Annotated in this window: 48 protein-coding genes (2 of these 48 cut by a window edge); 15 read left to right on the top strand and 33 right to left on the bottom strand. The window is 66.8% G+C overall.

The window, feature by feature from the left end; all coding sequences use genetic code 11:
* Nucleotides 1–1271: the beginning of a glycoside hydrolase family 15 protein gene (locus JC616_RS00945; protein WP_227106250.1), read on the bottom strand. Its footprint begins 1339 nt before the window's first position; the window shows 1271 of its 2610 coding nt (coding positions 1–1271); it begins with the start codon at nt 1269–1271; its stop codon lies beyond the left edge, outside the window.
* A gap of 233 nt (nt 1272–1504) precedes the next feature.
* Between JC616_RS00945 and JC616_RS00940 the strand changes: the two genes are divergently transcribed.
* The 3 genes from JC616_RS00940 to JC616_RS00930 all read left to right on the top strand — a co-directional run bounded on the left by JC616_RS00940 (nt 1505) and on the right by JC616_RS00930 (nt 6390).
* Nucleotides 1505–3109: an FAD-dependent oxidoreductase gene (locus JC616_RS00940; RefSeq protein ID WP_227106248.1), complete on the top strand. Its 1605-nt coding sequence runs from the start codon at nt 1505–1507 to the stop codon at nt 3107–3109.
* Between the two features lie 178 nt (nt 3110–3287).
* Entirely contained in the window at nt 3288–5243 is a 1956-nt protein-coding gene (locus JC616_RS00935; RefSeq protein ID WP_227106246.1) for a hypothetical protein, read from the top strand.
* Between the two features lie 49 nt (nt 5244–5292).
* Nucleotides 5293–6390 (top strand): ferritin-like domain-containing protein, encoded by a 1098-nt coding sequence (locus tag JC616_RS00930; RefSeq protein WP_227106244.1) that lies wholly within the window; start codon nt 5293–5295, stop codon nt 6388–6390.
* Between the two features lie 120 nt (nt 6391–6510).
* Here the strand turns inward: JC616_RS00930 and JC616_RS00925 are convergent, their stop codons facing one another.
* Together JC616_RS00925 and JC616_RS00920 are read right to left on the bottom strand one after the other, a co-directional pair.
* Nucleotides 6511–7818, bottom strand: a complete 1308-nt coding sequence (locus JC616_RS00925) for an ATP-binding protein (protein WP_227106242.1) — start codon at nt 7816–7818, stop codon at nt 6511–6513.
* A complete protein-coding gene (locus JC616_RS00920; protein WP_107801442.1) occupies nt 7815–8480 on the bottom strand; it encodes a response regulator in 666 nt (221 codons plus the stop codon). Before JC616_RS00920 ends, JC616_RS00925 begins: the two co-directional genes overlap by 4 nt.
* Nucleotides 8481–8589: 109 nt before the next feature.
* On the opposite strand from JC616_RS00920, the gene dsbD reads away from it, so the two are divergent.
* The 3 genes from dsbD (at nt 8590) to dsbG (ending at nt 12016) form a co-directional block, all read left to right on the top strand.
* Nucleotides 8590–10359: a protein-disulfide reductase DsbD gene (gene dsbD, locus JC616_RS00915; protein WP_227106240.1), complete on the top strand. Its 1770-nt coding sequence runs from the start codon at nt 8590–8592 to the stop codon at nt 10357–10359.
* 83 nt (nt 10360–10442) lie between these two features.
* Entirely contained in the window at nt 10443–11264 is an 822-nt protein-coding gene (locus tag JC616_RS00910) for a TlpA family protein disulfide reductase (protein ID WP_227106238.1), read from the top strand.
* A gap of 2 nt (nt 11265–11266) precedes the next feature.
* Nucleotides 11267–12016, top strand: coding sequence for a thiol:disulfide interchange protein DsbG (gene dsbG / locus JC616_RS00905; RefSeq protein ID WP_227106236.1), 750 nt, complete (start codon nt 11267–11269; stop codon nt 12014–12016).
* 7 nt (nt 12017–12023) lie between these two features.
* Here the strand turns inward: dsbG and JC616_RS00900 are convergent, their stop codons facing one another.
* Nucleotides 12024–12641, bottom strand: a complete 618-nt coding sequence (locus JC616_RS00900; RefSeq protein WP_227108502.1) for a VTT domain-containing protein — start codon at nt 12639–12641, stop codon at nt 12024–12026.
* A gap of 272 nt (nt 12642–12913) precedes the next feature.
* Between JC616_RS00900 and pdxR the strand changes: the two genes are divergently transcribed.
* Nucleotides 12914–14371 carry a MocR-like pyridoxine biosynthesis transcription factor PdxR gene (gene pdxR, locus JC616_RS00895; protein ID WP_227106233.1) on the top strand — a complete coding sequence of 486 codons (1458 nt, stop codon included), beginning with the start codon at nt 12914–12916 and terminating at the stop codon, nt 14369–14371.
* Nucleotides 14372–14468: 97 nt separating this feature from the next.
* On the opposite strand, the gene JC616_RS00890 is transcribed toward pdxR, so the two are convergent.
* From JC616_RS00890 to JC616_RS00820, 15 genes are all read right to left on the bottom strand, one after another.
* Nucleotides 14469–14861, bottom strand: coding sequence for a RidA family protein (locus JC616_RS00890; RefSeq protein ID WP_081549478.1), 393 nt, complete (start codon nt 14859–14861; stop codon nt 14469–14471).
* Nucleotides 14858–15286 carry an acyl-CoA thioesterase gene (locus JC616_RS00885; RefSeq protein ID WP_227106231.1) on the bottom strand — a complete coding sequence of 143 codons (429 nt, stop codon included), beginning with the start codon at nt 15284–15286 and terminating at the stop codon, nt 14858–14860. The genes JC616_RS00890 and JC616_RS00885 overlap by 4 nt, the downstream gene beginning before the upstream one ends.
* A gap of 47 nt (nt 15287–15333) precedes the next feature.
* Nucleotides 15334–15942, bottom strand: coding sequence for an anthranilate synthase component II (locus JC616_RS00880; RefSeq protein ID WP_227106229.1), 609 nt, complete (start codon nt 15940–15942; stop codon nt 15334–15336).
* Nucleotides 15933–17450, bottom strand: coding sequence for an anthranilate synthase component I family protein (locus JC616_RS00875; RefSeq protein ID WP_227106227.1), 1518 nt, complete (start codon nt 17448–17450; stop codon nt 15933–15935). The genes JC616_RS00880 and JC616_RS00875 overlap by 10 nt, the downstream gene beginning before the upstream one ends.
* A complete protein-coding gene (locus tag JC616_RS00870; protein ID WP_227106225.1) occupies nt 17444–20209 on the bottom strand; it encodes a 3-deoxy-7-phosphoheptulonate synthase in 2766 nt (921 codons plus the stop codon). The genes JC616_RS00875 and JC616_RS00870 overlap by 7 nt, the downstream gene beginning before the upstream one ends.
* Before the next feature lie 114 nt (nt 20210–20323).
* Complete coding sequence (locus JC616_RS00865) at nt 20324–21535, bottom strand: iron-containing redox enzyme family protein (RefSeq protein ID WP_227106223.1); 1212 nt, start codon at nt 21533–21535, stop codon at nt 20324–20326.
* A 76-nt stretch (nt 21536–21611) separates the two neighbouring features.
* A complete protein-coding gene (locus tag JC616_RS00860; RefSeq protein WP_227106222.1) occupies nt 21612–22793 on the bottom strand; it encodes an MFS transporter in 1182 nt (393 codons plus the stop codon).
* 22 nt (nt 22794–22815) lie between these two features.
* Nucleotides 22816–23883 carry a 2Fe-2S iron-sulfur cluster-binding protein gene (locus JC616_RS00855; RefSeq protein ID WP_107801433.1) on the bottom strand — a complete coding sequence of 356 codons (1068 nt, stop codon included), beginning with the start codon at nt 23881–23883 and terminating at the stop codon, nt 22816–22818.
* 10 nt (nt 23884–23893) lie between these two features.
* Nucleotides 23894–24415, bottom strand: coding sequence for a 1,2-phenylacetyl-CoA epoxidase subunit PaaD (gene paaD, locus JC616_RS00850; RefSeq protein ID WP_227106221.1), 522 nt, complete (start codon nt 24413–24415; stop codon nt 23894–23896).
* The gene (gene paaC / locus JC616_RS00845; RefSeq protein ID WP_158274401.1) at nt 24412–25182 is read right to left on the bottom strand and encodes a 1,2-phenylacetyl-CoA epoxidase subunit PaaC; all 771 of its coding nucleotides are present in this window, start codon (nt 25180–25182) and stop codon (nt 24412–24414) included. The genes paaD and paaC overlap by 4 nt, the downstream gene beginning before the upstream one ends.
* Nucleotides 25179–25460 (bottom strand): 1,2-phenylacetyl-CoA epoxidase subunit PaaB, encoded by a 282-nt coding sequence (paaB, locus tag JC616_RS00840; RefSeq protein WP_019104274.1) that lies wholly within the window; start codon nt 25458–25460, stop codon nt 25179–25181. Before paaB ends, paaC begins: the two co-directional genes overlap by 4 nt.
* Nucleotides 25453–26415, bottom strand: a complete 963-nt coding sequence (gene paaA / locus JC616_RS00835) for a 1,2-phenylacetyl-CoA epoxidase subunit PaaA (RefSeq protein ID WP_227106220.1) — start codon at nt 26413–26415, stop codon at nt 25453–25455. Before paaA ends, paaB begins: the two co-directional genes overlap by 8 nt.
* Nucleotides 26416–26418: 3 nt before the next feature.
* Nucleotides 26419–28161 carry a class I adenylate-forming enzyme family protein gene (locus tag JC616_RS00830; protein ID WP_107801429.1) on the bottom strand — a complete coding sequence of 581 codons (1743 nt, stop codon included), beginning with the start codon at nt 28159–28161 and terminating at the stop codon, nt 26419–26421.
* Nucleotides 28162–28272: 111 nt separating this feature from the next.
* Nucleotides 28273–28704, bottom strand: a complete 432-nt coding sequence (locus JC616_RS00825; protein WP_019104277.1) for a carboxymuconolactone decarboxylase family protein — start codon at nt 28702–28704, stop codon at nt 28273–28275.
* Nucleotides 28705–28768: 64 nt separating this feature from the next.
* Entirely contained in the window at nt 28769–29209 is a 441-nt protein-coding gene (locus JC616_RS00820) for a MauE/DoxX family redox-associated membrane protein (RefSeq protein ID WP_227106219.1), read from the bottom strand.
* 109 nt (nt 29210–29318) lie between these two features.
* Here JC616_RS00820 and JC616_RS00815 point away from each other — a divergent pair, with 109 nt between their 5' ends.
* Together JC616_RS00815 and JC616_RS00810 are read left to right on the top strand one after the other, a co-directional pair.
* Nucleotides 29319–29513, top strand: coding sequence for a hypothetical protein (locus JC616_RS00815; protein ID WP_227106218.1), 195 nt, complete (start codon nt 29319–29321; stop codon nt 29511–29513).
* A 114-nt stretch (nt 29514–29627) separates the two neighbouring features.
* A complete protein-coding gene (locus JC616_RS00810; protein WP_227106217.1) occupies nt 29628–30362 on the top strand; it encodes a glycoside hydrolase family 16 protein in 735 nt (244 codons plus the stop codon).
* A gap of 329 nt (nt 30363–30691) precedes the next feature.
* On the opposite strand, the gene JC616_RS00805 is transcribed toward JC616_RS00810, so the two are convergent.
* The 5 genes from JC616_RS00805 to JC616_RS00785 form a co-directional block, all read right to left on the bottom strand.
* Nucleotides 30692–31486 carry an N-acetylmuramoyl-L-alanine amidase gene (locus JC616_RS00805; protein WP_227106215.1) on the bottom strand — a complete coding sequence of 265 codons (795 nt, stop codon included), beginning with the start codon at nt 31484–31486 and terminating at the stop codon, nt 30692–30694.
* Between the two features lie 148 nt (nt 31487–31634).
* Nucleotides 31635–32693 (bottom strand): SEL1-like repeat protein, encoded by a 1059-nt coding sequence (locus tag JC616_RS00800; protein WP_227106213.1) that lies wholly within the window; start codon nt 32691–32693, stop codon nt 31635–31637.
* Nucleotides 32686–33735, bottom strand: coding sequence for an SEL1-like repeat protein (locus JC616_RS00795; RefSeq protein ID WP_227106211.1), 1050 nt, complete (start codon nt 33733–33735; stop codon nt 32686–32688). The genes JC616_RS00800 and JC616_RS00795 overlap by 8 nt, the downstream gene beginning before the upstream one ends.
* A complete protein-coding gene (locus JC616_RS00790) occupies nt 33728–35740 on the bottom strand; it encodes a phospholipase D-like domain-containing protein (RefSeq protein WP_227106209.1) in 2013 nt (670 codons plus the stop codon). Before JC616_RS00790 ends, JC616_RS00795 begins: the two co-directional genes overlap by 8 nt.
* A 3-nt stretch (nt 35741–35743) precedes the next feature.
* Nucleotides 35744–38704 (bottom strand): type VI secretion system Vgr family protein, encoded by a 2961-nt coding sequence (locus JC616_RS00785; RefSeq protein ID WP_227106207.1) that lies wholly within the window; start codon nt 38702–38704, stop codon nt 35744–35746.
* A 424-nt stretch (nt 38705–39128) separates the two neighbouring features.
* On the opposite strand from JC616_RS00785, the gene JC616_RS00780 reads away from it, so the two are divergent.
* The 4 genes from JC616_RS00780 (at nt 39129) to JC616_RS00765 (ending at nt 43955) form a co-directional block, all read left to right on the top strand.
* Nucleotides 39129–39695: a fimbrial protein gene (locus tag JC616_RS00780; protein WP_227106205.1), complete on the top strand. Its 567-nt coding sequence runs from the start codon at nt 39129–39131 to the stop codon at nt 39693–39695.
* Nucleotides 39696–39759: 64 nt separating this feature from the next.
* On the top strand, nt 39760–40491 hold the full coding sequence (locus JC616_RS00775; RefSeq protein ID WP_227106203.1) for a fimbrial biogenesis chaperone: 732 nt from the start codon (nt 39760–39762) through the stop codon (nt 40489–40491).
* 23 nt (nt 40492–40514) lie between these two features.
* On the top strand, nt 40515–42929 hold the full coding sequence (locus tag JC616_RS00770) for a fimbria/pilus outer membrane usher protein (RefSeq protein WP_227106201.1): 2415 nt from the start codon (nt 40515–40517) through the stop codon (nt 42927–42929).
* 33 nt (nt 42930–42962) lie between these two features.
* On the top strand, nt 42963–43955 hold the full coding sequence (locus tag JC616_RS00765; protein WP_227106199.1) for a fimbrial protein: 993 nt from the start codon (nt 42963–42965) through the stop codon (nt 43953–43955).
* A 211-nt stretch (nt 43956–44166) separates the two neighbouring features.
* On the opposite strand, the gene JC616_RS00760 is transcribed toward JC616_RS00765, so the two are convergent.
* Both JC616_RS00760 and JC616_RS00755 read right to left on the bottom strand, forming a co-directional pair.
* The gene (locus JC616_RS00760; RefSeq protein ID WP_227106197.1) at nt 44167–45885 is read right to left on the bottom strand and encodes a nicotinate phosphoribosyltransferase; all 1719 of its coding nucleotides are present in this window, start codon (nt 45883–45885) and stop codon (nt 44167–44169) included.
* A gap of 28 nt (nt 45886–45913) precedes the next feature.
* A complete protein-coding gene (locus JC616_RS00755) occupies nt 45914–46726 on the bottom strand; it encodes a ribose-phosphate pyrophosphokinase-like domain-containing protein (protein ID WP_227106195.1) in 813 nt (270 codons plus the stop codon).
* Nucleotides 46727–46860: 134 nt separating this feature from the next.
* On the opposite strand from JC616_RS00755, the gene JC616_RS00750 reads away from it, so the two are divergent.
* Complete coding sequence (locus JC616_RS00750) at nt 46861–47559, top strand: NUDIX hydrolase (RefSeq protein ID WP_227106194.1); 699 nt, start codon at nt 46861–46863, stop codon at nt 47557–47559.
* Nucleotides 47560–47784: 225 nt separating this feature from the next.
* On the top strand, nt 47785–48099 hold the full coding sequence (locus JC616_RS00745) for a hypothetical protein (protein WP_107801069.1): 315 nt from the start codon (nt 47785–47787) through the stop codon (nt 48097–48099).
* An 89-nt stretch (nt 48100–48188) separates the two neighbouring features.
* Here JC616_RS00745 and JC616_RS00740 read toward each other — a convergent pair whose 3' ends face one another.
* From JC616_RS00740 to JC616_RS00710, 7 genes are all read right to left on the bottom strand, one after another.
* Nucleotides 48189–50423 (bottom strand): TonB-dependent receptor, encoded by a 2235-nt coding sequence (locus JC616_RS00740; protein WP_227106192.1) that lies wholly within the window; start codon nt 50421–50423, stop codon nt 48189–48191.
* Between the two features lie 603 nt (nt 50424–51026).
* Nucleotides 51027–52019 (bottom strand): siderophore ABC transporter substrate-binding protein, encoded by a 993-nt coding sequence (locus JC616_RS00735; RefSeq protein WP_227106190.1) that lies wholly within the window; start codon nt 52017–52019, stop codon nt 51027–51029.
* On the bottom strand, nt 52016–52798 hold the full coding sequence (locus JC616_RS00730; RefSeq protein ID WP_227106188.1) for an iron ABC transporter ATP-binding protein: 783 nt from the start codon (nt 52796–52798) through the stop codon (nt 52016–52018). The genes JC616_RS00735 and JC616_RS00730 overlap by 4 nt, the downstream gene beginning before the upstream one ends.
* The gene (locus tag JC616_RS00725) at nt 52795–53745 is read right to left on the bottom strand and encodes an iron chelate uptake ABC transporter family permease subunit (protein ID WP_227106186.1); all 951 of its coding nucleotides are present in this window, start codon (nt 53743–53745) and stop codon (nt 52795–52797) included. The genes JC616_RS00730 and JC616_RS00725 overlap by 4 nt, the downstream gene beginning before the upstream one ends.
* The gene (locus tag JC616_RS00720) at nt 53742–54686 is read right to left on the bottom strand and encodes an ABC transporter permease (protein WP_227106184.1); all 945 of its coding nucleotides are present in this window, start codon (nt 54684–54686) and stop codon (nt 53742–53744) included. The genes JC616_RS00725 and JC616_RS00720 overlap by 4 nt, the downstream gene beginning before the upstream one ends.
* Nucleotides 54683–56452, bottom strand: coding sequence for an ABC transporter ATP-binding protein (locus tag JC616_RS00715; RefSeq protein WP_227106182.1), 1770 nt, complete (start codon nt 56450–56452; stop codon nt 54683–54685). Before JC616_RS00715 ends, JC616_RS00720 begins: the two co-directional genes overlap by 4 nt.
* Nucleotides 56446–57671 carry the 3' portion of an ABC transporter ATP-binding protein gene (locus tag JC616_RS00710; protein ID WP_227106179.1) on the bottom strand. The gene runs 574 nt beyond the window's last position, so 1226 of the gene's 1800 nt are visible here — the last part of the coding sequence; its start codon lies beyond the right edge, outside the window — the gene reads right to left on this strand; it ends in the stop codon at nt 56446–56448. Before JC616_RS00710 ends, JC616_RS00715 begins: the two co-directional genes overlap by 7 nt.

The following is a 57671-nucleotide window of genomic DNA, read 5'->3' as shown; positions in this document are numbered from 1 at the left end:
GCGCCGCTGACCCAGGCGTTTTGCGGAAAGCGGCCGTTGCGGCTGAAGCCGTCCGGGCAGCCGGCGGCGTCGTATTCCGCCGCGCCGCAGTCGCGGCGCTGCTGCAAGGTGTTGAACAGATAATCCGTCACCCGCGCGGCGGTGGCGCGGTCGCCGGCGGTGAGCAGGGCGTTGGCGAACTTGAACAGATCGCGCGGCCACACCAGGTGGTAGCCGCCGGCGTTGGCGTCGCCCTGGCTGGCGCCCCACGGCGTGCCCAGGCCGGCCACCATCGCGCCGCTGGCCTTGTCCTGCATGGTTTTCAGCGTCATCGCCGCCAGGTAGTAGCCGTCGTCGGCGCTGCCGCCCTGATCGGACAGGCCGGCGGCGTAAGCCTGCCAGCCGGCGTCGTAGCGCCGCTGCGCCGCGCCCAGGTCACCGCCCAGCGCCGCCTCGGCCGTGTCCAGCGCCTGCCCCTGGCTGGCGCCGAAGCCCAGCACCACGTCGAAGGACACGCTGGCCGCGCGCGGGTCGCCCAAGTCCAGCCAGCCCATCTGCGCCACATTGCCGTTGCCGGCGGAATCGAAAGTCCAGTCCATGCGCTTGTCGGCGCCGCCGCCCAGCAGATCGGTCCAGCCGTCGCTGAGGCCGACAAAGCCGTTGGACAGCATGCGGCGGCCGTTCTGCGTCTTCCACGGCAAGCTGCTCAGCAACGCCGAGGCGCGCTGATTGCGGCTGGCCGCCAAGGCCGCGCCGCCGCCGGCGCGCGCCAGGGTGGCGGCGCTATTGCCGGCGCCGGCGTTGTCCAGATAGGGTTTGAACAGCAGATAAAGCCGGAAATCGCCGACGCGGCGGCCGTCCAGCGCGCTGAAGGTGACGCGCTGGATCAGCGCGTCGCGCGCCGGATCGGTGAAGATGCGCTTGCTGATGCGCCAGTGATGAGCCGGATTGCCGGTCTGCGCCTGCCAGCTCATGCTGCGCGGATGCAGCCGCTGCACGCGGTAGTCCTGCCGCTTTTCCTCGTCGACGAAGCCGCCGCCGGCGTCGCCCACCAGGAATTGCAGATCCACCGCCGCCTGGGTGTCCACCGCCGGGTAGAACACCTCGGACACCACGCCGCGATAGCCGGTGAAATACACCCGCGACGGCCCCTCCGTCGCCACGCCCACGAAAGACTTGGCCGCCGGGCCGCGCACCGCCGTCAGTCCCGGCGCGCCAAACGCCTCGCCGGCCTGCGCCGCGCCGCCCAAACCGCCCAACAGCAGGGCCAGGCCCATCCATTGCTTGATCATGTCCGCTCGCTCCTGATTTTGGCAGGGAGCGTAGCAAAACAACATCCAAATGTCATTTCATGCCAGAACAAAATCCCGCGGATTCAAGCATAGTCACCGGGAAATGAAACGTTAAAACAGGCAATGCCGCCAAGCTCAGCATTTGCCAGCCTCGCCCTCTCACCGCTCGTCTATAAAACAATGTCATTCAAAACGCATAGCCGCCGTCGCGGCCGCACAAGGAGAAGAGCGCCATGGGCCTGAATGCCATCACCCCGGACGACCCCCGTTACGAAACGCTGAAAAAAGGCTTCAATCTGCGCTGGCCGGAGGCCGGCCAGGCCGCCGGCGGCATCGTCGTCTGCAGCGACGAGAACGAAGCCGCCGCCGCCTTGCAATACGCGCTGGACCACCGTCTCAAACCCACCATCCGCAGCGGCGGCCATTGCTACGAGGGCTTCGTCAGCAACAACCCCGGCGGCCTGATCATAGACATCGGCCAGCTCTCCGGCCTGCGCCGCGACGTGACGGCGGATGGCCGCCGTTACGGCTTTCAGCTCTTGGCCGGCAATCAGAACTGGGACGGCTATGTCGGCCTGTACAAGCTCACCGGCAAGACCGTGCCCGGCGGCTCTTGCTACTCGGTGGGCGCCGGCGGCCATATCAGCGGCGGCGGCTACGGCCTGCTATCGCGGCTGCAAGGCCTGACCGTGGATTGGCTGAGCGCGGTGGACATTCTGCTGGCGGACGGCGGCAAGGCGCGCAAGGTCCACGCCCGCGCCGACAATGAATTCGCCGACCTGCTCAAGCTGTGCAAAGGCGCCGGCGGCGGCAACGTCGGCCTGATCACCAGCTATTACTTCGACGATCTGCCGCCGGCGCCGCAGCAGGTGGGCGTGCAATTCCTGCAATTCGACTGGAACGATTTCAAAGACCTGGGCCGCTTCACCGACTTGTTGCAAACCTACGGCCAATACTGGCGGGAGGCGGACAGCGAACCCGAAGGCTACGGCCTGTTCAGCCTGCTCAAACTCACCCATGTCAGCGCCAAAAAACTGGGGCTGGTGGTGCAGTACACGGACCGGAACGGCAAGCTGAACGACACCGCGCCGTTCAATGATTTTTACCAACGCATCGCGCAAGTGGCCTCGCCGCAATTGCTGAACACCTATCTGCCCGGCGGCGGCCATCTGCCCCACATCCCGCACCGCTCGCCGCCCAGAAACAGCGCGCCCTTGCCGGAACACGCGCAGGCGATGGACTGGCTGTACGCCACCCAGACGCTAAACGGCTCCGGCAACAATCAGCGCGGCAAGTACAAGTCCGCCTATATGAAACAGAACTTCAGCCAGACCGAGTGCAAGGCGATCCACCGGCATCTGAACACCCATCCCCACGATCTGGACTTCTCCCAATCGCTGCTGCAAGTGGACTCCTACGGCGGCGCGATCAACCGCCGCGGCGCCGGCAACAACGGCTTCGATCCGGCCGACAACCAGACCGCTGTGCCGCAGCGCGCCTCGGTGATGAAGCTGCAATACCAGAGCTACTGGACCGACCCGGCCAACGACGCCAAGCATGTGCGCTGGATGCGCGAGTTCTTCGACGCCGTCTACGCCGCCGACGGCTTCAACGGCACGCCCTACCCGGCCTCGGCGGCCTTGCCGGATTCGCCCTACGAAGGCTGCTACATCAACTACCCGGACGTGGACATGCTGAACGGCGCTCAGCCGGGCACGCCCGGCTATAGCTGGGGCGAGCTGTATTACGGCGTGCTGTATCCGGAGCTGACGGCGATCAAGCGCAAATACGACCCGGGCAATGTCTTCAATCACGCGATGTCGCTGGGCGCGGAATAAGCGCCCGGCTCCGGCCGGCGCGGGACACGCGCCGGCCTCCTGTCCTTTCCCTCCGGCCCCCTCCTGGCCTAAAGAACATTGCCCTTATGGCCAGCGCCGCCTATACCCGCGCTATGCCCATGGAATTAAATCGCCTACAAAAGCCGTCAGCGGATTTTCCTGCCGGCAAGGAGCCCATATGAGCTATCTGCAGTTCCCCCGCTTGGCCTTTTCCGGCCAGTTCCAGTCCGACGTCTCCACCGTCAACAACGATCCGCGCCATTACGACAACGCCACTTTCGAACCGCGCTTTCAGGAATATCAGCAGGCGGGGGACAACGGGCGCACCAAAACCTACAACGGTTGGTGGCACCCCACCGGCACCGCCATCATGCGCTTCGCCAACTGCCAGGTGAGCAGCTTGCGCGGCCCCAGCGGCATTCTGATCACCGATCCGGCGCAAGACCCGCTGCTGTCCTGCAGCGTGGGCAACGCCATCGGCAAGCCGTCCGGCAAAATGGTGGACCTGGACCCGGACTGGCAGCTGGCCTCCAGCATCTACGGCCTGGCGGTGTCCTTGCTCAAGCCGGACGGCACGCCGCTGATGACCGCCGACTACCAGAGCAACCCTTTCCGCGACCTGTGGTTCTCCCGCGCCGCCAGCCAGGGCGACAGCGCCGCCTCCGCCGTCTTTCAGTCCGTGCTCACCAATATCCAGTGGCATCTGGACGGCTTCGACAGCCCGCTGCTGGCCCGCCTGATCGAGTTGAGCGAGCAGAACCGGCTATCCATCCGGCTGACCACCTACGGCTACAGCACCACCTACAGCGACCCCGGCTTCGGCTACGGCACCGTGCTCGGCGCCATCGGCCCGGCCTATCTCGGCCAGCCGCGCTCCTTCATCCTGGGCCGCCGCTTCATGCCCACCACGCAACAGGGCAGCGATCTTGCCAGCCAGAACGGCATCGGCTGTTTCTCCTCCTGGCTGGATCAGGATACCGCCAGCCTGCAAGTGGACCTGAGCAACGCGCTGCCGCTGAACAGCCGTTATCAGGTGGCGGCGCTGCCGTCGCTGCAATACGCGATCCTGCACAATGAGTGGACGGCGCAGGACGCGGAGATAGGGCCGGGCGACTACACCGCCATCGCCGGCGTGGACACCTCGCAGACGCTGCAAGACCAGCAGGCCGGCATCCAGTCCGTGCCGCTGAACGAGGCGCAGCTGCGGCTGGCCAATCAGCCCTTGCCGCTGGCCATCGTCCAGCCGGTGGGCGCGGAGGGACGCGCCGTGGTCTGCGTGCGCGAAGCGCTGCTGGGCAACGAGGTCCGCGCCGAGGACTTCGCCATTCGCCTGGACCCCAACCACCCGGACAAGAACCACCTGCACACCCATCTCTACGCGGCGCGCTACGGCCAGCCGCTGGCCGGCGCGGCGCTGGCCTTCTGGGCCGGCGCGCCCATGCTGGACTACGGCGACACCCCCACCGACAAGACTCAGGGCACCACCCCGCGCGCGCTGTTGCCGGTCAACAACGTGCCCAACGCCGCCGTCCGCTTCAGCCCGGCGGAACCGGTCACCGATCAGGCCGGCCGGGTCGCCGTCACCCTGCACGGGCCGGAAAGCTTCGGCACCCCGCGCGAATACATGGACGGCCAGCTGTTCACCATCAACTACAATCTGGCCGGCTCCGATCCGGCGCTGCAACAGCCCTTCGACAACTTCGCCGTCGTAGTTTTCAGCAGCTTCCCGCAGCCGGGCCAGGACATCGACCTGGACAACCCGCGCTGGGAGGACGTGCAGCCCATCCTGCAGCAATACGCCAACCTCTACCCGGTGATGAGCCAGGGTCTGTTCGACTTTTCCAAGCAAGCGGTGGCCGACGCCAGCGCCTTCATCATGCGCTTCGTGTTCGACAAGCCCATCGAAGACCCGGACCAGATGCCGGTGACGCGCGACCTGTCCGCCAGCAAGCGGCGCATGCTGATCAACTATTTCCAAAACGTGATAGATCGCACCGGCAAAACCTTCGACCGCCAGCTGATGTACGGCAAGCGCTGCCCGCTGCGCCAGAGCGCAGCTCCCAGCGAGGCCGACATCGCCGCCACCCGCGGCTCTCTGAGCACGAGCAAGAGCCGCAAGGGCAACGACGCCTGAGCGCCCAGACCGCCCCTCTTTCAAGGAAACCAAGCCAGGAAACCAAGCCATGCTGAAGATACGTCAAGAACTGATGGCCGAACTGCTTCAGGCCGAGCACATCAACGATGTGCGGACCATGCTGGCCGGCGCGGTGCGGCTGGAGCTGTCCACCATTCCCACTTATCTGACCGCGCTGTTCTCCATCAAGCCCGGCCAGAATCAGGAAGCGCGCGCGCTGGTGCAATCCGTGGTGGTGGAGGAAATGCTGCACATGACCCTGGCCGCCAACACCCTGATCGCCATCGGCGGCAACCCGCGCGTCATCGAAGACGGCCGGGCGCTCAGCTACCCGGGGCCGCTGCCGATGTGCGTGGACACCGGCCTGATCGTCACCCTCAAGGCGCTGAGCCGGCAGCAGGCTCAGGAAGTGTTCATGGAGATTGAACGCCCGGACACCCAGGCCGTCCTGCCCGGAGAGACCCAGGCCTCGGTCGACAACCAGCCCGGCTTCGACTCCATCGGCCGCTTTTACCAGGCCATCCTGGAGCGGCTGCAATATTTGGAAAACCACGGTCACGACTGCTTCGCCCAGCCGCGGCTGGACGAGCAGGTGGACGTCAGCCAGTGGTTCCCGCAGGAGGTGCCGGGCTGTCCGGACGGCAAGGTCTACGACATGGCCAGCGCCCGCGCGGTGATAGACACCATTGTGCGCCAGGGCGAAGGCGTGCAGGTGGAGGACGACTGGATCAACCCCAAGGAAGAAGCCGGCGGCGGCTACGCCCATTATTTCAAGTTTGGCGAGATCTACTACGGCAAGCGCCTGGTTCGCGACGACTCCAGCCCCTCCGGCTGGTCCTATACCGGCGAGCCGGTGCCGCTGGACGAAACCGGGGTGTTCAATCTGCTGCCCAACGCCGCGCTGTCAGACTATCCGGCGGGCAGCGGCGCGGCCGTCAGCGGCGCCCAGTTCTACCAGGCCTATCAAAACCTGCTGGCCGCGCTGGACCGCACCTTCAACGGCCAGCCGCGGGAGTTGGACGCCGCCATCGGCATCATGTACGAGCTGAAGCTGGTGGCGCAAAAAGTGATGCGGAACCCGGTCAACAGCAGCGTGCCGGACGTGGTGGCCGCGCCGCCGTTCATGCTCCGGCATTCGTCGTCCTGAGAGCCTGTTCAAGGTCTAGCGCGCCAGGGCGGGAACCGCAAAGACAGCGGGATGCGCAAGGAGCGCATGCGCATTTTTAAAGGGGCGCTCGCCGCGCCGCGTCCGGCGAAGCGCGGCAGGCTATGAAGAACTTCTGAGCACCGGCAGCGTCAGGGCGGCGCATAGCCCGCCCTCCTCGCCGGCCAGCAGTTCCAGACGGCCGCCAAAGCGCCCGGCGATCGCGGTGACGATGGACAGGCCCAGGCCGCTGCCGGCGCCGGCATGCCGCCCGCGCCAAAAGCGCTTCGCGGCCTGTTCGCGCTGGTCCGCCGTCAGCCCCGGCCCCTGATCGCGGATTTCAAAGCGCAAGCCCTCCTCGCACAGCGCGGCCTCCAAACGCACCGGCGCGTCCGGCGGCGAATACCGCAAGGCGTTGTCCAGCAGATTGCGCAGCGCGGTGGCCGCCAGCGCCTGGGGCAAGGCCAGCGCGGCCTCCGGCAGCGGAGCGCAGACAATGCGCCGCGGCGGCGCGGGCTCCGCGTCGCGCATCGCCAGCCGCGCCACCTCGTCGGCGCAGGCCGGAGGGCCTTCCTCCCAATCGAAAGCCCCTTCCAGCCGCGCCAGCATCAGCAACTGCCCCAGGGTGTTCTGCAAGCGTTCCGCCCCCTCGGCGGCGTGGGCCAGCGCCTGCGCCGCGTCCGGCCCCTGGGTGATGCGCGCCACTTGCAGATGCGTCTTGATCGCCGTCAGCGGGGTGCGCAGCTCATGGGCGGCGTCGCTGGTCAGACGCCGCTCGCGTTGCAGCGCTTCGCCAACGCGCCGCAAGAGCTGATTCAGGCTGTCCGCCAGCGGCAGCACGTCACGCGGCAAACCCTGAGTGGCCACCGGCTCCAGCGCTTCCGGCGCGCGGCGCGCCAAGGCGCGGCGCAGCCGCTCCAGCGGCCGCAGCCCCCGGCTCACGCCCAGCCACAAGGCCACCAGGCTGCCGGCCAGGGCAGCGATGAAGGGCACGGCGGCGGCCCAGCGGATATCCGTCAACATCGCCTCGCGTTCGGTCAGCCGGTCCGCCGTGGTCACCCGCAAGCCGTTGGCCACCACCGTATAGCTGCGCCAGCGCTCGCCGCGCAGGGTTTGCTCGGCATAGCCCGGCGCCGGGTCCGCGCGGGTATCCGGCGCGCCCGGCGTGCGCGCCAGCACCTCGCCGCGCACGGACACGATCTGACACGCGATGCCGGCGCCTATGCCCTCGAAACGCGGCACGGCGCGCGGCGGCGGCGCCGGCAATTGTTCCATCAGGCCGGCCACCATCTGCGCCGACATCGCCAGCCGCCGGTCCAGCGTCAGCCGCATCTGCCGGTCCAGATCATGCAGCGTCCAGGCCGCCACGCCGCCCCACAGCAGGCACAGCGACACCCCTATCCATAACAGCAGTCGCAGACGCAAGCTCATTCGCCGGCCCTGCCGTAGCGGTAGCCCAGGCCGCGCACCGTCTCCACCACCGCCGGCCCCAGCTTGCGCCGCAAATGGTGGATGTGCACGTTCAGGGCGTTGCTTTCGATTTCTTCGCTGTAATCGTAGAGCCGGTCTTTTAACTGCTCGGCGCTGAGAATCCGTTCCCGCGCCTGCATCAAGGCCGCCAACAGCGCCAGTTCGCGGCGCGCCAGCGCCACCGGCCGGCCGTGCAGCCAGACTTCGCCGCGCATCGGGTCCAGCCGCAGCGGGCCGTCCTCGATCACGTCCACGCAACGCCCGGCGGCGCGCCGGCGCAAGGCGTGCAGCCTCGCCACCAGTTCGTCCAGATCAAAGGGCTTGAGCAGATAATCGTCCGCGCCGGCGCGCAGGCCAGCCACCCGGTCTTCCACCGCGTCGCGCGCGGTCAACACCAGCACCGGCAGCGCCGCGCCGCGCGCGCGCAAGCGCGCCAGCAAGCGCATGCCGTCCTCGTCCGGCAGCCCCAGGTCCAGAATCATCAAATCGGCGTCCAGCGTCGCCAGCGCCGCCTCGGCCTGGGCCGCGCTGCCCACCGCATCCACCGTCAGGCCGTGGGCGCGCAGCCCGGCGACGATGCCCAGCGCGATCAACTCATTGTCTTCCACCAATAACACCCGCATTCCCGCCTCCTTGTCGCCGCCAGCTTGCCGGCAACGGATTATCCCATTGTTAACGGCGGCTTAATCCCCGGCGCCCAGGCTGTGGGCATTCATCGCCATGGAGACCGCAATGCCGCTTATTTTCCGCAGCCTGTTGCTGCTGCTTTTCCTCTGGATGCCCGCCGTCCAGGCGCAAACCGGCTTTCTGCCGCCGGAACAGGCCTTCCGTCTCAGCGTCAGCGAGCTGGGCGACGGCCAGGTCCGCCTGCGCTGGGACATCCGCGACGGCTATTATTTGTATCGCAAAAATATCAAGATCGCGGCCGAACCCGCCGGCAGCGTCCCGCCGCCGGCGATGCCGGCCGGCAAGACCATCCATGATGAATTCTTTGGCGAATCCGAGGTGTATTACCAGCGGCTGGAACTGCTGGTGCGGGCCGGCCAGGCGCGCCGCCTCGCGCTGAGCTGGCAGGGCTGCGCCGAAGCCGGGCTGTGCTATCCGCCGCAGCATCGCGTCGTCGAGCTGTCCGGCGGCGGCCAGGCCGTTAAAACCGCCACGGCGGGGCTTGCCGGCACGGCCCCCGCCGCGCCGGCCCTGGGCGAAGACCAGGCGCTGGCGGCGCGGCTGGCGCAATCCGGCGTAGGCTGGGTCTTGCTGGCCTTCTTCGGCCTGGGCCTGCTGATGACCTTCACCCCCTGCGTGCTGCCCATGGTGCCCATTCTCAGCAGCCTGATCGTCGGCAGCGGCGCCACGCCGCGACGCGGCCTGGTCTTGGCGCTGGCCTTTGTGCTGCCGATGGCGCTGACCTACGCGGCGCTGGGCGCGCTGGCCGCCAGCATGGGCGCCAATCTGCAGGCCGCGCTGCAAACGCCGTGGGCTCTGGGCCTGTTCGCCGCGCTGTTCATCCTGCTGGCGCTGGCCATGTTCGGCGTTTACGAGCTGCAATTGCCGGCTGCGCTGCGCGACCGGCTGGCCATGGCCAGCCAGCGCCAGCGCGGCGGCACCCTGGGCGGCGCGGCGGCGATGGGCGTGCTGTCCGCCTTGCTGGTGGGCCCCTGCATGACCGCGCCGCTGGCCGGCGCCCTGCTCTACATCAGCGACAGCGGCGACGTGCTCAAAGGCGGCCTGGCCTTGCTGGCCATGGGCCTGGGCATGGGCGTGCCGCTCTTGCTGGTGGGCGCGCTGGGGGCCAAACTGCTGCCGCGTCCCGGCCTGTGGATGAACCGGGTCAAAGCGGTGTTCGGCTTCCTGCTGCTGGGCATGGCCATCTGGTTCCTCGACCGCGTGCTGCCCCCGGCCGCCAGCCTGGCCTTGTGGGGCGCGTGGCTGTTCGCCGTCGCCGTCGGCCTGCTGACGCTGAGCCGGCCCTGGCGCGCCAGCCCCGGCCAATGGACGCTGCGCGGCGCGGCGGCGCTGCTGGGCCTGTGGGCGGCGGCGATGCTGATCGGCGCGGCCGCCGGGCAAAGCGATCCGCTGCGGCCGCTCGCCTTCGTCTCCTCCGCGGCCGCGCCCGCCGCCGACATGGAACAACTCGGCTTCGTCACCGTGCGCGATGTCCGCGCGCTGCAACAGGGCCTGGACGAGGCCGCGCGCCAAGGCCGGTGGGCGCTGGTGGACTACTACGCCGACTGGTGCGTGGCCTGCAAGGAAATCGAGCACAAGGTGTTTGGCGATCCCCTCGTGCGACAAGCGCTGGCCGGCATGACGCTGCTGCGGCCCGACGTGACCGAATCCGGCCCGGACAGCGCCGCGCTGCTGGCCTCGCGCCAGGTGATAGGACCGCCCACGCTGTTGCTGATCGGCCCGGACGGCCAGGAGCGCCGCGCCCAGCGCATCGTCGGCGCGCTGAGCCCGGACGCCTTTCTCGAACGCCTGAGCCAGGCGCGGCGGGCCCGCTGAATCTTTTGGAAAGGACCCAGTCTATTCAAACGTTTAAAAAAATAGCCTCCGCCACCCCGCTCCGCGCGGCACAGGACTGAACCATGCTTGCTTTCAACCTTGGCCCGCTGGCCATTCCGGTCAGCCTGGCCATCATCGCCGCCGCCTGGCTCGCCGCCCACGGCGCCGGCCTGCTCGCCGGCCGCGGCCGCCGCGTCAGCGTGGCGGCCCACCTCAACGACATGCTGCTGTGGGGCTTCGTCGCCGCGCGCGTCGGCTTCGTCCTGTACTGGTTTTCGCTGTACTCGCAGCGGCCGCTGGCGGTGCTGGATCTGCGCGACGGCGGCTTCCTGCCCTGGGCCGGCGTCGCCGCCGCGCTCGCCCTGGCCGCGTGGCGCGGCTGGCGTCGGCCGGAGCTGCGCCGGCCGCTGGCCGTCGCCATCCTGAGCGGCGCGCTGGTCTGGGCCGGCGGCGCGGCACTGCAAGAAGGGCGAACCAAGGCCTCGCTGTCCGCCCGCGTGCTGCCGCAACTGGACGGCGCCCCGGCCTCGCTGCCGGCGCTGGCCGGCGGCAAGCCCATGGTGCTCAATCTCTGGGCCAGCTGGTGCCCGCCCTGCCTGCGGGAAATGCCGCTGCTGCAAGACGCCCAGCGGCAAAGGACCGACGTGCGCTTCGTCTTCGCCAACCAGGGCGAGGACGAAGTCGCGGTGCGCGAGTTCTTCCACAAGCAGCCGCTTCGGCTCCGGCATGTGCTGCTGGACCCGGCCGGCGCTCTGGGCCGGGAGTACGGCTCGGCGGCACTGCCCACCACGCTGTTTTTCGACGCCCGCGGCCAATTGCAAACCATACATCTGGGCGAACTGTCCGAAGCCACTCTGGCCAGCAAGCTGCAATTGCTGGGCGGCGCGCCCGCTTCCAAGGAATAAACATGAACGCACCGCTGATCCGCGGCCTGGCGCCGCTGGCGCTCTGGCTGAGCCTGAGCGCCCACGCCGCGCCGCCTCAAGCCTGGCCGGCGCCCATTCAGGCGCTGGAAGCCCAGGGCTATGAAGTCCTGAGCAGCTTTCCCGGCCCGTCCGGGCTCACCGGCTACGCCGCGCTCTACCTGGGCCGGCCGCAGGCCGTCTACCTGACCCCGGACGGCCGACAGGCCATCGTCGGCAACGTCACCGACGCCCGCGGCGACAAATGGAAGCCCGAGCTGCTGGACCGGCAGTTCGGCGCCGCGCTGTGGCGGCAGTTGGAAAGCAGCCACTGGATCGCCGACGGCAAGGACGGGGCCCCGCGCGTGGTCTACACCTTCACCGATCCCAACTGCCCGTATTGCCGGCAGCTCTGGCGGGACGCCCGGCCCTGGGTCCAGGCCGGCAAGGTCCAGATCCGCCACATCCTGGTGGGCCTGCTGGCCGAGGACAGCCCGGCCAAGGCCGCCGCCCTCCTGGCCGCGCCGGACCCGGCCGCCGCGCTGGCGCGCCACGAAGCCGGCGATTCGGTGCGGCCGCTGGCCAAGCCGCCGGCCTCCGTCGGCGCCAAACTGGCGGTCAACCAGCGGCTGATGGAGCGCTTCGGCGTGTTCGCCACCCCGGCCTCTTTCTACCGCGACGCCCAGGGCCGGCTGCAAAAAGTCCAGGGCGCGCCCGCGGCGGCCGCGCTGCAACAGCTGCTCGGACCGCGCTGAGCCGGAATCAGCCGTTCCGGCGGCTGCGCCGCCACTGCCACAAGGGCGGCAGCAAGAGCAGCGCGACCATGCCCAGCACCAGCCACAGCATATTGTCCTGCACCCACGGAATCGCTCCCAGCCAGTAACCCATGGACACCAGCCCGCCGCACCAGATCACCGCGCCCAACACGTTGTAGCAGGCGAAGCGGCGCGGACACATGCCGGACAAGCCGGCCAGAAACGGCGCCACCGTGCGCACGATGGGCACGAAACGGCCGATGGTGATGGTGGGCGCGCCGTAGCGGTCGAAAAAAGCCTGGGTCTTGGCCAGATGCTGGGGCTTGACCCAGCCGCGCCGGATCAGCGTCTGCCCCAGGGCGGAACGGCCGATGCTGTAATTCAGCAAATCCCCCAGGATGGCCGCCAGCGTGATCAGCCCCATCGGCCACCACGGCGACACCCCCTGCGCGCCCAGCAAGGCGCCGGTGGCGAACAAGAGCCCGTCGCCGGGCAGGAAGGGCAAGACCACCAGGCCGGTTTCGCAAAACACGATGGCGGCCACGATCCACACCCCCAGCGCCCAGTTCTGCGCCAGTAGGGACATCAGATTCTCATCGCCGAACAACCAGCTCAGAAACCCCATGGTCAACACACTGCTCTCCTTGCCTCAATGAATTCGTCGCGTCTAATGCTTGACCGCTGCGCCGGGCGGATGTTTCCCCGGTCTGAGGGCGCGGCCGCGGAATCTTAATTTGACATGGGCATATTGTTTTGTTTTTAATGATGACAGCAAATGTCAGAATTGATTCTGCAACGGCTATCGACTTTCAAACTAAACCGCTTTCAGGAAGCCGCCATGCCTCAGTTGCCGCAAGCCCCCTTCTTATCCCCCTGTCCGCGCGCGGGAGCGCCGACGTGAGCGCCGGCCTTGCCGCCCCGGAGCTATCCAGTCAGGACGACGCGCTGCCGCTGTACCGCCAAGTGTATCAACGCTTCATCCAGGCCATCAGCCAGGGCAGCCTGACGCCGGGACAACGGGTGCCGTCCATACGCGCGCTGGCCGGCGAGCTGCAAGTGTCGCGCAATACCGTGGAATTGGCTTACGAATTATTGATAGGCGAAGGTTATCTGGAGGCGCGCGGCCAGGCCGGCACCGTGGTGTCGCCGCGGCTGGCGGAAGTGCGCATGCAGCAGCCCCGCCCGGCGGACGCGCCGGCGCCGCGCCCGGCCAGCCTGTCCTTATTTGATTCCGCCTCCGACTGGCAGCCCCTGCCCTATCAGCTGGGCTTGCCGGCGCTGGACCTGTTCCCGCGCAAGCTGTGGGCCAGCCTGAACACCCGCCAGCTGCGGCTGCAAAACCGTTTTCTGTCCTACCCTCAGCCGGCCGGCTACGGGCCGCTGCGCGAGGCCATCGCCGCCTATCTGCACCTGTCGCGCGGGCTGGACTGCTCGCCGCAACAGGTCTTCATCACCGCCGGCTACCGCGGCGCGCTGAATTTGATCGGCCGCACCCTGCTGCGGCCGCTGGACCAGGTGTGGATTGAAGACCCCTGTTTCCCGCCCAGCCGCCACCTGATGGCGGAAATGGGCGCGGAGCTGGTGCCGGTGCCGGTGGACCGGGACGGCATGCAGGTGGCCGTCGCCAAGGAGAGGGCGCCGCACGCCCGTTTCGCGCTGGTGACCCCGGCGCATCAAAGCCCGCTGGGGGTGTCGCTGTCCCTGGTGCGGCGTCTGGAGCTGCTGGCCTGGGCCGAGCACAACAACGCCTTCATCATCGAAGACGATTACGACAGCGAATACCGCTACGACGGCCGGCCGCAGCCGGCACTGGCCAGCCTGGGGGCCAACGACAACGTGCTCTACGTCGGCAGCTTCAGCAAGGTGCTGAGCCCGGCGCTGCGCCTGGCCTATCTGGTGGTGCCCAAGCCCCTGCTGACGCGCTTCAACGCCGCCTGCCATACCTGGCACGACGGCTGCCCGTTGTTGAATCAGGGGGTGGTGGTGGATTTCATGCAGGAGGGCCACTTCATCCGCCATCTGCGCAAGATGCGCTCCGCCTACGCGCAGCGCCGCGAGCTGGTGATCGCCAGTCTGCGGCAGGCGTTCGGCGAGCGGATGAGTTTCGACGTGCCGGCCTGCGGCCTGCATTTGCTGGCGCGGCTGGATCGCTCGGAGGACGACATCGCCTTGGCGCAGCGCGCCAAGCGCGAGCGCTTCGGCATCGCCGCGCTGTCGGCGCGGGCGCTGGAGGCGGATTGCGGCAAGGGGCTGTTGTTCGGTTTCGCCAATGTGGCCACGCCGGAGCAGGCCGCGCAACAGGCGCGGAATCTGCGCCTATGCCTGGAAGGCCGGTCCTTGCCGCCGGGCGGCTGAGAGCCTGTTTACGATCTGCCGCGCGTCGTCGATACAGCGTTGAAAACGGCGGGGCTTGGCGGGCGTCGCCCAAGGGCCCCGCCCGGCCCAGCAAGCCTCAATCCGGAATCACCGCCGTCGCCTCGATCTGCACCTTGGCGCCCGGCACCATCAAAGACGCCACCTGGAACGCGCTCATCACCGGGAAATGGCCGATCAGCTCCCGGTAGGCGCGGCCCACTTCCCGGGCCTCGGCGAAATAAGCGTCGCGGTCGGACACATACCAGGTCAGCCGCACCAGGTGCTCCGGCCGCGCGCCGGCCTCGGCCAGGACCGCCACGATGTTCTTCAAGATCTGGATCGCCTGCTCGGCGTAGCCCGGCCCCACCAGCTTTTCTTCCGCGTCCCAGCCCAGTTGGCCGGAGGTGAACACCAGGGTGCCGCGCGCGGCGATGCCGTTGGCGTAGCCGCGCGGGCGCGCCCATTCCGGCGGTTGCAGAATTTGCATCATGCCGCCGCCTCCTCCATCAAGCCGCTCAAGGCGGCGCGCACGTCGGCCGGGGCGTCGATGGCTGCGCCGCTGTCCAGCGAGATGTGCACCAGCACCTGGCGGCAGCGCAGCCGCAGTTCGCCGTTGGCGTGGCCTTCGATGTCCAGGGTCAGCGAGCTGCCGCCCAGCCGCGCCACGCGCAACTGCAGCGTCAGCTGCTCGCCCTGGCGGGACGGGCGCAGGAATTCGCAGTCCAGCTTGACGATGGGCAGGCCCAGCCGGCGCGGGCCGATGAAGTCGGCGAAGCTGATGCCCAGCCCTTCGGTGAACCAGTCTTCCACCAGCCAGTTGCTCAGCACCAGGTATTGCGGGAAGTAAACGATGCCGGCCGGATCGCAGTGGGAGAAGCGGATCGGGTAGGCCTTGGAAAAATGGGGGTCTTGCATCTTGTCGCTTTCTTGGCGTGGGCGACCATCGCCGCCCCTTGTGTGGGTCAGACGGCTTCGGTTTCCGCTTGCGCGGCGCGTTCCGCCAGCCGCAGATAATTGCCCAGCATGCTGAGCCCCTGTTCGGTCAGCACCGATTCCGGATGGAATTGCAGGCCGTGAATGGGTAGGCTGCGGTGGCGCAGCGCCATGATCTCGCCCCGGCCGCCGTCGGCGCGCAGCGCCCAGGCGGTGGCGACCAGCTCTTCCGGCAGCGCGTCCGCCACCAGCGAGTGGTAGCGCGCCACCTTGAGGCCGTCGGCCAGGCCTTCGAACAGACCCTCGCCGTCGTGATGGATGCGCGACACTTTGCCGTGCAGCACTTCGTCGGCGCGGCGCACTTGCGCGCCGAAGGCGGCGGCGATGCACTGGTGGCCCAGGCAGATGCCGAGGATGGGCAGGCGGCCGGCGAAGCGGCGGATCGCCGCCAGCGACACCCCGGCCTCGGCGGGCGAACAGGGTCCGGGCGAGACGATCAGCGAGCGCGGCCGCAGCGCTTCCATCTCCTCCAGGCTGATCTCGTCGTTGCGCCTCACCATGATGTCCGCGCCCAACATGCCCAGGTACTGCACCACGTTGTAGGTGAAGGAATCGTAGTTATCGATCATCAAATGCATATCGCCTCCTCTTGCCGCGCCGCCGCCGCGGCCAGCTTGGCCGCCAGCAGCATCAACCGGCTTTTTTCCAGAGTTTCCTGCCATTCGCGCTCGGCCAGCGAGTCCTGCACCACGCCGGCGCCGGCCTGCACGTGCAGCCGGCCGTCTTGCAGCACGCCGGTGCGGATGGTGATGGCCTGATCGGCGTTGCCGCGCCAGCCGATATAGCCGATGGAGCCGCCGTAGACGCCACGCGAATGCGGCTCCAGCTCGGCGATCACTTCCAGCGCCCGCACCTTGGACGCGCCGCTGAGGGTGCCGGCCGGGAAGGTGCTCTTGAGCACGTCCAGCGCCTGCGCCTGCTGCGGCAGCTTGCCGGACACGGTGGAAACGATGTGCATGACGTGGGAGAAGGGCTCCACGGTCAGCAGTTCGTCCACTTGCACGCTGCCCAGCTCGGCCAGCCGGCCCAGATCGTTGCGCGCCAGGTCCACCAGCATCATGTGTTCGGCGATTTCCTTGGGATCGGCCAGCAGTTCGCGGCGCAAGTCCTGGTCTTCCGCCGCGTCCGCGCCGCGGCGGCGGGTGCCGGCCATGGGCCGGCTGGTGATCCGCTCGTCTTGCTGGCGGAACAGCATCTCCGGCGAGGCGCCGACGATCTGGGCGTCGCCCAGATTGAGCAGGTAGCGGTAGGGGGTTTCGCCCAGGCCGGACAAGGCCCGGTACAGCGTGGGCGCGTCGGCGGCGAAGGGCTGGCTCATGCGTTGGGACAACACCACCTGCATCACGTCGCCGGCGGCGATGTAGTCCTTGATCCGGCCCACCGCCTGCTGGAAGTCCTCGCGCGCAAAGGCGTAATCCAAGGCGGGGTCCGCCGTCGCGTCCGCGGCGAAAGCCGGCGGCGGCGCGGACGGCTCCGCCAGCAGCGCGCGGGTTTGCTCGCACAAGCGCAGCAAGCGCTGTTGGCCGCGGGCGTAGCCGGCCGCCTCGGCGGCTTCGTGGACGATGCAGTAGACGCTGGCCTGCTGGTGGTCCAACACCAGCAAGTCCAGGCTCAGCCATTGCAAGGCGTCCGGCAGCGCCAGCCCGGAGGGTTTGCGCGGCTGGCGGCGCAGCCGCGGCTCGATCAGGCGAGTGGTTTCGAAGCCGAAATAGCCGAACAGGCCGCCGGAAAACGGCGGCAAGGCGCTGAAGTGCGGCGCGCGCCAGCCTTGTTGCAGCTTGGCCAGCTCCGCCAGCGGGTCCGCGCACTCCAGTTCGCGCAGCAGCTGGCCGTCGCGCCAATGGCGCAACCGGCCCTCGTCCAGCTCCACCCGCTCGCGGCAGGGCAGGCCGATCACCGAATAGGCGCGCTGAAACGCGCCGTCCCGCCAGTGACCGGTTTCAAACAGATAGTCCTGGCCCTGGTTGGCCAGCGCCTGGTACAGCGCCAGCGGGTCCGCGCCCGCCGGCAGCGGCAGGGTCCGCCACAGCGGCGCCAGGCTGAAGCCGTGGTCGCCGTAACGCAGAAAGGCCTCTTCGCTCAGCATACTTTTTCCTCCTTGCGCTCCGCCTGTTCCCGGGCGGCCAGCTGCGCCATCGCGCGCCGGTCCGGCTTGCCGTTCTTGTTCAGCGGAATCTCCTCCAGCGCCAGCACCAGCGCCGGGCGCTTATAGCTTTCCAGATGGGCTTCCAGCGTGGCGTGCACCAGGCGCACCAGCGCCTCGCTGTCGTCGCCGGCGCGCAGGATCAGCGCCGGGCGGGCTTCGCCGTCGCGGTCCGGCGCGGCCACCACGTAGGCGTCGCCCAGTTCCGGCAGCAGCGCGGCCAGCAGGTTTTCGATTTCCACCGGCACCACCCAGCGGCCGAACACCTTGAAGCGGTCGTCCTCGCGGCCGTGGAAGCTCAGATAGCCGTGCTCGTCGCGGCTGAACAGGTCGCCGGTGCGATACCAGCCGTCCTGGAAGCGCTCTTGCTCCTCCTGCGGACGCCGCCAGTAGCCCAGCGCGCGGCTGGGCGCCTTGACCAGCAGCACCCCGCATTCGCCGGCCGGCGCGTCCCGGCCGTCGGCGTCGACGATGCGCGCCTCCCAGCCCGGCAACATGCGGCCGACGCTGCCGGCGCGCAGCGCGTCCGGATAGCTGGTGGCGAACACATGGCACATTTCGGTGGCGCCGATGCCGTCGTGCAGATCAAAGCCGAAACGCTGACGCCAGCGCCGCGCCAAAGGCGCGGACAGCGGGGCGCCGGCGGAGAAGGCCAGCCGGATCGCCACATCGGACGGCTCCAGGCCGTGTTCCAGCAGCAGCCGGTACAGGGTGGGCACGGCGAACAATACGGTGGGTCGGAACTGGCGCAGCACGCCGGCCACGCGTTCGGCCGACGGCCAGGCGCCGTCCAGCACGCCGCAAGCGCCCAGATACAGCGGGAAGAACAGGCTGTTGCCCATGCCGTAGCCAAAGAAGGATTTGGGCACCGAGTACAACACGTCGTCCGCGCCCAGCCGCAGCTGGCCGGCGGCGAAGTGCGAGCACACCGCCAGCATGGAGCGGGCGCTGTGCACCACGCCCTTGGCCTGGCCGGTGCTGCCGGAGGTGTATTGAATCAGCGCCGGCGCGTCTTCCGGCTGACGCGCGAAATCGTCCCAATCGTCGTCGGGGCTGTCGCCGGCCAGCCATTCCAGATGAGCGCCGGCGTCCAGCAGCCGCAGCTTGGCCGCGGCCGGCCACACCGCGATCTGCGAGGACTGGCCCAGGCACAGCGCCGGAGCGGCGTCGGCCAGCAGATGGTGGAGCGAGGCGGCGTCCAGCCGCGGATTGGCCACCACCGGCAGCGCGCCCACCGCCAGCGCGGCGTAAAAGGCCACCGCCAGCTCCGGGCCGTCGTCCAGCGCGATCAGTACGCGCTCGCCGGCGGCCACGCCTTCGGTTTGCAGCCAGGCGGCCTGACGGCGCAGCGCGCGGTTGAGCTGGCGGTAGCTGAGGCTGAAGCCGGGGCCGACGAAGCAGAGCCGGTCGCTGTCCGGCCGGCTGGCGGCCAGGCGCTCGGCCAGATTGATCAGCGGTTCCGGCGCGGCCGCGTCCTGCGCCGGCCGCGCCGCCGCGCCGGAGGGCTGGGTCAGCGCGGCGATCAGCCGGTCGGTCAAAGCCAGCGCCTGGCGCGGATTGAGCCGCGGGTCGCAGCTGCTGTGGTAGGCGCGGCCCAGGTCTTCCTCGGCCAGCGCCTCCGGTCCGCCCAGGCATTCGGTCACGTCCAGGGCGCTCAATTCCAGGTGCACGCCGCCGGCGTGGCTGCCGCAGTCGCGGTGGGCGGCGAGGAAGGCCTCCACCTCGGCCAGGATGTCTTCATAGCGCCGGGTCTTCACGCCGTTGGCCGCCTGCACGCCGTTGCCGTGCATCGGGTCGCACAGCCACAGCACTTGGCGGCCTTCCGCGCGCACCGCGTCCAGCAGCGCCGGCAGGCGCTGGATCTGCGCCGCGCCGAAGCGGGTGATCAGGGTCAGCCGGCCGGCCTCGTTGTCCGGGTTCAGCGCGTCGATCAGGCGCAGCAGTTCCTCGCGCTCCATGCCGGGGCCCACTTTGACGCCGACGGGATTGTTCACGCCGCGCAGGAATTCCAGATGCGCGCCGTCCAGCTGGCGGGTGCGTTCGCCCACCCACAGGAAGTGGCCGGAGCCGCAATACCAGTCGCCGCGCTCGTCTTGCTGCAGCTGGGCCTGTTCATAAGGCAGCAGCAGCGCTTCGTGGCTGACGTAGTAGCCGCTGTCGCGCGGCGCGGCCTCGCGGTCCAGGCCGCGCAGGTAGTTGAGGCTGGCGGCGGCGTGGAAATAGGCGGATTCCAGCCGCTGCGGGTCGTGGGCGCGCGCGGCGGCGGCGAATTCCACGCCGTTGATGATGTCGCCGCGATAGCTGGGCAAGCTCAATCCGCCCAGCGCTTCCTGCGGCTGGCTGCGCGGCTTGGCGTACTGGCCGGCGATGCGGCCGATGCGCAGCACCGGGCGCTGCAGCGCCTGGCCCAGGTCCGCGGCCATGCGTTCCAGCAGGCGGTAGTGGCCGCCCAGCACGTCCGGCCGCAGGCCGGCGAAGCGCTCGGCGCAGTCTCCGGCCTGGATGACGAAGCCCTCTCCCCGCGCCACGCCGGCCAGCGCGGCGCGCAGCCGGCGGATTTCGGCGGAAGGCACCAGATTGGGATAGGCGCTCAGACGCGACAGCACGGCATGCAGCGCGGCGCCGTCGTCGTAATCGGGCATTTGTGTGTGCGGTTTCGCCTGCCAGCTGCTTGGGCTCCAGGCTTTGGATAGTGTCAGCATCGTGATCTCGTTTATCGGGTGCTGATTGGGAAAAGCCCGCCCGGCAAGAGCCGCTTGCGCCGGGCAAGGCTGGCGGGCCGCGCCGCCCGGGGGGGCGGGAGACGCGGCCGGGCTTCAGGCGCTCAGTTCCTCGCGCAGCGCGATGCCGCCCAGGTTCTGCAACAAGGGCGCGTTCTCGCAGGCCAGGTAGACGCACTCCTCCGCGCCGGTGTTGACGTGCTGGTGCTCGGCCCAGACCGGCACGTAGATGGCGTCGCCGGCGCGCCACGGCACCTGGCGGTCGCCGATGCGGGAATAGCCCTGACCCTGGGTGACGTAGATCACCGTCTCGTAGTTGTGGCGGTGCAGGCGGGTGGACTCGCCCTCTTCCAGCCGGCCTATGGTCAGGCTGATGGTGCGGCTGGGCAGATCGACGATGTGCACCTTGTGCTTGCGCTCGGAGGAGAAGGCCTGGTCGCCGCCCTGGCTGGCCGCCATCACCTGCTCGTGGCTCAGCCGCGCCGGCAACTGGGCCTGCAACTGGCTGGGCACGCGCCAGAAATCGGCGGAGGAGAAATGGCCGGCCGGGGCCGGGGCCGGGGCCGCGGCGGGCGCGGCGGCCGGCTGCGCCTGGCAATGCGCCCAGATGGCGTCGAACATCGCCACGCGGCGGGCGATCAGCTCGCGGCCCACGGCGATGGCCTGCTCGCGGCGCGCGTCCTGGTCCAGGGTCAGGCGCTGCATGATGGCCAGCATGGTCAGCGCATGGTCTTCGTCTTCCTCGATGTGCAGGCTGAAGAACTCGGTGGCGTCCTCGCCGAAGCCGTGGTGTTGCAGCGCTTGCAGGATGGGGCGGTAGATCAGCGGCACGATGGCTTCCGCGCCCAGGCACATCGCGGCCAGGCCGGCCAGCGCGTCCGAGGACTGGCAGTGGCCCATCATGGTGTCCACCATCGCCAGGGTCTGCGGCAGCGGCGCGTGCGAGGCCGGCGCCGCGCCCACCACGCGCAAGGTGCGCTGGAACATTTCCGCGTGGGTGATGGCGCTGCCGCCGTCCACGCCCATTTCCTCGCGCATGTTTTCCATCAGCGCCATCACGTCGGCCGGGTCGCTCAGCTGGCCCATCAGCGCGCACAGATAGCGGGTGAAGTGGCGCGAGTAATGGCTGTGCTGAACCAGCAGGGTGCGCACGGTGGCCAGGCTGGCCTCATTGCGTTCCAGCGCTTGCAGCAGCGGGTGTTCCACCAGGCCCTGCAGGTCTTCCTCTTTCAGCCAATCGGCCCAGATCAGGCTCATGCCTGCGATCAACGGGGTCTTGCTGCCGCTTTTTTCCAACAATGCTTCCATGTCCATCTCCCAATCGAAGTGTGCGGTTCGCGGCGCGGAAAGCGCCGCGGCGTCCAGGTGTTGCGGTGTTGCGAAATCAGGCCCGGGCAAAGCGCAGCGCCGGGTTGCGCCAGCTCAGGAACAGCAGCCCGGCGGCGGCGCAGCCGGCCGGGAACAGATACATGCCGGCCCAGCCCAGCCGGTGGATGGCGATGCCGCCCAACCAGGAGCCCAGCGCGGCGCCGAAGAAGAAAACCGTCATGAACAGGCTGTTCAGCCGCGAGGCGGCGGCGGGGTCTATGCCCAGCACCCGGCCCTGGGCGATGGTCTGCACCGAACGCACGCCCAGATCGGTCACCATCAGGAAGGCCACGATCATCAGCACCTGGCTGCCCAGCCAGACGCCGGCCAGCGAGGTGGCGGCGATGCCGACGCCCAGCAGCGCGATCACGCCGTGCCAGTCCAGCCGGCGCTGCAGCCATTGCGCCAGCCACGGCGCGCGCAGCGCGGCGATGGAAGTGAAGGCCAGCAGGCCGGTCTGACCGGCGTTCCAGTTCAGGGTGGCGTGGGTCAGCGAGGACAGATTGGCCCAGATGCCGTTGGAGGCGGCGAAGAAGCAGGCGGCCACCAGCGCCAGCCGGCGCAGCTCCGGCAGCTTCAGCCACAGTGCGCCCTGCTGGCTCAGCATGCGGCCGTAGCGCAGCTGGCCGGCCAGCGGCACCTCGCCGATGCAGCCGCGCAGCGCCAGGCCGATGACGAAGGTCAGGGCGCCCACCGTCAGATAGATGCCGCGCCAGCCGATGTGCTCGCCGCCCCAGCCGGCCAGCACCCGCGCCAGCAGCAGGCCGGCGAACAAGGAAGTGAGCAGGCTGCCCACCACCCGCCCGCGCTGCTCCGCCGCCAGCGCCTTGGCGCTGTAGGCCAGCAACAGCTGGCCTGCGATGGACAGCAGGCCGGCCAGGCCGCACAGCAGCACCATCAGCCAAGGCGACGGGGCGATGCCCACCAGCAGCAGCACCGCGCCCAGCGCCAGCATGGTGGCGGGGATCAGCCGGCGCGGCGCGATCATGTCGCCCAGCGGCAAGCCCAGGATCAGGCCGGCGCCGTAGCCGAACTGCGTGGCCACCGACAGCCCCCACAGCGAGTCCGCGGACAGGCCGAAGGAGACGGCGATCAGCTGCGTCATCGATTGGTGGTAGACCACCGCCGCCACGGAAAACCCGGTGGCCAGGCAATAGAGGGTCAGCGCCCAGCGGGACAGGGCGTTTTGAGAGGTCATGATGTGTGTCCTTAGGCGCGGATCAGTCGAATGACAGCGCCAGTGTTGAAGTCAGCGGGCGGCTGCGGCAGCTGAGCACATAGCCGGCGGCCACCTCCTCGGGCGCCAATGCGTGCGGCGCCTCCATGTCCACTTCGCCGGCCAGCACCTGGCAGCGGCAGGTGGCGCAAACGCCGGCCTTGCAGGAGTAGCGCGGCGTGACGCCGGCTTGCAGCAGCGCGTCCAAAAGGTTGTCCACCGGCGCGCCCAGTTCCACCTGGCGCTGCATGCCGTCCATCCTCACCGTCACCCGCACCCGCTCCGGGCTGTCCGCCAACGCGCGCTCGGCGCGGGCCGGACCGGCGGCCGGGGCCGCGGCGTAGTGTTCGCTGCGGACGCGTTCCGGCGGCAGGCCGCTCTCGCTCAGCGCCTGGCTCACCGCCGCCATCATGCCGGCCGGGCCGCAAACGTAGGCGTGGTCGATGGAGGCCGCCGGCAGGCAGCCGCGCAACAGCGCCAGGCAGCGCTCGCGGTCCAGCCGGCCGTTGAACAGCTCGATGTCCTGCTCTTCCGCGCTGAACAGATAGATCAGGGACAGCCGCGCCGGGTAGCGGTCCTTCAGCGTCGCCAGCGTTTCACGGAACTGCAGCGAGGCCAGATTGCGGTTGCAATAGACCAGGGTGAAACGGCTGAGCGGCTCGCGCAGCAAGGTGGCCTGCAAGATGGACAAGACCGGGGTGATGCCGCTGCCGGCGGCGAAACCGGCGTAATGGCGGGCCGTTTCCGGCGCCGCCGGCAGGCCGAAGCGGCCGGACGGCGGCAAGGCCTCCAGCATCGCGCCCGGCCCCAGGCTGGCGTGCGCCCATTGCGAGAAGCGGCCGCCGGCCACCCGCTTGATCGCCAGCTGCAGCTTGGGCGCGTCCGGCGCGTTGCACAGCGAATAACTGCGGCGCACTTCCTCGCCGTCCAGCCAGGCGCGCAGGGTCAGATGCTGGCCCGGCTCGTGGCGGAAGCGGTCGCGGTGTTCTTCCGACGGCTCCAGCGTCAACAGCAGACTGTCCGGCGTGTCGCGCTGGATCTCGGTCAGCTGCAAAGGGTAAAACTGCGGCATGACGGCTTCCTCATAAACTCTTGAAGTGCTCGAACGGATTGCGGCAGGCCTCGCACTGGTACAGCGATTTGCAGGCGGTGCCGCCGAATTCGCCCTGCGGGCGGGTGGCGTCGGAACCGCAGCGCGGACAGGGCACCCGCGGCGCGGCGACGGCGACGAAGCTCAAGCGCTGCCAGCCCGGCTCCGCCGGCAAGGGCGGGGCGATGCCGGCGGCGCGCAGCTTGGACCGGCCGCTTTCGCTGAGCCAGTCCGTGCTCCAGGCCGGATGCAGCCGCGTTTCCAGCCGCACCGCCTCCACGCCCCGGTCTTGCAGGGTCTGGCGGATATTGCTGTCTATCTGCGCCTTGGCCGGGCAGCCGCTATAGGTGGGCGTCACCACCACGCGCAGCGCGTCGTCCTCCCAGCGCACGTCGCGCACGATGCCCAGGTCCACGATGGAGACGTAGGGCATCTCCGGGTCCGGAATGCCGGCCAGCCATTCCCAGACGCGCTCGGTGCCGCTTTGCACCTCCAGGCCGTGCACCCGGCTCACCAGCCGGCTCCCGGATGGGCGCGGGTCAGAAACTGCATTTCCATCAGCAGGGCCACCAGCGCCTCGCCGTGCGCGCCTCGCTTGCCGCCGCTGACCGCCGGCGCTGCGCGCGGCGGCTCCAGCGTGGCCGCGGCCAGCACTTCGTTGACGTAGGCCAGCCATTCCGGGTACAGCGCGGCCAGATCGCAGCCCACGCCCTGGGCCAGCATCGCCTGCTCCAGTTCGTCCATCTCGAACAATTCGCCCACGTAATGCCAGCAGCGTTCCAGCGCCAGCCGGCAGAATTCCCGGCTTTGCCGGCTGCCGTCGCCCAGCCTCACCACCCAGCCGCTGCTGCGGCGCAGGTGGTAAGTGGCCTCTTTCAACGCCTTGGCGGCGATGGCGGCCACTTCCGCGTCCGCCGAATCCGACAGCTCGCGCAGCAGCAGGCAATGCCAGCTGTCGAACAGGAACTGGCGCATCTGGGTGTCGGCGAAATTGCCGCGGGTCAGCTCCACCAGCAACACGTTGCGGAAGGCCTGGGCGTCGCGGCCATAGGCCAGATCGTCCTCGCTCTGCGCCGGCGTCAGCCCGCGGCCGGCGGCGTCCAGCCACAGCCGCGCCTGGCCCAGCAGGTCCAGCGCCACATTGCTCAGCGCCAGGTCTTCTTCCAGCGTGGGCGCGTGGCCGCACCATTCGCATAAGCGCTGCGACAGGATCAGCGCGTTGTCGCCCAGGCGCAGCAGGTATTCCGCGCGCAGGTTTTTCAATTCCGGATGCAGGGTCACAGGTGTTGCACTCCCTCTGGCACCTCGTAATAGGTGGCGTGGCGGAAACCCTTGTCCGCCGCGGTCTCGAACCACGGCGCGCGCTCCACCTCGCCGCTGCTCACCAGGTCTTCGGCGGCCACCAGCCACAGGCTGACGAACTCGCCGCGGCGGGTGAACACATCGCGCGCGTGCTGCAGCGCCATCGCCGCGTCGCTGGCCTGCACGCTGCCCACGTGGCGGTGCGCCACGCCGTTCTGGCTGCGCGCGAACACTTCCCACAGCTTCCACTCATGCATCTCGTTCTCCTTGCGGCCCCGCCGCCAGCTTGGCGGCGTGGCAGGCGGCGGCTTCTCGCACCCAGGCGCCCTCGTCCCAGGACCGGCGACGGCTGGCGAGACGCTCGCGGTTGCACAGGCCCTGGCCCCGGATCACCCGCTTGAATTCGTCCCAGTCGATGCGGCCGATCTCGTAATGCCCGGTGTCCGGGTTGAAGCGCAGATCCGGGTCCGGCACCGTCAAGCCCAGGTGCAGCACTTGCGGCACGGTCTGATCGACGAACTTCTGGCGCAGGGTGTCGTTGGAATACAGCTTGACGCCCCAGCGCATCGAGCGCTGCGAGTGCACCGAATCCTCGTCCGGCGGGCCGAACACCATCACCGTCGGCCACCACCAGCGGTTGAGCGCGTCCTGCGCCATCCGCCGCTGCGCCGGCGTGCCCTCCGCCAGCCGCCGCACCAGATCGAAACCCTGGCGGTGGTGGAAGCTCTCCTCCTGGCAGATCCGCACCATGGCGCGGGCGTACGGGCCGTAGGAACAGCGCGACAAGGGCACTTGGTTGACGATGGCGGCGCCGTCGGTCAACCAGCCGATCATGCCGACGTCCGCCCAGCTCAAGGCTGGATAATTGAAAATATTCAGATACTTGGCCTCGCCGGCCAGCAGCTGCCCGTAAGCCTGCTCCCGGCTCAGGCCCAGGCTCTCCAGCGCGCTGTACAGATACTGGGCGTGGCCGGCCTCGTCCTGCACCTTGGCCAGCAGGATGCATTTGCGGCTGAGGCTGGGCGCGCGGGTGATCCAGGCGCCCTCCGGCAACATGCCCACGTATTCGGAATGGGCGTGCTGCGCCATCTGCCGCTGCAAGGTGCGGCGGTAGGCCTCCGGCATCCAGTCCTGCGGCTCTATCTTTTCGCCGCCGTCTATCCGCTGTTGAAACGCCTGCTCCAGCGCTTCCAGGTGCTCCGTCGTCGCCATCGGTCAGCCCCTCAGGTAATCCAGCAGGCTTTGCGGCTCCGCCGCCGCCTCCGGCTGACGGTCCAGGGACTGGTTCCAGCGCAGCGCGCTGAACACCTCGCGCAGGCCGTCGTCGTAATCGCGCTGCCAGCTCCAGAACTGCTCGCGCGCCACGCGCTTGAGCACCTTGCCGGTGGAGCCCACCGGCAGCGCGTAATCGTCGCCGAGCACGCCCACGCACACGGTGTAGTCCGGCAGCGCGCCGCGGCCCTTGAACGGGAAGCAGTCCAGCGCCTGGCGCAGCACCTCGTCCGCGTCCAGCGCCGCGCCGGCCTTGCCGCGCGCCAGCACCAGCACCGCCTCTTCGCGCGTCGGCCCGCGCGAAACGCCGATCACGCTGACGTCGAACAGATCCGCATGGCTCAGCAAATGTTCTTCCAGCAGCAAGGTGTAGGCCGGCTCGCCCAGCGGCGTCGGCACCGCGTCCACGATGCGGTCCAGGTGCACGAACTCGCCGTTGTCCAGGCGCAGGCCGATGTCGCCGGTCAGCCAGTAGCCGTTCAGCGTGGTCAGCGCGGTCAGATGCGGCTGGCCGTAATAGCCCGGCGTCACCGTGGGGGAACGCACGCCGATATAGCCCGGCTGGCCGTCCGGCAGCAGCTCGCCCTGCGGGGTGAGCACATCGCAGCGCGCGTAGGACGCCGCCGCGCCCACGGTGCGCTTGCTGGCCACCTGCTCCGGCGTGGATACCTTGAAGAACTGCGACATGCCCAGCTCGGACGCGCCGAACATATCGGTGAAGCGGCCCCGCGGCGCCAGGCGCAGCAGTTGGCGGATGTGCGCCTCGTGCGCGGTGTCGCCGGTGTTGTAATAACGGCGCACCGAGTCGAAATAGCCGTCCGGCAGGTTCAGTTCCGCGAAGGAGGCGTAAGTCTGGGAAAACGCGGTGACGATGGTGGGCTGGAAGCTGGCGATCAGATTGGCCGCCACTTGGCCGGTTTGCGTCGCCAGCGCCAACGCCGGCAATTGCAGCATGGTGGCCGTCATCAGATAGCTGACGCCGGCCGCGTGGGTGGGCGGCATCGCGGTGGCCAGCTTGTCCTCGTCTTGCTCGACAAAGCCGCGCAGGCGCTCGCGCTTGCCGTTGAAGAACTGCGCGTGGCCAAACAGCACCGCCTTGGGAATGCCGGTGGTGCCGGAGCTGTGGCACACCATCACGATGTCCTCGTCCTTCACCGCCGCCGGCCAGCCGGAGGCCGGCAGCGGCGCCAACGCCACCGCCGCGCCGGCGTTGAAGCCCGCGTCCAGCGCGGTGAGGCCGCGCAGCGCGCCGGCCAGGTCCCAGCGCGCGTCGGTTTCCTTGTCGTAGACAAACACGTCGAAGCGGTTGCGCTGCGCGTACAGCGCCGCGATGTCGGCGCGCAGATGGCCGTTGATCAGCACCGGCACGCAGCCCAGGCTGCCCAGCGCCAGGAAATGCAGGAAGGACGGTATGCCGTCGCCCAGGAACAAGCAGACATGCCGCCCCGCCTGGATGCCCTGCTGGCGGTACCAGGCCGCCAGATCGCTCACCAGATGGAACAGGCTGTCCAGGGAAAAGGACTGATAGGCGTTGCCGCGCGGGCCGATAAAAGGCTTTTCCAGGAACAGATAGTCTTCCCGGCTGCCGCCGTAGGCGGCGTGGGCCTTGAACAGGAAATTGCCGGCGCCCAGTTCCGGATCGTTGAACAGCGCGTCCCAGGCTTGCTTTTTAATCAGGTGGTCCATGTCGGTGTGTGTCTGCTGGCGTTGGTTTAGCCCGCCGCTTGCGGCCAGGCGGGAGGGTGGACTGTCTGCGAGTCCGCTCGCGCTCTCGCGAGCGGACCCCTGGTCAGGCGCTTACTGACGCATGCCGACGGCGAGCCGGTTCATGCCGTTCATCAGCGCGATGGCAAAGGTCAGATCGGAAATCTCCTGATCGCTGAAATGCGCTTTCAGCGGCAGATAGGCGGCGTCGTCGGCGTGGCTGTCCACGACATAAGTCAGCGCCTCCGCCCATTCCAGCGCGGCCTTCTCGCGCTCGCTGAACTGGGCGCTGACGCGCCAGCCGGCCAGTTCCGCCAGACGGCGGTCGCTTTCCTCGCGCTCGCGCAGGGCCTTGGTGTGCATGTTCAGGCAGAAGGAACAACCGTTGATCTGGGACACGCGCAGATAGATCAGCTCGATCAGCGGCAGGCCCAGCACGCTCTTTTCCAGGCCCTGCTTCACCAGGCGGAAGCCCTGCAGCAGTTCCGGGGACAATTCGTAATAAGCAAGACGCAAGCTACTCATGATCAACACTCCTAAATTTGGATAAGGACAGGAAGCGGGCGCGGCCCGGCCGCGCCCGGAAACTTCAGACGCGGCGCGCGCCCGGCGCCGCTTCCAGCGAACTGGCCAGGTACACCAGCGCGGCGCAGGCGGCGCAGGTGAGCACGCTGAAATTCAGCGACAGCTTCAGGCTCTGGAACGCGGCCATGCTCAAGGCGAACACCAGCAGCAGCGCCGCGCTGATCCAGGCGGAGGCGCGCAACTGCACGCCCAGCAGCAGGGTCACGCCCAGCACCGCCTCCAGCGCGTTCACCGCCCAGGCCAGCACCGGAATCAGACCGGCCGGCGCCCACGGGCACAGCTTGGCCACATGGCGATAGAAGTTTTCCATCGTTCCCCAGGACACCCCCAGTTCGCCCATATGGCCCCAGAAGCCGAAGCGATCCGCCACCGCCGACAAGAACGCCGCCGCCAACGCGAACCGGGCCAACAGCAACACCGCCTTCCAGGCGCTTTCCTTTTGCATGCCTAAACCTCCCAATCGATATGGATGCCAACCCGCGACGGCGCGCCGCCAAGTTATGCAATATGGATTGCACTGTAATAGACATACTCGATACGCATAAGGGACAAGAATGAATTTTCCGACCATGACAAAGCGCATGACGGAATTTGTAAACTGGAAAGACGGCGCGCGGATCGCCAGTCGGAAAGCCGCACAAACCATTGAAAAGAAAAGTAGATTTAACCCATACAAGATCGCGCGGACCGGAACCGCGCCGACGCCCGCGCCGCAAGGACATGACCCCCTAGCCGCCACGCCGGCATGACCCCGTCCGCGCCGACGCCTGTCCGGACGGACAGCCCGCCACGGCAAAAACACCCTTTACCCGCCGCCCCTGCCGCGCTTAGATGACAAGCTTATCCACAGCCCAAGGCAAACCATGCGCCGCTTCCTGCTCCCCCTCCTCGCCGCCGGCCTGACCCTGGCCGGCGCCGCCCAGGCCAAAACTTTGAATTTCTCCGGCTACGTCTGGGAAGTCCGCAACCAGATCCAAAGCGGCCCCGGCCCCAACGATTGGGACGAGAACAACGCCTGGGTGGACGCCCAGGGCCGGCTCCACCTGAAGATCGCCCAACGCGGCGGCAAGTGGAGCAGCGCCGAGGTCTACCTGCCGCAGCGGCTGGGCTTTGGCCGCTACCAGTTCAAGCTGATAGGCCGGCCGGACCTGTTCGACGACAATATCGTGCTGGGCCTGTTCAACTACCCGACGCCGGACGTGGGCCCGGACGCCAGCAATGAAATCGACATCGAATTCGCCCGCTGGGGCAACCGGCAAAACCCGATGGGCAACTACACCGTCTACCCGGCCGTGCCCGGCCCCAAACCCACCTCCTACGCCTTCGAACCGCACCTCAACGGCGACTACAGCACCCACCGCTTCAACTGGAACGCCAGCCGGGTGCTCTACCAATCGCTGCACGGCCACCAGGACGGCGACCTGTATGAAATGGCGCGCTGGAACTTCGCCCCGGCGGACCCCACGCGCCTGGTGCCGCAGCAGCCGCTGCCGCCCCACATCAATCTGTGGCTGTTCCAGGGACGGCCGCCCAAGGACGGCAAGGAAGTGGAGATCGTGATCAAGGAGTTCTCCTTCATCCCGGCCGCCGCCAAATAAGACCCGCTAACAAAACCCCTGATCCTGCGTTGCGCCTCCTTGTCGTACTACTTGTACTGCCTGCGTCGGCGCGCCTTGGCTCAGGTGCGCTGTGCGGTTTTGTTAGCGGCTCTTAGCGCGCAGCGGCGTTTCGCGAAGAGAGCGGAAATGAAAACCCGGCCTGGCGGCCGGGTTTCGCGCTGAGAGCGGCTAACAAACTCAGTTTCACGTCTGAGGCAAGGCGCGCCGACGCAGAAAACGAAGTTTCTGCGAAGCTACAGTACTTGAGTACGGCAAGTCGGTGCATCGCAGCATCAGGGGTTTGTTAGCCGCTCGGAGAACAAGACGCGTCAAAGCTTGATCATGGCCAAACGCTTAGGCCAATAACGCTCCAACAAGGCAAACAGAATGGCCGCGGTCTCCACGTCCATCACCCCGCGGTAATCGCCGGCGCGGAAATGCATCTGGAAGGCGCGCACCAGGGCGGCGAAACCGGCGTCGCCGCCCGCCGCCGCCGCCTCGTAGCCGTAATGCTTGAACGCCTCCAGCATCTTCTCCCGGCCGGGCAAGCCCTGCTGCTGGAACTGCCGCGCGTATTTGCGCTGCGTCTCCGCCTCCGGCCACGCGCCCACCCCGGCCAAGTGCAGTTCCCGCCACGGGAACATCGGCCCCGGATCGCTCTTGCGGCCCACGGCGATGTCGGAATGGCCCAGCACGTTCACCGGGCTGATGTCCGGATAGCGCGCCAGGATGTTCCGCGCCAATTCCGTCACCGCCGCCACCTGCTCCGGGTGATAGGGCGGAAACACCATGCCGCCCTTGTCCTCCCGCGCCAGATTGACGATTTCCACGCCGATGGATGAATCGTTCAGATTGCTGCGGCCATCCCAGGCACTGGCGCCGGCATGCCAGGCGCGGTCGTTCTCGTCCACCAGATTGAACAGATTCATCTGCTTGAAGCCGGCCTGCTGATAGCTGGGGTCGCAAGGGTCCGGCGCCAGATAATGCGCGCTCACCTGGCCGGAACCGGTCAGCGCTTTGATGGAGCCGGCGAAGTCCAGCGCAGTGTAATGCAGGATCAGGAAACGGACGCGTTTGTTGAAGCCTTGGACCGAGCGATAGGTATTGAACAGGATGGGCGTCATGAAGAATCTCCAGGAGGGGAATGGGAAGGGATGCGGCCGGCCAGACAGCCGGCACATAGAGTCTGAGTCCCCCCGGCCGCAGGGGTTCGGCGGGGGTGACGGGCGTCAGTTCAGCGCGAACGGGCCGCGACCCGCTGCAAAACCGGCGTCAATCGCGCCCCCCGCCCGGCGGCCGTCCGGTCTTAGAGTCCAGGCCCTTGGCCGCGGCCAGCTGCTTCATCAAGGCTTCCGACGGTTTTTCCGGCGGCACATTGGCCTTGAACGCCTCCAGCCACTTGAGCTTGCCGTCCCAAGCCGGCAGCGGGGCCGGCGGCAGCGGCACGATCTCGTCCAGATCCAGCACCTTGGGGTGGGCGTAGGAGTAGTCGCTGAGAACTCCGCCGATCAATTTATAGCGACGAATCCGTTCTTCGTCTTTTGGCAGCCCCAAATATCTATACCGATTGGCTATGTCGTTACTATCAATAGATGGAGTAGCAAACCCATTTGCTAGAAACGCTGCCGCACCTTCATCCCCCAATCTAGTAGCAATTTGAAAATACTTGATAGCTTCTGCAAGTTTCCCTTCACTCATCATTTGAACAGCATACTCTTTCGCTGCTTTGGCATGCCCTTGCTCTCCAGCGCATCTAATCATCTGATTGCCAATAGCAAACGGTCCTGGCTGCGCGTTCGTCAAACCCGTCAGCTTGTCTCCCACCAGATACTGCGCCTCCGGGCTGCCCAGGTCCGCCGCCTTGCGGTAGTAGCGGTTGGCCAGCTCCTCGTCCTGTTTCACGCCGTAGCCGGCCTTCAGATAACGCCCCATATCGTAGTAGCCGCCGGGAATGCCGCGGTCTATCAGCTCCTGAGTCAGGTCCAGCGTTTCCTTGACCGGGTCCTCACTGCGCGCCGTGCCCCGCCCTATCATGTCGCGCAAGTCCAGATTGGCCTTGTAATGGCCGTGAGCCGTGGCGATGCGGTAATAACGCTCCATCTCCGGGAAACGCAGCGGGTCTTCCTTCTCGATCTGCTTCTTCTGCAACCAGCGGGCGTAGCGGTATAGCTGCTCCGCTTCCGGGGTCAGAGCCGGCAGATGGTCTTTCTCATACGCGCAGTTGAAGGCCAGCTTGGCTTCGACTGCTTTCAAATCCGGCACGGAACGCTCCTTGGCGCCGCAGGCGGCCAGAGCCCCCAACAGCGACAAGGCGTACAGCGTTTTAACCATGCTTGCCGTTCAGCGGCCGCCCGGTCTTAGGATCCAGGCCCTTGGCCGCGGCCAGTTGGCTCATCAAGGCTTCCGACGGTTTTTCCGGCGGCACATTGGCCTTGAACGCCTCCAGCCACTTGAGCTTGCCGTCCCAGGCCGGCAGCGGGGCCGGCGGCAGCGGCACGATCTCGTCCAGTTCCGGCACCTTGGGGTGGGCGTAGGAGTAGTCGCTTAGCACTCCCATAATGATTAGATAACGTTGCCGGCGTTCATCGTCCTGTTTTAACCCCAGATCACTCCACTGCTTCTTCTCTTCCGTATTCGGGCCGAAACCATCTCCTAAATTCAATGCAGCAGTTGCATCCCCCCATTTGGTTGCCAGCTGAAAGAATACAATCGCTTCATCATTTTTCTTCTTGTTTTTAAGATGAACCGCATACTCTTTCGCAGAAATCGCGTGTCCTTGCTCCCCCGCACATTTCATCATGCTATAGCCAATGTTGGATGGCATGGAGCCAGGCTCCAGATAGGTCAGCTTATCCCCTACCAGATACTGCGCTTCCGGGCTGCCCAAGTCTGCCGCCTTGCGGTAGTAGCGGTTGGCCAGTTCCTCGTCCTGCTTCACACCGTAACCGGCCTTCAGATAGCGCCCCATATCGTAGTAGCCGCCGGGAATGCCGCGGTCTATCAGTTCCTGGGTCAGGTCCAGCGTTTCCTTGACCGGATCGTCGCTGCGCGCCGTGCCTCGCCCTATCATGTCGCGCAGGTCCAGATTGGCCTTGTAATGGCCGTGAGCCGTGGCAATGCGGTAATAACGCTCCATCTCCGGGAAGCGCATCGGGTCTTCCTTCTCGATCTGGTTCTTCTGCAACCAGCGGGCGTAGCGGTATAACTGTTCCGCCTCCGGGTTCAAAGCCGGCAGATGGTCTTTTTCATACACGCAGTTGAAGGCCAGCTTGGCTTCGACTTCTTTCAAATCAGGCACGGAACGCTCCTTGGCGCCGCCGCAGGCGGCCAGACTCAGGGTAAGAATCAGGGTAAAAATAGCTGGCTTAGTCACTATTGCTCCGGGCTGGGTCTGTGCGTAGGAACTCACGAAGAGGAGCGACGGGAGGGCGTTGATCTTTAAATGCCGATTTATTTTCATCCAAGATGTTCCGCCATTTCTCATAAGTCATCTTTGCATCAGTCTCTTTATCCATCCGGGCAGGGTTTGCCCCACCGCGGTGATTTGTATGCCTCCCCCACAACTCCTGACGTAGCGGCTTGGAAATTTCCGGCCGGTCCAGCGCAATGTTCAACTCGCTGTCCACCTGCATGCTGCGGGTGTTGATATTGGCCGAGCCCAGCGTCAGAAAAGCATCGTTGATGATCATCAGCTTGGCGTGGATGTAAACCTCGGACCAGCCCACTGCGGGAGTGACCAGCGTCGGCACGGTCTTGCCAACACCGTGGTTGTAACGCTGCGCGTAAACCGCCGGCTTGATTTCGGAGTCCATCGCCACGATCGAACAAATATGGGTTTTAAGGCCGGGCTGCTCAACCTCAGTCACCGGAACATCCGGCTTTTGCGCGGCCTCGTAGGCGGCCTCCGCCTGCTTGCGCCGAGCAGTGGCATCCTCCAGCTCCGTGCGGGCCTTTTCCCTTAATTTACTGGGACTAAACGCATTGGCGGTATAGATGATGCTGGCCTCGCGTTCCGCTTGCTTGGCCTGCCCCAAACGGGCTTTGACGTCATCCGCCCGTTCCTGACGCGCCACGCTGGGAATCGTATCGGCGCGTCCCAGGCTGTCCAGCATCCGGTAGGTGTTGACCGTGCCGGCGCCCACGCCGGCGTCGCTGGTATTGGTGATCACGAACAGATAGATAGGGTAAGGGCGGCCGGCCTGCTTCTGCGCCTTGGCCGCGTCCTTGATCTTTTCCGCCAGCGGTGGCCAGCGGAAGTACTGGTTTTCGATGAAGATGTAGGAAGTGACGTTGTTGACCGCCTTCAGATACAGCTTCTTGATGTCCTGTTTCTTGTATTCCGGCTGGGTGCGCAGCAGCTGCACCATGGCGGCCTTATTGGCCTGCCCATCCACCCGCGGCGCATAACTGCCGAAACCGCAGCCGGGCAACGGCAGGTCTTCCTTGGTTTCGTCGCGCCAAGCGCGGCGGAAATTGTGGAATAGATCGCCCACCGCCGGGCCGGTGATCAGGCTGGAAAAATCCTCGCGCGGCCCCACCGTGCCGTTGCGGCCCAGATTGGGCGCTTTGGGCTTGGCGCTGTGGGCATTGGTGTCCCAGTACTCGTCCAACATATTGTGGCCCATGACGAAACCGACATGGGCTTGCGCGTCGTCGTAATCCACCAACACCATTTTCTGGTGATGGCTGGGGCCCGCAGCCAAGGTGGCCCTGGTCTTTGTTTTCAGACCTTCATCATCGTAACTCTGATCCAAGATATGGTTGCGTGTACGAGGACCAAAGCCGCGGCTGCGGAAATGCAGGTGCTTGCTGGGGATGTCCGACCGCCGCTGATCCCGTGCTGTTTTTTCCGAGGCGCCGGCCGCCGGCTGATCCTCGTCATACCAGGAATACCACTGCGAATCGTATTTATACTGCTCCGGGGTTTCATAGCCCGGCTTGTCCTTGATCCCCACACTCCAGCGGCCCGGGGTTTGCGACTCCTCTACCGTGGCGCCGGTGCTGTTGACGTACAAACCGAGCGGTTTTGAAGCGAAACACAGCACCCGCACCTGCACGCCCTGTTTGGCCTTGTGCTCCAGCAGCTTGCCTATCTGCGCCGGCACGGCTTCCGCGATGTCCGCGTACTTCACCATGTCCGCGCCCTTGCGGACGAAGTACATGGACGGCTGAAAGCCCCAGCAGATGATGCTGACGTTTTTCTTGGCCTTGGCGATGGCGTAATGCACCGCGGCAAACGCCGCCTCACCGTTGACCAGGGGCTGGAAGCTGCCCTCATGGGGCGCGTATTCGCTGGTCTGCAAAAACCAGGGCAGGGTCAAATTGGCCCGTAGCGGCTCTTTGACGCAGATCGGGGAGACTATCGTGTTCGCGCTCATTTATTACTCTCCTGCGGGCGAAGCGTCGGCCTCGCCATTCAGCAAACGGTGGTAGCGCGCGCGCGCATGCTCATCCGGCTCCACGCGGCCGTCCGGCGGCGCGCCGCCGGCCACGACTTTATGGAAGCCGGCGTTGGCCAGCGCGCCCTTGTCCGGTTTGCTCAGTTCATTGGCCACCGGGATATCGAACTTGACGCCGTTGGCCAGCTCCACCGTGTATTTTTGCGTGGTGACCGCATGTTTGACCGCCAGGTGGCCGCTTTCGTCAATGATGCCGCGCTCCACCTCGCCGCCGTCGGCATGCAGGGTATAGGGCATGCCGGTCCAGCTGCTGTTGCCGCCTTGCGGCGATTGATCCAGGCGCAGCGACAACGGCATCCTGGGAATGCTCTGCGGATAATCCGGATGCGTGACCGTCATTTGCGCCGGCCCGCTCATCTGATGGCTGGCGCCCTTCACCGACACCTTGCCGGGGCAATGCAGCTCGATATTGCCGCCGGCGATGCGGATGTAAGCACCGCCGCTGACGTTGAGCAGGATTTCCTGCTTGGCCGCCACCGTGATTCTTTCCTTGCAGGCAGTCACCGTCACGTCCTTGTCCGCGGTGACCTCGACGCTGTCGCTCTGCGCCAACATCTGCACCTTGCCCTTGGCCGCAATCAGCTTCAGCGAAATCTTGTCTTGCAGGCCGGTGACGAACAGGCTGATGTGCTGGCCCACATTGTGAATCCAGCGCCGGCCGCTGGTCTGGTTGGTGTCCCGCTCCGCCACCAGGTCCAGATTGGTGCCGGCCGCCACGGTTTGGCTTTGCTGGCTCAGGCTGGCGATGCCGGCCGGCGCGGACAGGATGAGCAAGGGCTGGCGGCCCGTCTGTTCCTTGGCGGTCTTGCCGTCCTTGTCGGTGTTGGAACCGGCTTCCCAAGCTTTCAAGGCCGTAGCCTGGTGCTGCAGATGCCCCTTATCCCCTTTTCCCGCCTTGCTATTGTCCGGATTGACCTTGTCCGGCCCGGTTTCCATAGTGTCGGCCTGCTGGCCGCTGGCGGTGTCGCCCAGGCTTTGGCTCAGGGCCAGGGCTGCGTCCAGCTGGCTTTGCGCCTGTTCGCGCGCCAGTTGCTTACCGGATGCGCCGTTCTGCGCTTCGGTGCTCAGCAGCAGCCCGTGGCCGGCGCGGATGGCGCCGTGGCTGTCGGTGCGCAGTTCGAAGCCGTCGCCGCGCGGTTCGGCTTTACCGTTGCTGCGCGGCTGGGTGAGGAAGCCTTGGTTGAGCTGGGTTTTGCCCGGCTCGCTCGACAGCTTGGCGCGGACTTCACCCGGCGTGTCGTCGAACAGCAGTTCGTTGTACTGGCCGCCCTGGTGTTCTTTGGATTTGATGCCGGACAGGGTTTTGTTGGCCGGCAAGGCGCCGGCGCCGCTGAAGTCCGGGGTGGCGTGGCTGCCGTTGTAGAGCACGCCGGTGATCACCGGGCGGTCGATATCGCCTTCGATGAAGTCGACCAAGACTTCCTGGCCGATGCGCGGGATGAATTGGTGGCCCCAGCCGGCGCCGGCGCTGGGCATCACCACCCGCAGCCAGCAGGAGGATTTGTCGTCCATCCCTGCGCCGATGCTCGGGTGTTCGTCCGGCCGCTGCCAGTGGAACTGCACCTTGATGCGGCCGTGCTGGTCGGTGTGGACTTCTTCGGGACTGTTCGATCCGGCATCACTGCCTACCGGGCCCACCACCGTCGCGGTCTGCACGCCGCGGGACTTGGGCTTGGCCAGTTCGGTATGGGCGTAGGCCGGGGTCAGCGGCACGCCGCGGCGCTGGGCGTCGAAGTCGGCGCGGAAGGGTTGGGCGTCCTCGGCTTTTGCCAGCGCTTTGAGGTCGGCCGGCAGGTTGTTGCGCGCGCTTAAGGCTTGGCGGGTAACGACGAATTCGCGCTGTTCGCTGCTGTCGCCGTCGTGGGCCGGATGGTCGTCCAGGCGGAACCATTGGCCGGCGGCCAGGCCGCGCACCGAACCGCCGCCGCTGAATTGCTTGGCGTTGAGGTCGTGCGCTTGCTGGCGCAGCTGGGCGTAGTGGCTGAGCTGGTCGGCGTCGCCGGCGTAGTACAGCGATTGCGGGTCGTAGTCGTGCAAGGAGGATTGCAAGGCCTTGCCGTTCTGGCCCTGGTCGATGCGGCTGTCGTCGCCGCTGTGCTGGGTCTGCACCGGCTGATAATCGAAGCTGGCCAGCGCCACCGCGCCGGGCACGATCTGGCGCTGGGCGTTCCACTCGGTCAGGCCGTCCTCGGCCTCGGTGGCGTCGCTGCGGTGGAAACGCACCCGCTCCACCCCGGCCGGCGGCAGGCTGTAGGGGTCGTCGAAGGCGACCAAGCGCACTTGTGGTGTGTCGCCGTCCAGGTGATCGAAACGCCAGGCGTAACCCTCTTCGTGCAGCAGGCGCACGATGAAGTCGTAATCGCTCTCGCGGTATTGCAGACAGTAGCTGCGCGGCGACGCCGGGCCGGTCTTGAAGTCCTGGGCCTGGACGCGGGCGAACACCGGATTGGCCTGCTGATGCTCACTCAGAATCTGCGTGACGATGTCCGGCACCGACTGATCCTGGAACACCCGCGAGCTGACGCGATGACGCAGCAGCGCGAACGGCGGCTCAATGGTCAGCTGATAACGGCTGAAGCCGCCGTCCGAGCCCAGGCACTCGGCCTTGGACACCACGCCGCAGCGCAGGCTCTCCGCGCCGGCGGCGTCGAGGATGCCGAGCCGGGCCGGCAGGCCGAGCAGGCTCTTGAGTTCGATCTTGCCGTCCGGAGACAAACAGGTCAGCTGGTAGGCGTAAGACCGGGACACGCCTTCTTCGCCGGCCAAGCTCAGCGGCAGCAATTGCTCGGCCGCCACGCTGCCGTCGCCCAGGCTGAGGGTGAGCAGGCGCTGGTCCTGGTTGAAGGCGGAGGCGAAGCTGGCGAGCAGGGTGCTGGGGTCCATGGGGCGGTCCTTCGAACTATCCAAAATCAAAACACCCCCAAACCAGCCTTATGCAAAGCCCCCATGGCGACGGGCTTCGACCTGGTCTGCGGATGGGGGCCTTGAGGCGTAATGAGGGTGGAGATGACAAAATTTGAGTCAAAACATTTTAGATAACCGGCACTTAGCGGACAATCCTATAAAATTGCCATTTTCACAAACCTGTCCAAAAGGACAGGTTTAAACTCTTATCAATCCCCACGAGCGGCTTAAACCTTGTTTGCCGACATCAAAAAGTCCAAACAAGAAAAGTTATGGCTTGGTAAGAAAAGGTAAGAAGCGCTCAAAGTCAGGCTAAAGACCTGAATTGAATGTGTTTTTATCATGCCGTCTCCACTCAAGGCCCAGGCCAAGCACCTGCGCGCCGCAACCACTGGAGACCACCATGAAACAAAAACACAGCCTGCTGGCCCTGGCGGCCGTCTTTGCCGCCGCGCTTCCACTGGCGTCTCAGGCCGCCGTCACCCGAACCGGCACCATCAAGTTCACTGGCAAAGTCACTGCCCCCAGTTGCTCGGTAAACGGCAGTACGGCGATGGCTATTCCCGCTATTGATGTCACTCTGGACGAGATCTCCATGGACAAGGTGCAAGCCTTGGCGAGCAAACCCAGTGCTCCCAAAAAGCACTCAATAGTAATTGCCTGCACGGGCGCTAAAAATTTGACCGTGTCCCTCAAAGCTCTAAACAGCACCAACACGCTCACAGGCCAAACCAACATCCTGAAGAACACCGCCAGCGGCTCGCCGGCAGCTGGCGTTGGCATCGCGCTGTATCAGACGGGAACTGACACAAGCTACAACCTTGTGTCTGGACAACTGCTGAACAAGTCCGCTCCAAGCGCAAGCGAAACCATCACGTTTGATGCCGCTTACGTTAAGGACCCGGCAGTTACCACGATGTCCGCCGGCCCCGTACAAGCCGACCTCCCCTTCGAACTGAGCTACGACTAAGCCCTCGCCTCCTCCACCCACAGCGGCGGGTTTCCCGCCGTTGTCTATTTTCAGGGCCTCCATCATGAAAACCCTGCTGCAAGCCGCCGGCTTGGCGGCCTGGCTGGCCATGCCCCACGCCAACGCCGGCATCAGCCTCAACGGCACCCGCGTCATTTTCGACGGCGCGCATCCGGAAGCCGCCGTCACCGTGCGCAACCACGGCGCGGACATCCTGGTGCAGTCCTGGCTGGAAGCGCTGGACGGCGACAAGGTCGAACTGCCCTTCGCCATCACCCCGCCGCTGACGCGGCTGCCGGCCGGGCAGGAGCAATTGCTGCGCATCCTCTACGCCGGCGCCGGCGCGGCCGATCAACGGGAAACCGCCTTCTGGCTCAATGTGCAGGAAATCCCGCAAGCCGCCGGGCAAGGCAATGTGCTGCAACTGGCGGTGCGCCAGCGCGTCAAGGTGTTCTACCGCCCGCCGGGCCTGGATGGCGACGCGCTGCAAGCGCCGGAACGCCTGCGTTGGCGGCTGCGGCGCGAGCGCGGCAGCAGCTGGCTGCAAGCGGACAACCCCAGCCGCTACCACGTGACCGTGACCGGCCTGAGCCTGCTGTCCGGCGGAAAATCCAAGGAGATCTGCCGCGCCCGGATGCTGGCGCCCGGCGCCGGCGAGCAATGGCCGCTGCCCGCCGACGCCGCAAACGACGCGCGCTTGCGCTACCAGATCATCAACGACTTTGGCGCCAGCCAGGCTTTTGAAGTCCGGCTGCAAGGCGCCGCGCCCGCCCAGCCGCGCCGGCTGGAGCCCTGAGCCGGCCGCCGGACCGCAAGGCGATGAGAAGCAAGCCGCTGACGTCCCCTGCCCGCCGCAGCGCCGCGATCCCGCTGGCCTGCGCCTGCGGGCTGATCGCCTGCGCGCAGGCGCTGGCGGCGGACGCGTCCGTCTTCAACACCCGCTTTCTGAAGCTGGACGGACAGGCGGCGGACCTCAAAGCGGTGCTGAGCGCCGGCAACGACATCCTGCCCGGCCGCTATCGCGTGGACATCCTGCTCAACCGCCAGCTGGCCGACCGCCGCGACATCCTGTTCCGCCAGGAACGGGACGGCAAAGTGCGCCCCTGCCTGGATGCCGCGCTGCTGCGCAAGCTGGGCGTCAAACTGCCGCCGTCCGGCCCCGGCGACGAGGCCTGCGTGGACCTGCCCCAACGCCTGGAGCACGCGCAAGCGCGCTACGACTCCACCCGGCTGCAACTTGAGCTTTCCGTGCCGCAAGCCCATCTGCTGCGCCGCGCGGACGGCTATGTCGACCCCTCGCTGTGGGACGCCGGCGTCAACGCCGCTTACGCCAATTATCAGTTCAGCGGCCAATACCGCCGGGGCCAGCACGGCCGCGCCAGCCGCCAGTGGTATCTCGGCCTGCAAAACGGGCTCAATCTGGGCGACTGGCGCTTGCGCAACGACGCCACCCTCAACGGGAATACCGGCCAAGCGACAGAAATACGCAGTAACCGCACCCTGCTGCAACGCGACATCACCGCGCTGCGCAGCCAGCTGGCGCTGGGCGAGCAATACACCGACGCCATGCTGTTCGACAGCTCGCGCATCCGCGGCGCGCAACTGAGCCAGGACGAGGCCATGTTGCCGGACAGCGAGCGCGGCTACCGTCCGGTGATCCGCGGCCAGGCGCGGAGCCAGGCCACGGTGGAAGTGCGTCAGAACGGCTATGTGCTGCACCGCGCCGACGTGCCGCCCGGCCCCTTCGAGTTCAGCGACATCGCCCCCTCCGGCTCCAACGGCGAACTGGAAATCACGGTGACCGAAGCCGACGGCAGCCGCCGCGTCAGCCATCAAGCCTTCTCCAGCCTGCCGCTGATGCAAGCCCAAGGCCGCTGGAAATACCACGCCGCGCTGGGCCAATACCAGGGCGGCGAAGCGGCCCGTCCCGCGCTGGCCGCCGGCGCGCTGGTTTACGGCCTCAGCGACGACGGCACCGTGGCCGCCGGCGTCCAGCTCTCGCCGCGCTTCCAGGCCGTCAAGCTGGGCCTGGGCGCCAACACCCCGCTGGGCGCGCTGTCGCTGGACCTGAGCCAATCCCTCAGCCGCGCCCAAGGCCGCCGCAGCCAGGGGCAAAGCCTGCGCCTGCTGTACCACAAGGCCCTGCCCCGCACCCAGACCCAGCTCACCCTGGCCGCTTACCGCTACTCCACCGCCGGCTATCGCAGCTTCAACGATCACGCGGCGGACCTGGCCCAGCGCGCCAACCAACACCGCGCGCGCGCGCGGATGGACCTCAGCGCCCAACAGGCGCTGGGCCGCGAGGGCCGCCGCGGCAGCCTTTATCTCAGCCTCAGCCGGCAGAACGATTGGGGCCGGCCCGGCGCCAGCCACAGCCTCAACCTGGCTTACAGCCACCGCTGGAAACAATTTAATTACCACCTCAGCCTCAGCCGGAGCCGCGACGGCCGCGGCCAAGGCGACAGCCAGATCACGCTGGGCTTCAGCCTGCCGCTGGACAGCGGGCGACACGCCCCGCAGCTCAGCGCCCAGCTTGGCCGCGACGCCCTGCACACCAGCCTCAGCGGCCAGTTGGGCGAGGCCGACAGCTACACCGTCTCCGTGGGCCGCGACAGCCAGGGCGACGCCAGCCTGAACGCCAGCGGCGCCCATCAAGGCGATGTCGCGCAGCTGAGCGCCGCCTATAGCGCCGCCCGCGGCCATCAGTCCGCCAGCCTGGGCGCCAACGGCGCCATCGTCGTCCACGGCGGCGGCGTCAACCTCAGCCGCGCCGTCGGCGACACCTTCGCCCTGCTGCAAGTGGACGGCGCCGCCGGTCTGAACGGCAACGGCTACAGCGTGCGCGCCGACGCCCAGCCTTATCGCGCCAACAGCCTGAGCCTGGACAGCCTCAAACTGGGCGCGGCGCTGGAACTGGAGGACGGCGTCAAGCAAGTGGTGCCGCGCCGCGGCGCAGTGGTGAAGGCCGTGTTCAAGGCGCGTAGCGGCCGGCGCGTTCAATTCAGCCTGCGCCGCCGCGACGGCAGCGCGGCGCCGTTTGGCGCCAGCGTGGAGGACGACGCCGGCCAACCCTTGGGCATCGTGGACCCGCAAGGCCGGACGTTGCTCTTGCTTAAACAACCGAAAGGCCTGCTGGCCGTGAAATGGAGCGGCGGCGGCTGCAGCGCCCGCTATAAGCTGCCGCCCGCCAAGCCAGGGCGTCATTACCTACGGCTAGAACTGCCCTGCCACTAAGCGCCGCGCTTAATCAAAGAAAAGGATACCCAAATGCACACGCCGCCTACCCGCCGCCCGCTGCTGGCCTGCCTCGTCTTGCTATTGACGCTGGGAAGCTGCAGCCGCCCAAGCCATGCCGATTGCAAAGTGGTTTCATCAACCATCACTCCAGCGCTTCCCGATCCCTTGGTAATTCCATACCTGGCGCCCGCCGGACACCTGATCGCCAAGCAGGTGCTGACAACCACGGTCAAATGCGACAAGCGCAGCGCCAACGGCCAACACAACTGGTACGCCTTTTTGTCCTATGGCAACACCGACAACGGCAGCTCATCGCTTAGCGGCGTCAGAAAAACCCAAACTTCCGGCATCGGCATTCGCTGGATAAACAGCAATACCCACTCCGGAAAATCTCAGACCTTCAGCACCACAAGTCTGAACAATGGCCGCACCAATCTACGCGGCATGCCCTTGAACGATACCGTCACCATTACCGACACGATCGAACTGGTCACAACCGGCCCGGTGACATCTGGGCGGCTCAATCCGGAAAGCCATGCCGTCAACTACAAGAACAAGAAAGGCGGCGATCACGGACAGCCGCTCTACACCTACTCCTTCAATCAGCCCGCCATCAGGGTGATAGGCTGCTCGTTCAAAAACGCCGGCCAAACCGTCCGCCTGCCCGACGCCAGTACCCGAGACTTCGCCGGCGCCGGCCGCGCCGGCGATAAGCCGTTCAACATCGATCTGGACTGCGCGCCCGGCACCAGCGTCAGCGCCAAATTGAGCGACGCCAACGCGCCCGGCGCCGCCGGCACGCTGCTGAGCATTGCCGGCGGGCCTGGCAGCGCCCAAGGCATTGGACTGGAGCTGCAGCGCCAGGGCGAAACCGGCGCCTATACGCTGGGCACCGAGTTCACCAGCCTGGCGGCCAGGCAACAGCACGCGCTGCCCATGGTGGTGCGCTACGCCGCCAGCGGCCCCGCCATCCGCCCCGGCCTGGTCAATGCCGCCGCCACCGTGGAGCTGAGCTTTAATTGAGTCCCCGACAATGCAATAAGGCCAGGCATGACGCCCGGCCTTAGAACCTGTTTACGATCTGCTGCGCGTCGGCGATACGGCGTTGAAACCCGCTTCGAAATGCTCATGTACCACGCGTACATTCCGCTTTCTCAGCCGCAACGCCTTGTCTCGCCTTAGCTCGCGAGATCGTAAACACGTTCTTTAGAGTCCGTTCACAACCTACTGCGCCTCAGTCCTCCGCGCCCCAGCGGATGCTGCCCGGTTCCGGGCATTGCCAGGAAGCCATCAGCCGCTGCCGGATTTCCGCCAGCGATTGCCGCGCCAGCAAGCGGCCGTCGCGGAACACCGGCCGCAATTCGCCGCCCTCCGCCTGCTCCGCCGTCTGCTGCTGGTGCAGCACGTAATGATCGCCCTCGCGCTCCACTCGCAGCAGTCCCTTGGCGGATTTCTTGGTGCCGTCGTCCGTGGCCGGGTCCTTGTAGATATCCACCGCCTCGCCGTCCACTTCCGCGTAAATCGCCTTCAGCGCATAGCCGAAGGTGTCCCGCGAATTCATGCCGTAGACAAAGCTGCCGATGCCGAACACCACATTGCCGGAGGCGAAGCCCTTGGCCGCCAGCCGGCGCAGGATGGCGCGGGCGCGCGGCAGGGTGATGGAGTCGCCGTAGATCAGGCCCACATGGCTGTCCAGCAGCCGGTAGCCGGCGTCGCTGACCGTGCCGCCGTAAATCTCCCACAAGCACTCCACCGCGCCCTTGCGCTCGGCCTCCGTCACCCGCTGGCCGTCGCTCAGCGCCGTGTACGCGCCGTCCGCGTCCCTCGCCGGCTGGCCGTCGACGCGGACCAGTTCCTCGTCGCGGTAGCCGGTGAGAATTTTCACCGGATCGCCGGAATCCGGACGGAACACCACCTTGGCGTTGCCCAGCGCGTCCGGCCGCCGCGCCAGGATGTCGTCCTTCAGTTCGCGGGCAATCACCGTGAGCACGTTCCAGAAATCAAAGGTATCGCTGACGATGGACACCATGCCCCGCGGATAGTCCTGGCTGACGAATTCCCGCACCACCTCCCGTTCCGCCAGCCGGCGCAGCGCCGCCTCCTCCAGCCCGGCGTGGGCCGGGTCGCGGCGCAGCCGCTGCAGCGTCAGCAGGATGCGCAGCGCCATCACGCTGTGCTCCGACGCCGGAATGGAGCCGCCCACCAGTTCCCGCTCCGCGTCCGCGTCGTAGAAGTCCTCCAGATAGTCCAGCGCCGGAATGGTGTCGGTGCCGGTGAAGGACAGCAGATGGCCGGCGCCGCAGCGCATGGCGTCGTGCACCCCGCTCATGCCGCGCATGGAAAAATCATGGCCCTGCCAATTGACGAACTCCGGCGCGCTGCCGGTGAGGCGGGCGAAGTAATCCAGCAGCTTGCGGAATTCAAACGCGATGGTGGCCACGGTGGACGGCTTCCAGGATTCGCAGCTGAACAGAGTTTCAAAATAGGTGGCCACCCAGGGGAAATCCGGATGCGTGTTGCTGAAGATCACCGGCGGCACCTTGATGTCCACCCGCGCGCCTTCCGGCAGGGAGCGGATTTCCAGCGGCAGATGACCCAGCGCGTGCAGCGCTTCCAGCCGGCCTGCCGGCACCGCGCCGGCGCCCAGCGCCGTATCCATGCGGCGCTGGTATTTGCGCACCGCCTTGTCCCGCGGCTGGCGGAAGAATTCTTGGTCGAACAAATCGATCAGGTATTGCTGGATGAAACCCTGCAGGCCGAACCACACCACCTTATTGTCGAACAGCTCCGGCAGCACCGGCGCGTACTTGGCCGAACGCGGGGTGAAATTGGCCACCAGCTTGGTGGTGGCCGCCGGATACATGGAGGGATGGCCGGTTTTGTAGAAGTCCGCCAGGTTGAACGGCTGCAGTTGGTTCAGTTCACGGGCCAGGGGGTGGATGGGGGCGTTCATGATGGATTCCCTATCTAAATTAAGTGAGTCAAACCAGCTGGCAGCGGACATCCGCCGTCCAGTCGTTACGGCTGAATACCTGCTGGTAATGTTCCAGCAGCGGCTCCAGGCCATGGCTGAAAATACCGTGGGTCACATACAGGTACAGCGGCGCGTCCAGACCTTGTTCCCGCTGGCGAGCGCGCAGCGCCTTGGCCAGCTCGGTGAAGGTGCGGCCGCCGTCGCAGATATCGTCCACCACCAGCAAGGGCAGCGCCGGCAAGGGGCCGGCCACCTGGGTGCCGCTGATGCGGCCGCTTTGGGTGTCCCTCACCTTGTCCGCCAGCACCGCCTCGCAGCCCAGCTCCCGCGCCAGCTTCAGCACCCGCTTGCGCGCGCCGGCGTCCGGCGCCACCAGCGCCGCCGGGCCCACTCGCTCCAGCACCCGGCGCAGCGCCGGCAGCGGGTCTTCCACTTCCACCCGGTCCAACAGTGCGGTCACCACATCGCTGTGCGGGTCCTGGATCACCACCCGGCTGTAGCCTTGGGCATTGATCAGCTGGCAGAACACCTTGGCGCTCAAGGCCTCGCCCGGGTTGGCCACCCGGTCCTGGCGCGCATACGGCACATAGGGCAGATGCAAGGCCAGCGGGCGGCCCGGGTAAGCGCGACGCAGCGCGTCGCTCAGCATCAGCAAACTCATCACCGCTTGCGCGTCCGGCAGATGGGCGTGCAGGCGCAAGGCCTGTGCCGGCGCGTCCACTTCCACCGACACCTGCACTTCCCCACCGGGAAACACCGTGCTCTGAAAGGCCAGCGGCTGGCTGCCGCCTTGCTGCGAATCCGCGAAAATCTTGAACATGATGCTGACTCCTGCGCTGCGTTGACTTACTTAGTTGATAATTTCAACTAACATGCGCACAGTATAAATTCACTTAGTTGAGTTTTGCAACTATATGGCGGAAAATATTGGAAAAGCCAAACCGGAGACCTCCTATGAGCCCCTCGCGCCCCGCGCCCGCCGTCAGCGTGGACATTGTCCTGCTCACTCTGGGCGCCGCCGGCCTGCAAGTGGCGCTGCACCGCCGCAGCCACGCCCCCTGCCAACACCAGCTGGCGCTGCCCGGCGGCTATGTACATGTGGATAAGGACGACAGCTGCGAAGCCACCGCCATGCGCGTGCTGCGCGACAAGACAGGGCTGGAGCCGCGCTATCTGGAACAGTTGCGCACCTTCGCCGGTCCGCGGCGCGACCCGCGAGGCTGGTCGGTGGCCATCTCCCACGTGGCGCTGATCCCGCTGCAGCAACTGCAGGACGCCGGGGACGGCGTATTCCACTTTTACGATGTGGACCAGCTGCCGGAGCTGGCCTTCGACCACGCGGAGCAAGTGCGGGAAGCGGTGCAGCGGGTGCGCAACAAGGCCAGCTACTCCACCCTGCCCTGCTGGCTGCTACCCGAACGGTTCACCCTCACCCAGCTGCAACGCACTTACGAGCAGATTTTTGGCGAGACCGTGTCCCGCGGCACTTTCCGCTCCCGCTTGGGCATCAAGGTGGCGGACGCCAAGCCCGGCGAATACGCGGACGAGGCCGCCATTCTGGAAGCCACCGAAGAATTCCTCGGCGGCAAGCAGCGTCCGGCGCGGCTGTTCCGCATCAACCGGCTCAGCCTGTTCAAGCGCGCGCGCTGGTAAGGCCTAAAGAGTCTGTTCCAAGGCCGGCCCGGCTGTCGTCTTGACGCTCCCGCCTTCCCCACTCAGGCTGCCATGCGCCGCGCCCGACAGCGCGGCCATGAGCCTGCCCGCGTCCTCCGCGCCGCGCAGGCGTTTCTTAGAGCAGATCTTTGTGGAGCTCATAATGAATATATTTAATTTGCACCGGCGGCATCCCCGTTTTGTCACTGTCAGGGAGGAGCGGCCATGAACGCCCAAGCCACCCCGGTCCTGCTGCAACTGCAAGACCTGTTGCAAGAGCTGCGCGCCAACGCCCAGGGCCGGCCGGAACTGGAGGCCTTGTGCCACAAGCTGGACCGCCGCTATCTGGAGGTGGACGAGGGCCTGACCCGCAGCGTGCTGCGTTTTCACTCCGCCACCCAAAGCCTGCAAGCGCTGATGTCCTTGCTGCTGAGCTGCCCGGACACCAAGACGCTGAACGGCGAGCAGATCGCGGCGCTGCTGGAGCCGGTGCGGCAGGAGTTGCAAGCCGCCCATAAGCTGATTTGCAAGGTGATGTAAACGCGACAACGCCGCGGCGGAAGCCGCGGCGTCGGTCAAACGCCCCGCATGGCCGGCAGGGCAAGGCTCAGAGTCCGCGAAGCGGATGCTCAGAACGACACGGTGCCGGACAGCAGGAAGGTGCGCGGCGCGCCCAGGCCGCCGGACAAGCCGCTGCCGTCGCCGCCGCTCCACGAACCCACCCAGTAGGCGCGGTTGGCGACGTTTTGCACCGAGGCGCGCAAGGTGATTTCCTTGGCGGCCAGCTTGGTGGTGTAACGGGCGCCCAAGTCAAACGTGGTGTAGGACGGCAAGGACAGCTGGTTGTTGTCGCGGACGAAGCGCTCGCCCACGTACTGGGCGTTGCCGGTGGCGGTCAGGCCCGGCAGGGCGGCGATATCGTATTCCACGCCCAGCTTGGCCATCACCTTGGGCACGCCGGAGGCCTGCTTGCCCAGGTGCGCCGGGTCCAGCGCCTTGGTCAGCTCGGCCCTGGTGTAGGACGCGCCGCCCATCAGACGCAGGCCGCGGCTGGCCTCGCCCCAGAAGCTCCACTCCAGGCCGCGGTTGCGCTGTTCGCCGTACACGCCGAAGACATTGCTGTCCGGGCTGGTGTAAGCGCTGGGCCGGGCGATCTGGAACAGGCTCAGGCTATGGGTGAGGCCGCCCCAATCCAGCTTGGCGCCCAGTTCGTACTGCTCGGTCTGATACGGCTGCAGGCTTTCGCCGGCGTTCTTGGCCGTGTCCGGCGCCACGCCGCCCTGGTTCAGGCCCTGGATATAGTTGCCGTAAACCGAGAGCTGGTCCGAAAGCTTGACCAGCAAGGCGGTGGCCGGGGACCAGCGGCTTTGGTCGTAGTTGGAGGTTTGCGCGCCGGCGGCGTCGTAGTTGCTGCTCTGCACGTTCTGACGCCGCGTGCCCACCGTCCACTGCACCTTGCCGTCCATGAAGGACAGCGTATCCACCAGGGCGATACTGCCCAGCTTGTCCTGAACGCTCCTGCCCATATACCGGAACGCCGGCATGGACCCGAAGGACGGCGCATAGTAATTGGTGTTGAAGGTGGGGCCCATTCCATCCCGGTAGCTGCGCTCCGAGCTGAAGCGCGTGGCCGCCAGCGACCACTTATGCTGAATCTTGCCGGTATCGAAATGACCGCGCACGCCGGCCTCGCCGGATTTCTGCGTGCCCTCGTTCATCAGGCGGAACGCGCTCACGCTGAGGTCGCCGGCGTTATTGAGCAAGCGGTCGCGCGTGATGGTGGCGTCGAAGTCCGCCTTGCGATGGCCATAGGCGCCGTACAGGGTCAGCGCCTCGCTCAGCTCGTATTCGCCGCGCAACAAGGCCACCTGGGTGGTGTTGGTATTGGTGGCCCAATCCGGCGCAAACTGGTAATCGCCTTTCTTGGGCGTGGGCACTTGGGTCACGCCGGGGGCGATGGAGAAGATGCCGAAGTAATTGATGCCGTCCATCTTTTCGCGCTGCCGGTAAAGGTCCAGCGAGACGCGGGCGCGCTCTCCGCGCCAGTCCAGGCCCAGCGAGGCCAGGTTCATGCCCTGTTTCTGCTTGTCCACCGCGGTGTCGCCGTTGCGGTAAACGCCGTTGAAGCGCACGCCCCACTGCTGCCTGTCGCCAAAGCGCCGGCCCACATCCACGTGCACGCCGGGCATATTGTCGGACTCATAAGTCGCGGTGACCGAGGTCAGCGGCGTGTTGCCCGCGCGCTTGGGCACGATGTTGACGCTGCCGCCCAGGCTGCCTTCCGGCGGCATGCCGTTGAGCAGGGTGGACGGCCCCTTCAGCACTTCCACCCGCGCCGCCATCTCGGTGGAGCCGCGCAGATTGGGCGCCATGCCGATCAGGCCGTTGAAGGTGATGTCGTTGGCCGAGGTGGGGAAGCCGCGGATATTGAATTTCTCGAGGATGGTGCCCTTGCTGGCCACGTGAACCGAGGGATCGGCGGCGCCGATCAGCGCGCCTATCTCGCGCGCCTGCTGGTTGGCCACATAGTCCTCGGTGTAGCTGATGGTGCTGAACGGCGTGTCCATCACGTCCAGATTGCCCAGCACGCCCACCCGGCTATCGGTGGCCAGCTGGCCGCCGGCGTAGACGCGGCGGCCTTGCACCACCACCGGCGCCAGCCGTTCCGGCGCGCCGTTGCTGGCCTGGGCCGGCGCATTGTCCGCCGCCAGCGCCGCCGGCGCCAAGCTCAGGCCGGCGCCGCCAAAGCCCACCATCAGGGCCAGATGGGTGGCGGCGCGCAGCGTATTCAGGGGGAAGGCGGATTGCGGCGCGAGTCGGCGTGTAGTTGATATGGGGGAGGCCGACCGTTTCTGACTCAACATCCAGATTCCTTTCTACGTGAGGAGATTGTTTCACTTCACTATGTATTCCGAAGCAAAGTGCGAAACCCTCAAATAGAAATGAAAATCATTTTTGATAGCACATCGTCAAGTCAACTCGCGCCCGGCTTAGCGCTTGTTCAACGTCACGCGAGCAAGAGCGAAAACCGTTGAGAACCTGTTAACGATCTGCTGCGCGTCGGCGATACGGCGTTGAAAACGCCCTCAAAATGCTCATGTACCACTCGTACATTCCGCTTTTTCGGTCGTTTTCGCCTTGTCTCGCCTTAGCTCGCGAGATCGTAAACACGTTCTGAGAAAGCGGAATGTGCAAGGGGTAGGAGCATTTTGAACGCGCGCCTCACGACGCGCAGCAGATCATGAAAGCTGGTTTCAAGAGCTACCTTGGTGAACATAGAGACCGCTGGTGGGTATCGCCTACGGCTCCTCCCACCCTACACAAGCTTGCTCGTCATCAGTAGGGTGGGAGGAGCGCAGCGATACCCACGCGGAAATCTCTTGAAGGGCCGGGACACATCGGCTGCGCGGTTTTCCGCGTACCGCGCTGGATTTCAAAACACGGCAGCAAAGATCGTAAACCGGCTTTCAGCTGCGATAGCCCTTGATCACCTCATCCCCAATCCGGTTCAGGCAGCTCAGGCTGGCGGTGCACAGATACCAGGTTTCGGCGTCGGCGAAGATCACCTTGCCCTTGCGCCAGGCCTTGGTCTGCCGCAGCAGCGGGTTGTCCAGGGTTTTCAGATTCAGGGCTGGCCGCCGCTCCATCACCGCGGTGCGGTCTATCACGTACAAGATGTCCGGGTCCGCCTGCTGGATGAACTCATTGGAGATGGGCTGGCCGTGCAGGCCGCTATTGGTCTCATTGCTGGCCGGCTTCACGCCCAGGGTGTCAAAGATGTAGCCGTAGCGCGAGCGCACGCCGTAGGAGGTGAAGGCCCCGTTGTTGTGCAGCACGATCAAGGCCTTCTCCGGGCGGCCGGCGGTCACCTCGCGCACCTGCTTGATCTTGGCGTCGATCTCGCCGGCTTTCTCGCGCGCCAGCGCCTCCTTGCCCAAAATCCGGCCCAGGGTCAGCAAATGCTCCTTGGCCGTGTCCAGGGTATGGCCGGGGCGGTTGTTGAGGTCGATGTCGTAATGCAGCGTCGGCGCGATGCGGCTCAGCTCCGGATAGCTCTGCGCCTGCAGCGGCGAGATCAGGATCAGGTCCGGCTTGAGCGCGTGCAGCCGTTCCAGATTGGGCTGGATGGTGGTGCCCACGTCCATCACCTTGGGGTCCTGCTCGTACTTCTTCAGGAAGCCGGCCACATAGTCCTTGGAGATGCCCGCCACCGGCGCGCCCAACTGGTCCAGCGCGTCCAGCTCGCTCATGTCGAAGGCCACCACCCGCTCCGGCCGCTTCTTGATCTGGGTGGTGCCCAGCTCATGCTTGACGGTGAGCGGGGCGTAGGCGGCCTGGGCCGCCGGCGCGGCGGCGGCCGCTTCCGGCGCGGCCTGTCGGGCGTCGCAGCCCAGCAAGCCGCCGGCCACGGCCAGCGCCAGCAGGGCCGCGCGCGCGCGCGGCGTCTTATGAATGCTCATACGGTTTCTCCAGTGGGTGAGGGATTGAAGTAATTGCAGACGAAGCCGCGCTCGCTGGGCAGGATGTCCACGGCCAGGCCGTAGAGATCGCGCAGCCGCGCCTGGGTGACCACCTCGGCCACCGGGCCGCAGCCATGCACCGCGCCCGCCTTCATCGCGACGATGTGGTCCGAGTAATTGGCGGCGAAGTTGATGTCATGCACCACCAGGATCACGGTGCGGCCTTGTTCCTCGCTCAGCCGGCGTATCGCCTGCATGATGCGCACCGCGTGCTTCATGTCCAGGTTGTTGAGCGGCTCGTCCAGCAGCAGGTAGTCGGACTGCTGGGCGATACTCATCGCCAGAAAAGCCATCTGCCGCTGGCCGCCGCTGAGCTCGTCCAGATAGCGGGCGCGCAGCGGCTGCAGGCCCAGGAAGGCCAGCGCCTCGTCCACCGCGCGGCGGTCGTCCCGGCTCAGCAGGCCCTGGCTGTAGGGGAAGCGGCCGAAACCCACCAGCTCCTCCACCGTCAGGCGCAGGCCGATATTGGGGTGCTGACGCAAGGTGGCCACGCGCTTGGCGTAGCTGCGCAGCGGAATCCGCTCTATCTCCTCGCCGTCCATCAGAATGCGGCCGGCGCTGGGCTTCAGCAGCCGGGCGACGGACATCAGCAGCGTGCTCTTGCCGGCGCCGTTGGGGCCGATCAGCGAGGTGACTTGCCGGGAGGGAAAACTGAGATTGACGTCGCGCAGCACCTGTTTGTCGCCGTAGGCTTTGTAGACGCGCTCAAGCGTGATCATGCATGTCCTCTGCTGCGCACCATCAGCGCCAGGAAATAGGCCCCGCACACCAGGTTGACCAGAATGCTGACGGTGGTTTTGTAATTGAACAGCTGCTCCACCAGGAGTTGGGCAGCAATAAAGATGGTGATGGCGACGGCGCAGGCCAGCGGCAGCGTGACCCGGTGCCGGAAGGTGCGCGCCAGCGCATAAGTGATGTTGGCGACGAAGACGCCCATGAAGGCGGTGGGCCCCACCAGGCTGGTGGACACCGCCGCCAGCACCGCGATCAGCGCCAGCTGCATGCGCACATTGCCGGGGTAATCCACGCCCAGGGAAATGGCCTGCTCTCGCCCCAGCAGCAGCACGTCCAGCACCGCCAGCCGCCGGCGCACCAGCCAGGCCGCGGCCGCGGTGAGCAGCGCGGCGAACAGCAGCGCCCCGGGCTGGATCCGGTTGAAGGAGGCGTAGCTGAAGCCCTGCAGGATGGCGAACTCGCCGGGGCTGGTCTTGAGCTGGATGAACTGGGTGAAAGTGCCCAGCACCATGGTCAGCACCAGGCCGCTCAGCAGCAGCAGATAGAGATCGTTGCGCTCCTTGCGGAACAGCGCGCGGTGCAGGGCCCAGGAATAGGCCAGCATCACCGCGATGGACAGCAGCGCGTTGCCGTGGCGGCCCAGCAGCGCCAGGCTTTGCGCGCCCAGCAGCAATACCAGCAGCGCCTGCAGCAATAGGTAGATCGCCTCGTAGCCCATGATGGCCGGGGTCAGGATGCGGTTGCCGGTCAGCGTCTGGAAGGTGAGCGCGGACACGGCGATGCAGACGCCGGCCACCCCCATCGCCGCCAGGCGGATCAGGCGGTTGGGAATCACGTAATCGAAATCCAGGCCGGAGCCCAGCAGCAGGAACGCCAGCGCCAGCGCCGCCGCCAGCGCCCAGACGCCGCGGCGGATCAGGGCGTCCCTCATTTGTGCTTCCATAGAATCATCATCAGGAACAGGACGCCGCCCACGCTGCCCGCGGTCAGGCCGATGGGCACTTCAAACGGGTAGATCAGCAGGCGGCCGATGATGTCGCAGACCAACATCAACAAGGCGCCGCAGGCGGCGACGATGGGCAGCGTGCGCTGCAGGTTCTCGCCCCAGCGCAGCGCCACCAGATTGGGAATGACCAGGCCGACAAAGGGAATGGCGCCCACGGTGATGACGGTGGCGGCCACCGTCACCGCCACCAGCACCAGGCCCAGCGCCGCGGTGGCCGCATAGCTCAGGCCCAGGCTGGCCGCCATCTCCTCGCCCATGCCCAGCACGGTGAAGCGGTGGGCGTAGCAATACGCCAGCGCGACGATGGGCAGGATCAGGTAGACGATCTCGTAATTGCCTTCGACGATCTTGGAAAAATCGCCCAGCAGCCAGCCCTGCATGCTTTGCAGGATGTTGTGGCGGTAGGCGTAGAACTCGGCCACCGCGCTGAGCACGCTGCCGTACATCAGCCCTATCACCGGCACCAGCACGGTGTTCTTGAACTGGATGCGGCGGATGATGGCGATGAAGACCAGGCTGGAGACAAAACAGAAAGCCAGCGCGAACAGCATCCGCCCCAGATTGCCGGCCTCCGGCGCCAGGCTCAGCCCCACCAGGATGCCCAGCTTGGCCGCGTCCAGCCCGCCGGAGGTGGCCGGCTCCACAAAGCGGTTGCGCACGATCTGCTGCAAAATCACCCCGCACACCGACAGCCCCACCCCCACCAGCAGCAGCGCCGCCAAGCGCGGCAACCGGCTGGCGGTGAGGGTCAGCCAGCTGTCGTCGGACAGGGCCAGCGGCCCGGTCCAGGCCATCTGTTTGGCCCCCACCATCAGGGACAAGCCGCTGCAGGCCAAGAGCAGCAGCGGCAAGGCGAGTCGTTTCAAGACAGGGCCTCTGCGGCCGGCGCCGCGGTGATGCGCCAGCCTTTTGCGCTTCTGCGCTGCTCCAGGAAGTGGGCGTAAAGGCCGGCGCGCGCGCTCAGCTCGGCATGGCTGCCTTGCTCGCGCACCTTGCCGTCCTCCAGCACCACGATCTGGTCCGCCATCTCCACCGTGGACAGCTGGTGGGCGATGACGATCAGGGTGCGCTTGCCGCGCAGCCGGGCCAGCGCCTCGGCGATGGCGGCCTGGTTCTCGGTGTCCAGCGCCGCCGTGGCCTCGTCCACCAGCAGGATGGGCGCGTCCTTGATCAGCGCCCGCGCAATGGAAATGCGCTGGCGCTCGCCGCCGGACAAGCGCGCGCCGCCCTCGCCCACCGGCGTGTCCAGGCCCTGCGGCAGGCGTTCGATGATTTCCTCCACCCCGGCCAGCCTGGCCGCCGCCAGCACTTCGGCGTCGCTGGCGTCCGGCTTGCCGATGCGGATGTTGTCGCCGATGCTGCCCTGGAACAGATAAGCGTCCTGGAAGATCTGGCTGATCTGGCCGGCCAGCCGTTCGCTGGACAGGTCGCGGACATCCACGCCACCCACTTTCACCTCGCCCTGGTCCACATCGAAGAAGCGGGCGATCAGGCGCAACACCGTGGTTTTGCCGGAACCGGACGCGCCCACCAGCGCCGTCATGCTGCCCGGCGCTATCCGCAGGCTGAGCTCGCTCAGCACTTGCACCTGTTCCGGCCCGTAGCGGAAGCCCACCCGGTGCAACTCCACCGAGGCGTCCGCCGGTTCGCCGGAACGGACCGGCTCGGCCATGGGCTCCACCTCGAACAGCTTGGCCACCGCCTGCAGCTGGCCGCGCGCGCCGCGCAGCACCTCGCTATAGCCGGCCACGTCCAGCAGCGGGTCGATGAAGCGGCTCATCAGCATCAGCGCCACCAGCGCCGGAATCACCGTGGCCGGGGTCAGGCCCAGGCCGGCATGGTCGCTCAGCCACAGCGCGGCCACCAGCAGCAGCGCGGCGAAACTGGCCTGCACCGCCCAGACGTTGAGCACCGAGGACAAGGCCGACAGCCGGATCAGGCGCCGGCCGGAGCGCTGCTGCTGGGCGATGGCCTGCTCCAGAAAACGCGTGCCGCCGCTTTCGCCGTTGAAGGCGCGCAGCACCGATTGCGCCTGCGCGAACTCCACCATGCGCTGGCTGCTCTGGCCGGCGTGCTGCTGATAGGCCTGGTCCGCGCGCTGGCTCAGCCGCGCGGTCAGCCCAAACACCAGCAGCAGGCAAGGCAGGCTGGCCAGCCCCACCCAGCCCATCAGCGGATTGACGGCGAACAGCGCGCCCAGCACCACCACCGGCGTCACCACGCCGACAAACAACGGGGTGAACACATGGGCCGGCAGTTGGGCCATTTCCATCATGCCCTGGGTGGCGATGTGATTGAGCCGGGCGGTGTTGCCGGCGCTGAACCAGCCCACCGGCAGGCCGCCGACATGCTCGGCCAAACGATGGCGTCCGCCTTGCAGCACGGCGATGCCGACCGCGATGCCGGCTTTCTCCACCTTGCGCCGCAAGCCCCAGCACAGCGCCACGCCCAATGCCTGCGCCGCCAGCCACGCGCCGGCCGCGCGCGCCTCGCCGGCCAGCAGATGGCTGAGCACCGGCGCCAACATCACGATGGTCACGCCGCACAGCAGGCTGTAGGTCAGCGCCAGCCACGCGTAACGGCGCAATTTGGCCGCGTCCTCCCCCAGCAGCCGAATAAAAGTCTTCAACATTGCGGCACCAATCCTTCCTGTTCTGCTTCTCCGGCCTTGCCGTAATGACCCTGCGCCCACAGCCGCGCGTAGCAGCCGCCCTGTTCCAGCAACTCATGGTGCCGGCCGCGCTCGATCAGCCGGCCCTTGTCCACCACCAGGATCTGGTCCGCCTGCATCACCGTGTCCAGCCGGTGCGCAATCACCACCAGGGTGCGGCCGCGGGCGAAGGCGGACAGCGCCTGCTGCAGCTTGACCTCGTTTTCCGCGTCGGCGGCCGCCGTCGCCTCGTCCAGCACCAGCACCGGCGGGTCCAGCAACACCGCGCGGGCGATGCTCAGCCGCTGGGCCTCGCCGCCGGAGAACTGCACGTCCTCGCCGATCACCGCGTCGTAGCCGCGCGGCAGTTCGAGAATGCGATCATGGATATTAGCCATGCGCGCGGCTTCCTCGATTTCCGCCTGGCTGGCGGAAGGCCGGCCCAGCGCGATGTTGTCGCGCACGCTGGCGTGGATCAGCCTCACGTCCTGCAAGACAAAGCCGATGCGCCGATACAGCTCCGCGCTGTCCAGCTGCCGCAGATCCACGCCGCCCAGGGTGATGCGCCCGGCGCTGGGGTCGAAGAAGCGCAGCAGCAGCCGCGCCAGCGTGGACTTGCCGGCGCCGGAGGGGCCGACGATGGCCGTCACCGTGCCCGGGGCCAGCGTGAAATCGATGCCGGACAGCACCGGCTCCTGCTCGGAATAGCCGTAGCTCAGCCCTTCCACGCGGATCTCGGCGTCGGCCGGCCGCGCCGCGCCGGCGGCGGTTTCCAGCACCGGCGTCTGCAGCAGCGCGTGCACGCGCTGGGCCGCGCCGGTGGCGTGGTTCAAATCATGAGTGATATAGCTCAGCATCAAGAGCGGCGAGCTCAGGCCCGGCGCCACCAGGGCGAAGGGCAGCACGTCCACCGGGGCGATCCAGCCCAGGCCCACCATCAGCGCGCCGAAAGCCAGCACCACGCCCAGCACCGACACCGGCGCGATGATGGCGTTGGCGTTGGCCATCGCGCTGACCAGCGGCCGGGTGAAATCGGTGAAGGCGCTGGCGAAGGCGTCTATCGCCGCGCGGTAGCTGCCGTGTGCCTTGTGCTGCGCGCCAAAGGCCTTCACCACCGGAATGCCGTTGACGAACTCCACCACCGCGTTGTTGATGCGCGCCATGCCGGCGCCAAAGCTCTCCATATTGGCCGCACTGGCCT

Origin of the sequence: Chromobacterium rhizoryzae, assembly GCF_020544465.1 — a bacterium.
GTDB lineage: Bacteria > Pseudomonadota > Gammaproteobacteria > Burkholderiales > Chromobacteriaceae > Chromobacterium.
Note: the sequence above shows the minus strand (reverse complement) of the source record. Positions and strands in the feature narration are given on the sequence as shown.

Coding starts and splice junctions, on each gene's coding strand:
- JC616_RS00910 (WP_227106238.1), top strand. CDS start 10,443: ATGCTTGCTTTCAACCTTGGCCCGCTGGCCATTCCGGTCAGCCTGGCC.
- JC616_RS00820 (WP_227106219.1), bottom strand. CDS start 29,209: ATGCAAAAGGAAAGCGCCTGGAAGGCGGTGTTGCTGTTGGCCCGGTTC.
- JC616_RS00830 (WP_107801429.1), bottom strand. CDS start 28,161: ATGGACCACCTGATTAAAAAGCAAGCCTGGGACGCGCTGTTCAACGAT.
- JC616_RS00755 (WP_227106195.1), bottom strand. CDS start 46,726: ATGTTCAAGATTTTCGCGGATTCGCAGCAAGGCGGCAGCCAGCCGCTG.
- JC616_RS00920 (WP_107801442.1), bottom strand. CDS start 8,480: ATGCGGGTGTTATTGGTGGAAGACAATGAGTTGATCGCGCTGGGCATC.
- JC616_RS00730 (WP_227106188.1), bottom strand. CDS start 52,798: ATGATCACGCTTGAGCGCGTCTACAAAGCCTACGGCGACAAACAGGTG.
- JC616_RS00880 (WP_227106229.1), bottom strand. CDS start 15,942: ATGCATTTGATGATCGATAACTACGATTCCTTCACCTACAACGTGGTG.
- JC616_RS00780 (WP_227106205.1), top strand. CDS start 39,129: ATGAAACAAAAACACAGCCTGCTGGCCCTGGCGGCCGTCTTTGCCGCC.
- JC616_RS00740 (WP_227106192.1), bottom strand. CDS start 50,423: ATGTTGAGTCAGAAACGGTCGGCCTCCCCCATATCAACTACACGCCGA.
- JC616_RS00925 (WP_227106242.1), bottom strand. CDS start 7,818: ATGAGCTTGCGTCTGCGACTGCTGTTATGGATAGGGGTGTCGCTGTGC.
- JC616_RS00810 (WP_227106217.1), top strand. CDS start 29,628: ATGCGCCGCTTCCTGCTCCCCCTCCTCGCCGCCGGCCTGACCCTGGCC.
- JC616_RS00885 (WP_227106231.1), bottom strand. CDS start 15,286: ATGCAAGACCCCCATTTTTCCAAGGCCTACCCGATCCGCTTCTCCCAC.
- JC616_RS00770 (WP_227106201.1), top strand. CDS start 40,515: ATGAGAAGCAAGCCGCTGACGTCCCCTGCCCGCCGCAGCGCCGCGATC.
- JC616_RS00815 (WP_227106218.1), top strand. CDS start 29,319: ATGAATTTTCCGACCATGACAAAGCGCATGACGGAATTTGTAAACTGG.
- JC616_RS00715 (WP_227106182.1), bottom strand. CDS start 56,452: ATGTTGAAGACTTTTATTCGGCTGCTGGGGGAGGACGCGGCCAAATTG.
- JC616_RS00745 (WP_107801069.1), top strand. CDS start 47,785: ATGAACGCCCAAGCCACCCCGGTCCTGCTGCAACTGCAAGACCTGTTG.
- JC616_RS00875 (WP_227106227.1), bottom strand. CDS start 17,450: ATGCTGAGCGAAGAGGCCTTTCTGCGTTACGGCGACCACGGCTTCAGC.
- JC616_RS00935 (WP_227106246.1), top strand. CDS start 3,288: ATGAGCTATCTGCAGTTCCCCCGCTTGGCCTTTTCCGGCCAGTTCCAG.
- JC616_RS00865 (WP_227106223.1), bottom strand. CDS start 21,535: ATGGAAGCATTGTTGGAAAAAAGCGGCAGCAAGACCCCGTTGATCGCA.
- JC616_RS00725 (WP_227106186.1), bottom strand. CDS start 53,745: ATGAGGGACGCCCTGATCCGCCGCGGCGTCTGGGCGCTGGCGGCGGCG.
- dsbD (WP_227106240.1), top strand. CDS start 8,590: ATGCCGCTTATTTTCCGCAGCCTGTTGCTGCTGCTTTTCCTCTGGATG.
- JC616_RS00940 (WP_227106248.1), top strand. CDS start 1,505: ATGGGCCTGAATGCCATCACCCCGGACGACCCCCGTTACGAAACGCTG.
- JC616_RS00765 (WP_227106199.1), top strand. CDS start 42,963: ATGCACACGCCGCCTACCCGCCGCCCGCTGCTGGCCTGCCTCGTCTTG.
- JC616_RS00870 (WP_227106225.1), bottom strand. CDS start 20,209: ATGCTGACACTATCCAAAGCCTGGAGCCCAAGCAGCTGGCAGGCGAAA.
- JC616_RS00890 (WP_081549478.1), bottom strand. CDS start 14,861: ATGATGCAAATTCTGCAACCGCCGGAATGGGCGCGCCCGCGCGGCTAC.
- dsbG (WP_227106236.1), top strand. CDS start 11,267: ATGAACGCACCGCTGATCCGCGGCCTGGCGCCGCTGGCGCTCTGGCTG.
- JC616_RS00735 (WP_227106190.1), bottom strand. CDS start 52,019: ATGAGCATTCATAAGACGCCGCGCGCGCGCGCGGCCCTGCTGGCGCTG.
- JC616_RS00855 (WP_107801433.1), bottom strand. CDS start 23,883: ATGCCGCAGTTTTACCCTTTGCAGCTGACCGAGATCCAGCGCGACACG.
- JC616_RS00750 (WP_227106194.1), top strand. CDS start 46,861: ATGAGCCCCTCGCGCCCCGCGCCCGCCGTCAGCGTGGACATTGTCCTG.
- paaA (WP_227106220.1), bottom strand. CDS start 26,415: ATGGCGACGACGGAGCACCTGGAAGCGCTGGAGCAGGCGTTTCAACAG.
- JC616_RS00800 (WP_227106213.1), bottom strand. CDS start 32,693: ATGGTTAAAACGCTGTACGCCTTGTCGCTGTTGGGGGCTCTGGCCGCC.
- JC616_RS00805 (WP_227106215.1), bottom strand. CDS start 31,486: ATGACGCCCATCCTGTTCAATACCTATCGCTCGGTCCAAGGCTTCAAC.
- paaB (WP_019104274.1), bottom strand. CDS start 25,460: ATGCATGAGTGGAAGCTGTGGGAAGTGTTCGCGCGCAGCCAGAACGGC.
- JC616_RS00860 (WP_227106222.1), bottom strand. CDS start 22,793: ATGACCTCTCAAAACGCCCTGTCCCGCTGGGCGCTGACCCTCTATTGC.
- JC616_RS00825 (WP_019104277.1), bottom strand. CDS start 28,704: ATGAGTAGCTTGCGTCTTGCTTATTACGAATTGTCCCCGGAACTGCTG.
- JC616_RS00760 (WP_227106197.1), bottom strand. CDS start 45,885: ATGAACGCCCCCATCCACCCCCTGGCCCGTGAACTGAACCAACTGCAG.
- JC616_RS00790 (WP_227106209.1), bottom strand. CDS start 35,740: ATGAGCGCGAACACGATAGTCTCCCCGATCTGCGTCAAAGAGCCGCTA.
- JC616_RS00930 (WP_227106244.1), top strand. CDS start 5,293: ATGCTGAAGATACGTCAAGAACTGATGGCCGAACTGCTTCAGGCCGAG.
- JC616_RS00775 (WP_227106203.1), top strand. CDS start 39,760: ATGAAAACCCTGCTGCAAGCCGCCGGCTTGGCGGCCTGGCTGGCCATG.
- JC616_RS00900 (WP_227108502.1), bottom strand. CDS start 12,641: ATGGGGTTTCTGAGCTGGTTGTTCGGCGATGAGAATCTGATGTCCCTA.
- JC616_RS00785 (WP_227106207.1), bottom strand. CDS start 38,704: ATGGACCCCAGCACCCTGCTCGCCAGCTTCGCCTCCGCCTTCAACCAG.